Raw genomic sequence first — 53,340 nt, 5'->3', positions numbered from 1 at the left:
ATTCGCACATGGACGCGCTGCTGGTGCACCGCTGATCAACGACCGCTCTGATGTCGCTTGCGCCGGCGGTGTGCTCTGCGTAGCGAAATAAAGGAGGAGCGAAGCGGGGGACATTCGCGGAGCAGAGCACACCGTCGGCGTGGGCGTCGCCCTGAAAAGCTGCACCCAAACGCCCGACGATCCACATCGACAGCGGGTACACGCCGTGTGGAAGCGCGATGAATCGGCGCACGAAAAACAGATAAGCAAACTCCAAATCCGCATTTCCTGAGACAGCGTGTCACGGACAACACTCGAAGGTTTTCCGCAACTCTTTCTCCTTCTCGGATGCCCGGTATTTCCAACCCTCCGCGCCAGCTTCATTTCGGCATCTTCCTGTTCTCCATCGGCTACCACCCCGGCGCGTGGCGCCTGCCCGGTGTCGATCCGAAGGCGTCGCACGATCCGGCCTTTATCGCGTCCATCGCGCGCAAAGCCGAAGACGCCAAGTTCGACTTCTTCTTTCTCGGCGACGCACTGGCCACCAGCGCCGAGCAGCAGTATGTGTTTCCGTCGCAGACGGTCCGGCTGGAGCCGTTCACCATGGTCGGCTACGTGGCCGCGCACACGCAGCGCATCGGCCTCATCGCCACGGCCAACACCACCTACGCCGACCCGTACCACATCGCGCGCCAGACTGCGTCGCTGGACCACCTGAGCGGCGGCCGGCTTGCGTGGAACGTGGTCACCGGTGCCGACGAGCGGGCCGCGAAGAACTTCAGCCGCGACCACCACTGGGAGAACAGCCGCCGCTACGACTACGCCGAAGAACTGGTCGACGTGGTGGGGCAACTCTGGGATTCGTGGGAAGACACGGCGCTGGTCGGCGACCAGCAAGCGGGCCTGCTGGTCGACCCCGCCAGGCTGCACGCCATCGAGCACGAAGGCACGTTCTTTCGCGTGAAGGGACCGCTGAACGTGGCGCGCCCGTTGCAGGGCCAGATTCCTCTGGTCAACGCCGGCACTTCGCCGCGCTCGCGGGCCTTCGGTGCCGCCAAGTCGACCGTGGTGTTTGCCGGCGTGCCGACCTTCGAGGCGGCGCAATCTTTCTACAGCGAGATCAAGGCCGGCGCGGTGGCCAGCGGTCGCGCGGCGCATGACGTGTCGGTGCTGCCGGGCCTGGTGCCCTATATCGGCCGCACCAGCGAAGAGGCCTACGCGCTCTACCAACGGCTGAGCGCATTGATCGCCGCGAAGCTCGACATTGCCGCGCTCGAACGCGACCTGAAGATTCCGCTCGCGGGGCTGTCGGGCGACGACGCTTTTCCGTCTGTGGACGAGGCCGATCCGGCGCTGGCGCAGGCGCGCTATTTCGTCGCGCAGGCCCGCAAGCTCAACCGGACCGACACGCCGACTGTGCGGCACGTTTTTGAATACGCTATTGCGCGTGGCCGCGGGCACTTCCTGGCCATCGGCAGCGCAGAAGAAGTTGCCGACACCATCCAGCACTGGTTCGAGAACGGCGCGGCCGACGGCTTCAATGTCTGCCCGCCGCACCTGCCCGGCGGGCTGGACGATTTCATTGATCTGGTGCTGCCCATCCTGCGCAAGCGCGGCCTGTTCCGCGAGGAATACACAGGCAGCACCTTCCGCGAGCATTTCAGCGACGCGGCGCGGCCGGCCAACCGTTTCGAGGGTCGAGGCAACACGCAGGCCGCGGCGGCGTTCGGCCGCATCACCGAGACGCACCACCGTGTGGCCTGACACGGCACCCGGCTGGCGCATTGCGCTGGCGCAGTCGCTCACGGCCGCCGTGTTGCTGCTGTGCTGGGAATGGGCGGTGCGCGCCGGCGCGGTGAGCGCGCTGTACCTGCCCGCGCCCACGTCCATCGTCGAGAGCTTCGGGCCCTTGCTGGCCGGCGGCCAGTTGCTGCACCACACGGCGGTGACGCTGGCCGAGTTCGCCGTGGGCTACGTGGCGGCGGTGCTGTTCGGCATCGGCTTCGGCGTGCTGCTGGTGCTCACGCCTTCGGCCGAGCGCTTTGCCGGCCCGTTCGTGGCGGCTGCGATGTCGGTGCCCAAGGTGGCGATCGTGCCGTTGCTGGCGCTGTGGCTGGGCATCGGCTTCAGCCACAAGGTGGCCATCGTGTTCCTGTTCGCGGTGTTCCAGATCCTGTACAGCACCATCGCCGGCATCAAGCAGACGCGCGCGGAGCACCTGAAGGTGGCGCGCGCCTTCCGCGCCACGACCGCGCAGACCGTGCGCAAGGTGATCCTGCCTTCGGCCGTACCGACCATCTTTTCGGCGTTGCGGGTCTCGGCCTCGGTGGGGCTGGTCGGCGCGCTGTTCGCCGAGATGCTGTCGTCCAAGGAAGGGCTGGGCAATCTCATCACGCGCTCGACGGCGTCGCTGGACACCGCCACCACCTTCGCGCTGATCGTGCTGGTCACCGTGCTGGCGGTCGCGATGATCGCCGCCATCGACCTGCTCGAACGCGTTTTCTTCCAGCGCTGGCGGCCCGCCTGAGGCCCGGCGCTCCTCTGTTTTTTCTCGCATGCATTCCGGACACATCGCCATGACTCTCGCATCTTCCCGTGCCACCGCTCGCTGGGCTCCCTGGGCTCGCCTTGCGGCCTTCGGCGTGGTGGTTGCCGTTCTTGCCGCCTGCTCGCGCACCGAGCCCGCCGCCACGCCAGCCGCCGCTGCCGCCCCGGCCGTGGAAGCGCCTTTGCAGAAGGTGCGCTACGCGGGCTTCCCCGGCGTGACCGGGCTGGGCGTGCAACTGGGCATCGAAAAAGGCTTCTTCAAGGACGAGGGCATCGCGCTCGAATTCATCGACACGCGCGACCCGGTGTCGGGCCTGGCCAGCGACGACATCGACGTGGCCGACTGGAACACCACCGGCGCCATCGTCGCGGCCGGCAAGGGCGTGCCGCTGACCATCGTCTCTTCGCTGTTCCGCCACGTGGGGCCGTTCTACCTGGTCGGCGCACCCGGCGTTGCGTCGGTGGCCGCGCTGAAGGGCAAGGCCGTGGGCGCCGCGGCCTTCGGCACCGGCCTCGATGTGTATGCGCGCACCATCCTGTCGAAAGAGGGCGTGTCGCCCGAGAGCGCGACCTTCGTCGCCAACGGCGTGAATGCCGCGGCGCTGGCCACCATCGAGAACGGCGCCGTCAGCGCGACCATCATCCACGAGCCCTTCGCGTCGCTGGCCGAGGCCACGGGCAAGGGCAAGGTGCTGGCCGCCGGCTACGATTACCTGCCGCGTTTTCATACCGGCGTGATCGTTGCCAGCAACAAGTTCATTGCGTCGTCGCCCGAGCAGTTGCGCAAGTTCCTGCGCGCCTATTTCCGTTCGAACGAATACGCCAAGGCGCATCTGGACGAATACAAGGCCTTCTACGCAAAGCGGCTCGGGGTCGACCCCGCCGTGGTCGATGCCGCCGTGCAGCGCGAGCTGCCGATCTGGGCCAACGACCCGAAGGTGTCGCTCGAAGAGGTGCAGGAAACGCAGCAGATCCAGTTGGCCCTGGGCTTCCAGAAAGAGATCTACGACGCGGGCAGGTTCATCGACCTGGCCTTCATTCCCCAGGACCCGAAACAGCATCCGGCGCCCTGAACGCAATGGCCGAGTTCGTTCTCGAATCCCTGGGCAAGACTTTCGGCGGCGCGCTGCCCGTCACCGCGCTGGAAGACGTGAACCTGCATGTGCGCAGTGGCGAATTCGTCTGCCTGCTGGGCGCCAGCGGCTGCGGCAAGAGCACGCTGCTCGACATTCTGGCGGGCCTGGAAACCCCGAGCAGCGGCAGTGCGCGTTTCGACGGCGAGCCCATCGCCGGGCCCGACCCGCGGCGCGGCCTGGTGTTCCAGGACCCGGCGCTTTTTCCGTGGCGCACCATCGCGCAGAACGTGGCCTTCGGGCCCGAGCTGCGCGGACTGGGTCGGCGGCAGCGCCGCGAGCGCGCGGCCGAAAGCCTGGCGCGCGTGGGCCTGGGTGGTTTCGAAGACCGCTATCCGCACCAGCTTTCGGGCGGCATGCGACAACGCGCGGGCATTGCGCGCGCGCTGGTCAACAACCCCGAGGTGCTGCTCATGGACGAGCCCTTCGGCGCCGTCGACCACCTGACGCGCATCGCGTTGCAGGAAGACCTGCTGCGCCTGTGGGAGCGCGAGCGCCGCACCATCGTGTTCGTGACGCACGACGTGGGCGAGGCCGTGTTCCTGGCCGACCGCGTGGTGCTGCTGTCGCCCCGGCCGGGCCGCATCCATCGCATCTTCGAAGTCGCCGTGCCCCGGCCGCGCGTGCGGGGCCAGAAGTCGCTGATCGAGGTCGAGGCCGAGGTCTACCAGGCCATCCATGGCATCGCGCATCGGCCGGAGCCATCAGAGCCGGCCGCATTGCCATCGTCGCCATCACCATCGCCGTCGCCCGCATACGCCTGAACCCGTCGATGCCCCAACACCTGCTGCCTGCCGTGCCAGAACCCACCACCTCCACACCCCTTCGCCTCGGCTTCTTCAGCCGCCTGCTCGACGACGCACCCGCCGCCGAGCGCTACCGCCTCGTCGCGGCGCAGATTGCCCATGCCGAAAACTTCGGTTTCGATTCGGCCTGGGTCGCGCAGCATCATTTCCACGAGCACGAAGGCGGCTTGCCGTCGCCATTCGTCTTTCTCGCTTATGTGGCCTCGCGCACGCGGCGCATCCGCCTGGGCACCGGCATCGTGACGCTGCCGCTGGAGAACCCGGTGCGCGTGGCCGAAGACGCGGCGGTGCTCGACCTGCTGTCGGGCGGCCGGCTCGACGTGGGCGTGGGAACGGGCGGCACGCCCGAGGCCTTCGCGGCCTTCGGGCTGAACAGCGACGAGCGCGCCACCATCTTCGCCAAGCACCTGGCCATGGTGCGCGCGGCGTGGGCCGGCCAGCCGCTGCCCGGCGGCGACACGCTGTACCCGGCCGCCTCGCAGCTGCCGGGCCGCATCTGGCAGGCGACCTTCTCGGTGAGCGGCGGTGCGCGCGCGGGGCAGGTGGGCGACGGCCTGATGCTGTCGCGCACGCAGCCGCGCACTGCCGAGGCACCTAATGCCACGCTGGCCGACATACAGAACCCCATCGTCGATGCCTACCTGGCGGCCTTGCCGGCCGGCAGCGCGCCGCGCATCGTCGGTTCGCGCAGCGTCTTCGTGGCCGAGACGCGGCAGGAGGCACGGCGGCTGGCCGACATCGGGCTGCGGCAGGCCGCGGTCCGCTTTGCCTCGTCGGGGCAAGCCGGCCTTGCGGGGCGCGTGGGTCCCAACGCCACGCTGGACGAATTGATCGCCGCCTACGACGTGCACGTCGGTTCGCCCGACGACGTGATCGCCTCGCTGCGCGCCGACAGCACGCTGCGCCGCGTGACCGACCTGGTGTGCCAGGTGCACTCCATCGACCCGCCGCACGACGCCATCCTGCGCTCCATCGAACTGACCGCCACCGTGGTCGCACCGGCCCTGGGCTGGGTGCGCGACGCGGGCGCGGCTGCAACCCCTGAACCCATCACCTCACTCCTGAAGGCCGCATGACCGCCATTGCTTCTCCCTCCGTGTCTTCCTCCATTCCCGATGTGATCGACCGGCTCACCGGCGTGGCACCGGGCGACGCCATCGACGTCATTCGCGCGCAGCGCCGCGAGGCGCGAACGAATGCGCAGCAGAGCTACCTGTCGCTGTTCGCACCGACGCCGCCGGTGTTCGGGCACTTCGCGGCGGCCGACAGGTTCGCCGTCGCAGCCTTCGTCGCCGGGCTGCATGGGCAGTCCGACGTGGCTGCCTTCTACGCGGGCGAACTGGACGGGCAGGGCGCCCGCGCCGGCGTGGCCGCGGCCATTGCGGCCGAGACGAAACGCGGTGCGGGGCAAGGACCAGGACCGTATGGCAGCTATCCCCCCGGGCCACTGAGCGCCGAAGACACCGCCGGTCCGTCGTACACGGTGAGCGATGCGCACCGCGAAGTGCTGGGCGCGCGCCTTTCCGCTGCGCTGGTGCATGCGCACCTCTTGGTCTTTCATCCGCGCGACGCGAGCCCGGCCGCACTGCAGGCGCTGCTTGATGCGGGCTGGTCGAGCACCGAGGTCGTGACGCTGTCGCAGCTCGTGTCTTTTCTTGCCTTCCAGATCCGCGTCGTCACCGGCCTGCAGGCACTGGCCGCACGCCCGGCAACCGCAGCCACCACGGCTTGATCGACAGACTGACTGACTGACCGACTGATTGGCGAACACCATGAGTACCACCGAATCGACCCTGACCCATCCTGACAACACGCACCCCAGCGCCTTCACGCAGGCCCAGCTCGAATGGCTGCCCTGGCTGGAGCCCTTGCCCGAAGCCGAGCTGACGGAGCGGCACTACGCGGGCCTGGTGGATGCGGCGCGTGCCAAGTCGCCTTACTTCAGGCTGCTGGCGCGCGACCCCGACATCCTGGGTGCCCGCACGCGCACCGACAAGGACATCTTCTACAACCCCGAAGCCGGCCTGCCGCGCGCCGAGCGCGAGCTGTCCGCCGCCGCGGCCTCGCGCTACAACGGCTGCATCTACTGTGCGTCGGTGCACGCGCGCTTTGCCTCGCACTTCTCGCACCGCACGGAAGACGTGCAGCGGCTGCTGGACGAAGGCGTGGGCGCGGAACTGGGCGAGCGGTGGAATGCGATCGTGGCGGCCTCGGTCGCGCTGTCGTCGACGCCTTCCACCTTCGGTGCCGAACACGTCGACAGATTGCGCGCACAGGGCCTGGACGACCTCGCGATTGCCGACGTGATCCATGGCGCGGCCTTCTTCAACTGGGCCAACCGGTTGATGCTGTCGCTGGGCGAGCCGCAGGAAAATCCCGCCGCATAAGCCGGCATAAAGAAGCGGCATAAGCAACTGCCGATTGCTTCGTTCACACGGGGCGGCGCACGGCCTATCGTCGTGCGCTTTCGTCTCTTCCCGCCGGGTTTCCCTTGTCCACACCCTTCAGCCTTGAGCTTGTCGAGGCGCTTCGCGAAGTCGCCCGGCATGGCAACCTGACACGCGCCGCATCGTCGATGCAGCTGTCGAAATCGACGGTCAGCAAATACATCACCGAGCTTGAGGCGCAGGTCGGCGTGCGGCTGCTTCACCGCAGCACGCGTGTCGTGTGCCTGACCGACGCGGGGCGCCTGCTGCTGAAGCGCAGCACGGTGCTGCTCGAGCTGGCGACGCGCATCCAGTCGGAGTTGGACGCCTGCGCCGCCGCGTCGCCATGACGGTGTGGCGCCGTTCTCGTTCTATTTTCGCGCCGCGCCGAAGCTGCTTTCGATAAACGCCACCAGCGCCTGCATGCGCGCGGTGCGTCCCTTGCGCGTCGGCACCAGCAGCATGACCGGCGCGCTGTCGAACTGCCAGTCGGCCAGCACGCGCACCAGCGTGCCGCGCGCAATGGCGTCGGCCGCGTCCCATTCGGAGCGCAGCACCAGTCCCATGCCTTGCTCGGCCCACTGCCGCGCGACGCCGCCGTCGTTGGTGACGTAGGCGGGCGAAATGCGCAGCGTTTCACGCGCGGCGGCACGCTTGCCCGCGGCGTTGCCCGTGCCACTGACCGGGCGCACATGCCACAGCGTCACGTCTTCGTCGTTCTCCCGGATGCTGATGCACGCGTGCGCCATCACGTCGCGCGGTACGCGGGGCACGCCGTGCAGGCGCAGGTAGTCCGGGCTGGCGCAGAGCCAGCGTTCGTTGGCGCTGAGCGTGCGCGCCACCCACGACGAATCGCGCACCGCGCCGATGTGGATCACCGCGTCGGCATCGTGCCGGTCGGGCCACGGTGTTTCGCGCAGGTCGAGCTGCACGTGCAGCCCCGGGTGCAGGCGGGCGAAGCGCGCGAGCATCGGCGCCACGTACTGCCGGCCGTAGCCGAAGGGCGCCGCGATGCGCAGCGTGCCCGCGAGCCGGCGGTCGTCGCGCTGCATCGATTCGCGCAGCCCCTCGATCTGCGCGAGCAGCGCGGCGGCTTCACGCGCGAAGCGCTCGCCCTCGGGTGTCAGGCTCAGTTTGCGTGACGTGCGGGTGGCCAGCGAAAGGCCCAGCGCGGCCTCCAGCTTGCGCAGCCGCATCGACAGCGCGGGCGGCGTCACGTCGAGCGCACGGGCCGCGGCGCTGAGAGAGGGTTCGCGCAGCAGGGCGGCCGCCAGTTGCATGTCCTCGATCTGGATCATTCACTTGTGCTTAACGATTGATGACGCTGCATTGAATCACAACAGGGGCCTTGAAACGTACAGTCCGTGCTCATGCAAGCACCCATCGCACCCATCGCAACCACGGCCCCCACCGAAGCGTCGTTGCCGCGCGCAGTTCTTTTCGACCTGCTGACCGCGCTGCTCGACTCCTGGACCGTCTGGAACGCCGCCGCCGGCTCGGAAGAAAAAGGCCGCGCCTGGCGCGCCGAGTACCTGCGCCTGACCTACGGCTGCGGCGCCTACGTGCCCTACGAACAGCTGGTGAAAGACGCCGCGCGCAACACCGGCATGGCCGACTCGGCACCCGATGCGCTCGAAGCCCAATGGGACACGCTGCCGGTGTGGGACGGCGCGCGCGAACTGCTGGCTGCGCTGAAGCCGCACTGCAAGCTCGCGGTGGTGACCAACTGCTCGCGCCGGCTCGGCCATCGCGCAGCGGCGCGGCTCGGCATCGACTGGGACGTGGTCGTCACCTCGGAAGAGGCCGGCTTCTACAAGCCCGATCCGCGCCCCTACCGCGCCGCGCTCGACCAACTGGGCGTTAAGGCCGAAGACGCGGCCTTCGTCGCCGGTTCGGGCTACGACATGTTCGGCACTTCAGTGGTCGGCCTGCGCACCTACTGGCACAACCGCGTGGGCCTGGCGCTGCCGCAGGGCGCGCCGTCGCCCGAGCTGCAGGGCGCCACGCTCGCACCGGCGCTGCCGTGGCTGCAGTCTTTCGGGCGGCGCGCATGACCCGCGCCGCATGGCTCCTGCGCGGCGGGCTCGCGCTCGCGCTGACCGCCGCCTTTGCCTTGAATGCGCCCGCGCCTGCGCTTGCGCAGGGCACGAGCTTTCCGCAACGGCCCGTGACGCTGGTCGTTCCGTTCCCGCCGGGCGGCCCCAGCGATGCGCTGGCACGCGGCTTCGCGCTGCACATGGGCAAGAAATTGGGCCAGCCGGTCATCATCGAGAACGTGGCTGGCGCGGGCGGCACCATCGGACTGACCAAGGCCGTGAAGGCGGCGCCCGATGGCTATACGCTGGCCTTCGGCACCATCGGCACGCACGTGGCCAACGTGGCGCTGTACAAGAAGCTGCCCTACAACCCAGAGACCGATTTCCTGCCGGTCGGCCTTGCGGGCGCCGCGCCCATGCTGTTGCTGGCGCGGGCCGACCTGCCTGCCGGCAACCTGAAGGAATTCGTCGCCTGGCTCGGCACGCACAAGGGCAAGGCCTCGTTCGGCAGCGCGGGCGTGGGCTCCATCTCGCACTACGGCTGCGTGCTGCTGCTGTCGGCACTGCAGCAGAACGTGGCGCACATTCCCTACAAGGGCGTGGCACCGGCCATGAACGACCTGATGGGCGGGCAGACCGATTTCATGTGCGACCAGACCACCACCGCGCTGCCGCAAGTGGCCGGCGGCAAGGTGAAGGCGCTGGCCGTGCTGTCTTCGGCGCGGCTGCCGCAATTGCCCAACACCGGCACCGCGGCCGAAGCCGGCTATGCGCTCGACCTGCGCGCATGGAACGCCATCTTCGCGCCGCGCGGCACGCCCGAGCCCGTGATGGCGCGCCTGCGCGCCGCACTGGCCGATGCCGCGGCCGACCCCGAGTTCCGCCGCCAGATGCACGCCGTGGGCGTGGACCTGCCGGCGCCCGATGCCCTGAAGCCCGCCGCCGTGTCGGCCCTGATCGCACGTGGACTGCGCGACGACGTGCCCGCGCTCAAGGCCAAGGGCGACTACCTGGATTGATGAACCGATGAACAACGACTCACTGAACCTGGCCACGCTGGCCACCCTCGACACGCCCGCCGCCATCGTCGAACGCTCGCGCATGCAGCACAACATCGCGCGCATGCAGCAGCGCATGAACACGCTCGGCGTGCGTTTTCGCCCGCACGTCAAGACCACCAAGTGCGCCGACGTGGCCCGTGCGCAGCGCGATGCGGGCGCGCAGGGCATTACCGTGTCCACGCTGAAAGAGGCAGAGCAGTTCTTTGCCGACGGCTTCACCGACATCCTCTATGCGGTCGGCATGGCGCCGCACCGGCTGCCGCACGCGCTGGAGTTGCGCCGGCGCGGCTGCGCGCTGGTCATCCTCACGGACGGCGTGGCGTCGGCGCGCGCCATTGCCGAGTTCGGCCGCGCGCAGGGCGAGGTCTTCGAGGTGCTGATCGAGGTCGACACCGACGGCCACCGCTCCGGCATCCGCCCGGAAGAAGACACGCTGCTCGACGTGGCGCGCGTGCTGCACGAGGGCGGCATGCGCCTGGCCGGCGTGATGACGCATGCCGGCTCCAGCTACGACTTCGACACGCCCGAGGCATTGCGCGCCATGGCCGAGCAGGAGCGCGCCGGCTGCGTGCGCGCCGCGCAACGGCTGCGCGACGCCGGCCTGCCGTGCCCGGTGGTCAGCGTGGGCTCCACGCCCACGGCGCTGATGGCCGAGCGGCTCGACGGCGTGACCGAGGTGCGCGCGGGCGTCTATGTGTTCTTCGACCTGGTGATGCGCAACGTGGGCGTCTGCAGCGAAGACGACATCGCGCTGAGCGTGCTCACCACGGTCATCGGCCACCAGGCCGAGAAGGGCTGGGCCATCGTCGATGCGGGCTGGATGGCCATGAGCCGCGACCGCGGCACGCAGAAACAGAAGCGCGACTTCGGCTACGGCCAGGTCTGCGACGTCGAGGGCACGCCGCTTGGCGGCTATGTGCTCAGCGCGGCCAACCAGGAGCACGGCATCCTGTCGCACGAAGGCGCGCCCGATACCGGCATTGCCGCGCGCTTTCCGCTGGGCACGCGCCTGCGCATATTGCCCAACCACGCCTGCGCCACCGGGGCGCAGTTTCCTGAATACCACGCGCTGTCAGAAGACGGAAGCCTGGTGCGCTGGGGTCGCTTCCACGGGTGGTGATGGCATGGCGATGACGGGCGCGGCGGCTGCGTCGGCAACCGCCGCCGTGGCTGCGGGGTCGCTCCGCCCGCGGACGGCCGCGCAACGCCCGTAGGTGTCGTCGAAGCGCACGATGTCGTCTTCGCCCAGGTAGCCGCCGGTCTGCACCTCGATCACCTCCAGCATCGTCTTGCCGGGGTTCTCCAGCCGGTGGATGGCGCCCAGCGGCAGGTAGATCGATTCGTTCTCGCGCACCAGCGTGACCACGCCGTCGCAGGTGGCCTTGGCCGTGCCCTTCACCACGATCCAGTGCTCGGAGCGGTGGTGGTGCATTTGCAGCGACAGCTTGGCGCCGGGCTTGACGGTCAGGCGCTTCACCTGAAAGCGCTCGCCGGTGTCGATGCTATCGTAGGCGCCCCAGGGCCGCACCACGCGGCGGTGCTCGGTGGCTTCGGCGCAGCCTTCCAGCGAGAGCATGCGCACCACGTCGGCCACCTGTTCGGCGCAGCTCGCATCGGCCACCAGCACGGCGTCGGTGGTGTCCACGATGATCAGGTTCTCGGTGCCCAGCGCCACCACCGGCCGGTGCGGCGCATGCACGAAGGTGTTGCGCGCGTGCAGGGCGCTGGCCTTGCCGCTCAGGCGGTTGCCGGCTTCATCGGCCGGGTGCAGGTTGGCCACCGCGTTCCAGCTGCCGACGTCGCTCCAGCTGCCTTCGAACTTCACCACGGCCACCTCCTTGTGCTTCTCCAGCACGGCGTAGTCGATGCTGTCGCTGCGGCAGGCCGCGAAGGCGTCACGGTCCAGCCGCAGGAAGCTGCCGTCCGTCGATACGGCGGCGGTGGCGCGTTCGCAGGCCAGCAGAATGTCGGGCGCATGCGCGCGCAGCGCCGCGACCAGCGTGCGGGCCTGCACCAGGAAGATGCCGGCGTTCCAGCAATAGCCGCCATGCAATATCAGCGACACCGCCACGGCCGCCGACGGCTTTTCGACGAAGCGCATCACGGCCTGGCTGTGGCCGTCGCCCGAGGCTGCGCCGCCCTCGATGTAGCCATAGGCCGTGCTCGGAAAGCAGGGCACCACGCCGAAGGTGACGATGCGGCCGGCCAGCGCGGCCTCCACGCCGTGGCGCACGGTCTCGGCGAACAGTTCGGTGTCGGGAATGTGGTGGTCGGACGGCGCGAACAGCAGCAGGTCGTTTGCGTCGGCCAGCAGGGCCGCGCAGGCCATGGCCGCCGCGGTGTTGCGCGCCACCGGCTCCAATATCTGCCGGCCCGTGGTGCGGGCGGCTTCGGCCGCTTCGCGCACCAGGAAGCGGTGGTCTTCCGATGCGATGCAGGTGATGTCGGGGTTCAGGCTGGCCAGCCGCTCCAGCGTGAGCTGCAGCAGGCTCTTGCCGCCGACCAGTGGCGCGAACTGCTTGGGCAGCGCCTTGCGCGAAAGCGGCCACAGCCGCGTGCCGCTGCCGCCGCACAGCACGACGGGATGAATGGTGGTGGTGTTCATGGTGCGCCTGTCTTGTCGAGGGTTGATCGGATCGAGGCTGCTGTCGTGTCTCGGGTGTCTCAGGTGTCTCAAATGAGGCCCGAGTACGCCGCGTAGCTCACAGCCTGCGCGCGCGAATGCACCTGCAATTTCTTGTAGATGTTCTTGATGTGGGCGTTGACGGTCTGCCCCGAGATGCCCAGCTTGGCGCCGATCTCCTCGGTGACGTGGCCGCGCGCCACGAAGCGCAATATTTCGCACTCGCGGCGCGTCAGCACCGCCTCGCGCATCGGCGGCTCGAGCGGCGACACGCCGGTGGGCGGGTGGCTCAGCCGGCCCAGCAGCCGGCGCGCCAGCCGGGGCGTGATGGCCGCGCCGCCGTTCACCACCTGCAGCACCGCCTGCGCGAAGCTCTGCAGCCAGGCGTCTTTCAGCAGGTAGCCGGTGGCGCCCAGCTCGAAGGCATGCAGCACGTGCGCTTCGTCTTCCAGCGCCGAGACCACGATGATCTCGACGTTGCGGTGGTGCTTGCGGGCTTCGCTGATCAGGTCGAAGCCGCTGCCGTCGCCCAGCCGCAGGTCGACCATGAGCACGTCGAACTCGTGCGTGGCCAGCAGCCGCCGGCCCTCGCGCAGGCTGCCGGCCTGGCCTTCGAGTTGTATGCGCAGGTCGGACAGCAGTTCCTGCGCGATCACGCGGCGCATGAACTCGTCGTCGTCGACCAGCAGCACGCGCACGGGCGCGTCTTCCTGCCCGGTCAGGAAGCCGGGCCACAGCGGCGCGGCTGGCTGGCAGACACCCGGCGGATAGAGCGGCCGGCCGTCGGCGTGTTCGCCGGGGGAGCGGTATGCAGCTTCAGGCATTGGTATGTCCCAGGTTGGAGTTGATGAAGAGGGGCGTGGCCGCGGCAAAGACCGGGGCATTGCCTGCGGTATCGACCGTGGCGGGCTGCCGCACCGGATCGTCGAAGCCGTGCGGGTTGGCCGCCTGCCAGCGCCAGCAGTCCGCGCACATCTGGTCGAGCGTGCGGTGCGCGCGCCAGCCGAAGCGGGCGTAGGCATTGCGGGCATCGGCCCAGTAGGCGGGCGCGTCGCCGGGCCGGCGCGGGCCGATGCGCAGGGCGATGCGGCGGCCGCTGGCGCGCTCGAAGGCGTTCACCACCTGCAGCACGGAGGCGCCATGTCCCGTGCCCAGGTTGGTCATGCCGATGCCGGGTTGCAGCGCGGCGTGGCGCAGCGCCGCCACATGGCCCTCGGCCACGTCCATCACGTGCACGTAGTCGCGCACGCCGGTGCCGTCGATGGTGTCGTAGTCGGCGCCGTGCACCACCAGGTGCTCGCGCTCGCCCGCGGCAACCTGCGAGATGTAGGGCATCAGGTTGTTGGGCGTGCCGTGCGGGCGCTCGCCCAGCAGGCCGCTTTCGTGGGCGCCCACGGGGTTGAAGTAGCGCAGGCAGGCAATGCCCCAGCGCGCATCGGACTGCGCAAGGTCGGCCAGCAACTGCTCGACCATCGCCTTGGTGCGGCCGTACGGGTTGACGGCGGCGTACGGCGCGGTTTCCGCAATGGGCGAAGGCTGCGCGTCGCCGTACACCGTGGCCGACGAAGAAAAAACCAGCGTGCGCACGCCCGCGCGGGCCATGGCCTGCACCAGCGCCAGCGTGCCGCGCAGGTTGACGTCGTAGTACTCCATGGGGACGGACACCGAATCGCCGACCGCCTTCAGGCCCGCCAGGTGCACGACGGCATGGATGCGGTGCGCGGCGAACACGCGGTCGAGCATGGCCGCGTTGCGCACGTCGCCACGCACCAGCAGCGGTTCGACGCCCGTGATGCACGCCACCCGCTGCAGCGAACGCGCGTCGCTGTTGACCAGCGTGTCGAGCACCACCGGCAGATAGCCCGCCGAGACCAGCGCCACGCAGGCATGGCTGCCGATGAAGCCTGCGCCGCCGGTCACCAGGACCTTGGGGGCTGACTTGGGCATGTGCATCGGCTTGGGCATGGGCGTGGTCCTGGTATGCGGTGCCGTGTCAGCCGGCGATGCAGCGCCGCAGTTCCTCTTCGAGGCGCTGCAGGATCACGTTGCGGTCGAGTTCTTCTTCGGCGAAGCTGCGGCCGGCCGTGCCCAGCAGCTCGCGCGTGGCGGGCGACATCGAGAGCTGCTCGATGGCGTCGGCCAGCGCGGCGGCGTCGCCGGGCTCGACCACCACGCCGCGGCCCCACACGGCTTCGCTGAGCGCGGTGCCGGCGTGCGCGGTCACGATCACGGCGCGGCCGCTGGCGAACATGCCGCCCAGCTTCGACGGCATGACGAGGTCGGCGGCATCGGCGCGCTGCGGCAGCACGTGCATGTCGGCCATGCCCAGCAGCTCGTTCAGCCGCTCGACGGGCTGCAGGTCGAGAAAGTGCACGTTGGCCAGCCGCGTGCAGGCGTCCATCAGCGAGGCCCGGCTCGGGCCGTTGCCGCAGAACACGAAGTGCAGGTTGTGCGAGCACACCAGCAGGCGCGCCGCATCGGCCAGCACCTCGATGCCCTGCTTGGTGCCCAGGCTGCCCGCGTAGAGCACCACCAGCGCGTCGGCCGGAATGCCCAACTCGGCCCGCAGGCCCTGGGGCTGCGGCGGCGCGCCTTCGGCCAGCGGCGGGCGCTCGATGGGGCGAATGGCGTCCACGTCGACCCAGTTCGGGAACAGCACCAGCCGGGTTTCGTCCACGCCTTTTTCCAGCGCCTTGGTGCGCATCGTGGAAGAGATGCTCGACACCCGGTCGAACTTGCGCATCAGCCAGCGCTCGGCGGCCAGCGCGAAGCGCCGCACCCGCTCGCCGCGCAGCCAGCCGAGGCTGAACGCCGCGTCGACCTCGTAGTCCTGGATGTGCAGCCACGCGCGCGTGCCCAGCAGCTTGGCCAGGCACAGCGCGGCCGGCGCGCACGAGATGGGCGGCTCCACCACGAACACCACGTCGGGCTTCCAGCGCAGCTGCGCCAGCAGCAGCGGAATGCTCGACAGCGTGAAAGACAGCAGGTGCCCGATGCGCCCCAGCGCGCGGGGCTTCGACGGCACCCAGGTGGGCGCGCGCCACACAGTGATGCCGTTCCAGTCGGTCTTGCGGTAGGCCCAGGCCGAGTAGCCCTCGAACACCGCCCACTGCGGAAAGAAGGGCGGCGACGCGATCACGCGGACCTCGTGCCCGCGCGCGTGCAGCCACTCGGCCATTTCGCCCGAGTACTTGCCGATGCCCGCCAGCTCGGGCATGAAGTTCATCGAGTAGATGAGGATCTTCATGGCGCGGGCTTTCGCGCCAGCAGGCGCACGAGCGGGAAGAAGCCGAATTGCAGGCGCATGCGCGTTTCGTACAGCGCAAGGTCGGTTGCGCAGGCAATGAAGAACACGTAGTGCGGCTTGGTCGGGAACATCGCCACCACCACGGCGTACGACGCCAGCCGCAGCGCCACTTCGAGCAGCGCCCAGCCGCCGAGCGACCCCATCGAGGTCTTCAGCGAGAGCACCATTTCATGGTGGATGGTGTAGGTGCGCAGCAGGAAGTACGGCGCAATGCACAGGAAGATGGCGCGGGCCTCGTTGCCCAGCTTGAGCAGCGGCGCGGCCACCGAAATAAGCGCGGCCAGCCCGACGAACAGCCCGCAGCCCAGCAGGAACGACAGCTTGGCCAGGCGCAGCTTTTCGGCGGTGAAGTTGCCCGCGTCCGTCTCGAGCATCGCGGGCGTCTTGGTGACCAGGAAGGCCTGCACGAACTGCGACGGCGCCTCGGCCAGCAGGAACGCGAGCTTGAAAGCGCCCACGTAGCTCAGCGGCATGAAGTACGCCACGATGAGCAGGTCCGACTTGCGCAGCAGGAACATGAGCAGCGAATACACCGTGGCGCCGGCCTGCGACGCCAGGCCCAGCGCGGCCCGCCCGGCCGGTGGCGCCGCGCCGTTGCCCGGCAGGCCCACGGCCAGGCACACCACCACCACGGCGAACAGGTTGATGAGCAGCAGGTGCGCCACGCCCAGGTCGAAGCGCACCGCCACGCACAGGCCCACGCCCGCCACGAGGATGGTCGCGCGGATGCCGGCTTCGAGGTTGAGCAGGCCCGCGTGGCCCAGGCCGCGGCTGTACGACAGGCGCAGGCTGTTGAACGCGAACACCGCCAGCGTGGCCACCAGCAGCACGAAGGGCGCGTCGCCCACGGGCATACGCTGCAGCGTGAGAACGACCGTGACCAGTACCGTGGCCAGCGGCAGTCCGATGGCCAGCGTGCGCACCACGTCGCCACGCGTCACGCCCGGCGGCACGGTCGCGGCATTGCGCGAGAACAGCAGCGAGCTGCCCAGCGTGCCCAGCACCAGCGCCACTTCCATCACCGACTGGTAGACGGAGTACTCGCCGAAGCGCGCCGGCGGAATGCTGGCCGCCATCAGGAAGATGGCCAGGAAGCCCGAAAGGTATACATACAGCCGTGAAGCGAGAGCGCCCACGCCAGACAGCCAGGCCATCCGGGCACCGGGCAGGGCGATGGGCGGACAGAGGGGCTTCATGGCGTCGGCCGGTGCGGTGCGGGTTGGCTTACTTGCCGGCCGGGGCGCGGGCCACGCGGCCTGTGTCGAGCAGGCGGCGCGCGAAGGCGCCGGCGCGGAACACGTTGTTCCTGGCGCGGCGGGCCATCTGCAGCGCCCAGGTCACGGCGGCCATGGTGCGCATGTGGCCGCGCAGCGCGAAGGGCATGGCCATCTTGGCGCTGCCCTGGAAGTGCAGCGCCACCACGCGCGTCGTGCCGCCGGAGGTGCTGGTCAGCCAGGCCTTGCCGTCGCGGTACGCCACGCGCTTGGCGCCGCCGAGCACCTCGAACTCCTGCCGCACCAGGTTGTGCATGCCGTTGATGTTGTGGTCGATGACCGTGCCGTCGAGCACCCGGTTGATGGGCGCGTCGTTGCCGCTGGCGTGGGCCCAGAGGTAGAGCAGCGTCATGTCGGACACACCGCCGCGCAGGCCCCGCGCGGCAAAGCGCGCCGCGATGTCGCGCAGCTTGCGGCGGCCCGAGGGCGTGGCGTAGCTGTCGAGCACGCTGGCCACGAAACGGCGCAGGCCGTTGGCGGTCCAGTAGCTCACGTGCGGCGAGATCTGGCAGGGGTTCCAGCCATCGGCCGACTGCATGCTCGAACCCGCGAAATCGGCCTTGCCGGCGATGCGCGCGATGTGCGGCCCCGCGCCCTGGAAAAGCAGCACATCGCTGTCGATCAGCACGAATTCGCGCACATCGGGCTGGGATTCCAGAAACTGCGCAAGGAGAAAGTAACGCCGAAAGCAGATCTTCTCGAATTCGGGCGAGTTGCTCGACAGGTGAACGTAGGAGCGGCAGAAACGCTCGTAGGCCGGACCCGCATCGGTGTCCGACAGCACGAAAAGCGGTTCGCCGGCCAGCGCCGCCGCCTCTCGGCACAGCGCGAGGGTCTTGTTCTGTCGGTCTTCGACGACGATGAAAGGCAGGGGTCGGTTCATGGCGTTTGGATGTGGGTGGATGGGAGGTGACAGCGAGGGTCCGGTCCGGGTGCTCAGGGCTTGCGCGCCGTGACGCTTTTCATCAGCGCGACATGCGCGGGAAGAAAGCGGCCGGCGGCGTCGATGGGCATGTCCAGCGTGAAGAGGCCGCGCGCGGCGGCCGCTTCGGAAATCCAGTTGCGCAGTTGCGCGGCCGTGAAGCGCGCCGGTGCCTCGCGGCCCCACGAGGCGGTGAGCGGCGTCAGCACGTGCAGCGCCAGCTCCGATGGCGGGGCGGAAAGGTGCGCGGGGGGCTGCATGTATTCGCCGGCCATCAGGTTCTGGCAGGGCGCCGACTTGAGGCTGAAGCGCTCGGGGCCTTCGCCCGCGTTGAAGGCCAGCCAGCGGTTGCTGCCGCCCGTGCGGGCCGCGCCGCACAGCATCTCCCAGCCGGCCGGCGTGATGCCCTTGGTGTTGTAGGTGCCGTCGAACCACCAGCCGCTCACCAGCGAACCATAGCGCTCCGACCAGTCGCGGATCACGCTCGACCAGGCCGCGATGAAGCGGGCCGGCGGCGGCTCCTGCTCGAACACGTCGCCCAGGCAATCCATCAGCGCGCGGTCGGCCTGCGGCGCGCGAAACGGCAGGTAAAGAATGAGCGCGATGCCGCGGCTGCGCAGTGCCTTGCCGATTTCCATGGGCAGGTCGCGCGGCGGGCGGTTGGTGGCGCTGGCCGGGCACAGCACTTCGAGCGCGGCGTTGGGCGCGATGTACTGGCCGTTGTTCTGGCCGAGCGTCAGGATCAGGTGCGACGCGCGCATGTCGGCCAGCGTGGCCGCGAAGGCCTCGACGTCGAAGCGCCTGATCTCGTTGACCGATTGCTTGTCGGGCAGGTAGTGCACCATCACGCCGAAGCCCGGCACCGGCGCGCCCGCCGATGCAGCCGGCTGCGCGCGGCCGGCCAGCGGCATGGCCGCCAGCCACAGCAGGGCGGCGGCACGGCACAGGGCGTGGAGCAGGGCGTGGAAGAGCTGCTTCGTCATGGCATGGCCCTGGCCAGCGACAGCGTGCCGCGCTTGAGCATCAGGTAGCGCCCCGCGATGGCGGCGGGTGCGCAGGCGGCGGCATGGGCCCACACCGGATGCGTGCGTTCGTGGCGGGCCAGGTGCTTTGCCAGCTGGTACGTATCGCCCGGCGCGCTGCCCACGAAGAAGGCGTAGCCGGAGAACAGCTCGCGGTGCACCGGAATGTCCGACAGCAGCAGCGGCACGCCCAGCGTGGCCGCTTCGGCCGCCGAGAGGTTGAAGCCCTCGAAGGTCGACAGCGAGATGAACGCGGTGGCGCCCCGGTACAGCCGAAGCAGTTCTTCGCGGGGCACCAGCCCGCGGTGGCGCACGCTGCCGCGCACCTCGGGCGCCAGCGCCGCCACCATGCGCTCGACTTCGGCCGCGCCGTTGCCCGTGATGTCCAGGCAGTCGACCAGCCCGGCGCGCTTCATGCGCTCGAACAGCGCCAGGATGCCGCCGAAGTTCTTGTGCGGGTAATAGTGGTAGGCCGCGATGAGGTAGCGCTCGCCCGATGCCGGGCCTGCCGCTGCCGTGGCATCGGATGCAACTGTTGCCGCCGCGCCCCGGGGCGCGTCCACCGGGTTGAAGATCACCGTCGAATGCGCGCAGCGGCCGAAGTGGCGCTCGAAGTCGCGCTGGCTGCTGTGGCTGATGAACACCACGTCGGCCATGCTGCGCGCCGCGCGCCACAGGCTCCAGTCCAGGAACAGCCGCTTGCTGCGTTTGAAGTACTGCGGGTAGGCCTTGTACTGCAGGTCGTGGACGATGACGATCGAATCGCGGTGCCGCCCGAACAGCGAGAACGGCAGGAAGTAGTTGGGAAACACCGAGAACAGGGTCTCGCCCGTCAGCAGCGCGCGCAGCCGATGGAAGTTGTAGAGCAGCGTGTCAAACACGAAGCGGCTCACCTTCAGCCGCTGCGCCAGCGCGAACAGGCGCGGGTGCCGCTCGCTGACGGGCTCGATGTGGTCGTCGCGCGACTGCCGCATGTGCCGCAGCAGCACCTCGGACACGTTGAGCACGCCGCCCGACGCCTTGTTGAAGCGCACGGTGTCGTAGTAGAGGTAGGCGGCCATGGTTTGCGGCCTCATGCGTTCGGAAGGCCATGCCGCACGGCACGCGGAAGCGGCCGGCGTGCGCGGGAACTCAGGGCGCCGGCAATCACCGCGGCAATCAGGCCCGACACCGCGAACGGACCCCAGCCCAGAATCGGCCCGCGCATGAAGGGCACGTAGGCCGCGAGCAGCACCAGCGCCGACAGGTACGAGCCCGACAACGGGCGGTTCGGATCGATGGCGCGGTCGACCCACCGGAAACCCGCCGAGATCGCGAAGCCGAACAGCGCGGGCCCGGCCATGCCGAAGTCGAAATACGCCGTCGTGAAAGGCGGCAGCGAGAGGTTGCTCTGCGAGAAGTTGCCCAGGATGGCCGACCAGCCCAGCGGGTCGAATTCGGGAAACATCTTCAGGTTGCGCGGCAGGAAGAACGAAAACGCCGACAGCAGGTAGCGGCCCCAGCCAAGGTCGGGAATGGGCGCGCGCTCCAAAATGCCCGCCACCACGAACATGGCGTCGAAGTCCTGGCTGAACGGAAAGGTCGTGAGCTCTTCGCCCCACATGCTGCCGCGCGATATGAGGTTCAGCACCGGCCCCAGGCCCGCGATGGCGCCGAAGACGATGCCGGCGAGCAGCCAGCGCCGGCTGCGGCCCAGCGCATGGATCAGCAGCGGCAGCAGCCCGATCAGCAAAATCTGCCGCGGCGTGTTCACCGGGTTGGCAGCCAGCAGCGCCAGCGCGCCCGCCAGGCCCGCCGCGCACCACGACCAGGGCGTGCGGCGGCGCACGGCGTGGATGGCCAGCGCCACGAAGCACATCAGCACCACCAGCTTGGGCAGCGTCGAATAGAAGATGAAGTCGAGCGGCACGTTGTCTTCGCCGCCATCGGTGATGCCGCGCGCCACGAAGTTCAGCTCGGGCTTGATGAACAGCGTGGCAAAGGCGGCGAGCGAGCAGCTCAGCAGCAAGAGAAGAGGGTGGGCCACGCCGACAAGCCGCCGGTCGTGGCGACCCGGCAGGTGGGCCGGCGCATCGGGCACGCCCAGCCGCGCGGCCTCCACGCCGGCCATGTACAGCAGCAGGAGCATCAGCGCCTGCGTGTGCGACGCCGTGCGCATGATGCCCGCGTCCCAGAAGGCCACGTCGTGCGAGATCTGCATCGCCGGCGCGAGCGAGAAGTACGTCAGGATGGCCGTGTAGTGGATCAGCAGGAACACGCTGGCGCCGGACGAGCCGAGCATCGAGATCTGGAGCAGCGACAGCGCGAACACCGCCATGTAGCCCCACGCCGGATCGACCAGGCCGCACAGCATGGCGCAGACGATGCCGGACCAGAAAGAGAGGGTTCGCATGGCGGGCCTGTGGTTCGGAGTGGGTGGGGCCGTGGTCGGGTGGGAGGGGGATGAAGGCCCGGCCTCAGGCGTCGATGCTCATGGGCGTGTGGTAGCCGTGGCGCTGGAGCAGCGCGCGGCGCTTGGCCAGCTCCAGGTCGCCGGCGACCATCTCGCAGATCATCTGGTCCAGCGTGATCTCCGGCACCCAGCCCAGGTCGTCGGCCGCCTTCGAGGGGTCGCCGCACAGCGTCTCGACCTCCGACGGCCTGAAGTAGCGCGGGTCCACCCGCACCAGCACGTCGCCGACGCAGACGGCCGGCGCGTCGTCGCCCTCGATCGCGGCGACCACCGCGACTTCATCGACGCCCGTGCCTTCGAACACCAGCGAGATGCCGAGCTGACTGGCCGCCTTGGCGACGAAATCGCGGATGCTGTACTGCACGCCGGTTGCGATCACGTAGTCGACCGCCGTCGGCTGCTGGAGCATCAGCCACTGCATGCGCACGTAGTCCTTGGCGTGGCCCCAGTCGCGCAGCGCGTTCATGTTGCCCAGGAACAGGCATTGCTCCAGGCCCTGCGCCACGTTGGCCAGTCCGCGCGTGACCTTGCGGGTGACGAAGGTCTCGCCGCGGCGCGGGCTCTCGTGGTTGAACAAGATTCCGTTGCAGGCGTAGATGCCGTAGGCCTCGCGGTAGTTCTTGGTGATCCAGTACGCATACAGCTTGGCCGCGCCATAGGGGCTGCGCGGATAGAACGGCGTGGTCTCGCTCTGGCGGCCTTCCTGCACCAGCCCGTACAGCTCGCTGGTGCTGGCCTGGTAGAAGCGCGTGCGCGATTGCAGGCCCAGCAGCCGTATCGCTTCGAGCAGCCGCAAGGTGCCCAGCGCGTTGATGTCGGCCGTGTACTCCGGGCTCTCGAAGCTCACGGCCACGTGGCTTTGCGCGCCGAGGTTGTAGATCTCGTCGGGCTGCACCTCCTGCACGATGCGCGTGAGGTTGCTGCCGTCCGACAGGTCGCCGTGGTGCAGGTGCAGGTGGCGCTCGGCCTTGGCGTGCACGTCCGAGTAGAGGTGGTCGATGCGCCCGGTGCTGAACTGCGACGTGCGGCGCTTGATGCCGTGCACCTCGTAGCCCTTGGCGATGAGCAGTTCGGCCAGGTAGGAGCCGTCCTGGCCCGTGATGCCGGTGATGAGTGCACGCTTAGACATGGGCGGCCTCCTGGGCGCGGGTGGGGACGGGAATGTGGAATTCCCGGGTGCCCAGGAAATCGGCGTAGGTGCGGCGCAGCCCTTCGGCCAGCGGCACGGTGGCGTGCCAGCCGAGGCTGGCGGCGCGCGACACGTCCAGCAGTTTTCGCGGCGTGCCATCGGGCTGCGACAGGTCGTAGTGGATGCTGCCGGTGTAGCCCACCACCTCGCGGACCCGTTCGGTCAGCTCGGCGATCGACACGTCTTCGCCCGTGCCCAGGTTGATGTGGCCGCGCATCGCGTCGGTGTGCCGCTGGTACTCGGCGCGCGACAGGTTCATGACCGCGATGCAGCCCTCGACCATGTCGTCGACGTACAAGAACTCGCGCCGCGCGCGGCCGCTGCCCCAGACCGGCACGCTGGGCGCGTTGTCCATCTTCGCGATGTGAAAGCGCTGCACCAGCGCCGGCACCACGTGGCTGTTTTCCGGGTGGTAGTTGTCGCCGGGGCCGTACAGATTGGTCGGCATCACGCTGCGGTAGTCGATGCCGTGCGTGGCGCCGTACTGGCGGTTGTAGCTCTCGCACAGCTTGAGCCCCGCGATCTTGGCAATGGCATAGGGCTCGTTGGTGGCCTCGAGCTTGCCGTCGAGCAGGTATTCCTCGCGCATCGGTTGCACGGCCAGCCGCGGATAGATGCAGCTGGAGCCCAGGAACAGCAACCGCTTCACGCCCGAGACGAAGGCCTGGTGCGTCACGTGGGTGGCGATGGCCAGGTTTTCGTAGATGAACTGCGCCGGGTAGGTCATGTTGGCGTGGATGCCACCGACGCGGGCCGCCGCCAGGTAGACCTGGTCGATGTGCTCCGTCGCGAAGAAGCGGGCCACGGCCGCCTGGTCCAGAAGGTCGAGCTCGGCGCGGGTTCGCGTCACCACGTCGTGGCCCAGCTCGCGCAGGCGCCTTGCCGTCGCCTGGCCCACCATGCCGCGATGACCTGCAACAAAGATACGCATATGTGCTTTCGGCGAAGAGGTTGATGAAGTTCGAGGGGAGACGAAAGGGAAATGGAAGTACGCAGTGGCTAGCGCGATCCGCGCGCGCCGGTCACCACGCCGAAGGTCTTCAGCAGAATCGCGAGGTCGCGCCACAGCGACAGGTGCGCCACGTACTCGGCGTCCATCGCGGCGCGCCGGCGGTAGCTGATCTCGTTGCGTCCGCTGATCTGCCACAGGCCCGTGATGCCCGGGCGCACCGCGCAGTAGTGGCTCCAGTAGTCGCCGTACAGCTCCTTCTGCGCGAACATGCAGGGGCGCGGGCCGACCATGCTCATGTCGCCCTTGAGCACGTTCCAGAACTGCGGAAACTCGTCGATGCTGTACTTGCGCAGGAAGGCTCCGAAGCGGGTGATGCGCGGGTCGTGCTCCAGCTTCTGGTAGATCGCCCATTCGCGCCGCGCGGCCGGGTTCTGGCGCAGGTGGCGCGCCAGCACCGCGTCGGCGTCGGCCACCATCGAGCGGAACTTGTAGAACTTGAAGACGCGGCCGTCCTTGCCGTAGCGCGGCTGCATGTAGATGGCCGGGCCGCCCGAGGTGTAGCGCACGCCGAGCCAGATGAGCGCATAGGCCCAGCCGAAGAACACGAAGAACGAGCCGGCCATCGCAATGTCGGCCGCGCGCTTGGCGTGGCGCAGCCAGGGCGCGCCGCCCAGTGGCCCGTACGCCGAGGTATTGGCGGCCAGGCCGCTGCCCGGGCCCCGCCCGGCGGTGGAGGAAGACGAAGTGTTGGTGGAACGAAGCGTGTTCATGATGCGGCGTGCTCCGGTTCGATGCGTTTGGGCATGACGGTGTCGGCCGTGTCGAGCGCGTAGCCGGGTTCGGTGCGCGCCGCCGGGGCCTGGCCGTAGTAGCCGTAGCCATAGCTGCGGTGCTGGCGCTGCGAGGTGTCGACCGCGTTGAACACCACGCCATGGAAGGCCGCGCCCACGTGCGACAGGCGGCGGCTGCTTTCGATCAGCTCGCCCATCTCGCTGTTGTCGGCGCGGGCCACCAGCAGCAGCGTGCCCATGCTCGGCGCCATGGCGGCGGTTTCCGAGGCCAGCAGGGTGGGCGGCGCATCGATGATCACTACGTCGTAGCGCGCCGACAGCATGGCCAGCGTGTGCGCGAAGGCGTCGCTGGTCATCAGCCCGGCGGGGTCGGGGTGCAGCCGGCCGGCGCTCATCACGTCCAGGTTCAGCAGCACGCGGTGGTGAATGCCTTGCTCCAGCGGCACGCCGCCCGCAAGCACGTCCGACAGGCCGTCCTTGCGCTGCAGGCCGAACTCCTGGCTCAGCGTGCCGCGGCGCAGGTCGCCGTCGATCAGCAGCACGCGCTTGCCGGAGGACGCGAGCAGCGTGGCGAAGTTCGACGACACGAAGGTCTTGCCCGCGCCGGCCGTGGCGCTGGAAATGAGCACCCGATTGTTGGGCGCGCCCAGCATCGCGAACTTGAGCGCGGTGCGCAGGCGGCGCAGGCCTTCCAGCGCCGGGTCTTCCACGTGCAGCGCCGCCAGCACCTTGATGCCGGGCTTGCCGTTGCGGATGGCGCGGTCGAGCACGCGCTGCTGGGTGCTCAGCGGAATGGTGCTGTACACGCTCAGGCCCGTGATGGCCTCGATGTCCTCGGGGTTGCGAATCGAGCGCTTCAGGTTCTTGCGTGCCAGCGCCGCGGCGCCGCCGAAGAACAGGCCGCCCGCCAGTGCCAGCGCCACCACGATCAGCGGCTTCGGCCGCACGGGCTTCTCGGCCAGCAGCGCCTGGTCGAGCACGCGCACGTTGGCCACCTTGCCTTCCTTGGCCAGCCGCATCTGCAGCGAGCTGTTCAGGAGCGTGGCGTACAGGTCGGTGTTGACCTTGATGTCGCGCTGCATGCGCAGCGAGTTCTGCTGCAGCATGGGCATGCGGCGGATGCGGCCGTCGACCGAGCCCAGCTCTTTCTTGAGCGAGGCGATCTGCGCGTCGAGCGTCTGCACCATCGGGTGCGCGGCGGTGAAGCGGCCCACCAGGTCCAGCCGCTTCTGCTTGGCATCGAGCAGCTTGGCCTGCAGGTCGACGTTCTGCGACAGGGCATTGCGGGCCTCGTCGTCCAGGCTGATGGTGCCGTTCTGGTTGCGGTACTGGTTGTAAGCGTCTTCGGACTGCTCCAGCTGCTGCTTGAACTTGGGCAGCTCGGTGCCCAGGAAGCTCAGCGCACGCTCGGCCTGCACGGTTTTCTGGTCGATGTTCTGGCGCACGTACAGGCGGGCGATTTCGTTGAGCACGTCGGCCAGCTGGCCGCGGTTCTCGGCCTGCAGGCTCACGTCCATCACGCCCGACTGCTTGCCTCTCTCGACCACGCGCAGGTCTTTCTGCAGGCCCAGCAGGGTGAGCTGCTTGGACGAACGCACCAGCTCGAAGGCGCCGCCGGGCAGGGCGTCGATGGAGCCCACCAGCAGATGCAGCGCGCCGCCGGGCACGGTGGCGTCCAGCGGCACGCCGACGGTTCCCTTCAGCGGGGTGTCCAGGCCCGGGTTGGTCAGCGTGTAGTTGCCACCGACGCCCGCGATGAGCGTGAACTTCTTGCCTTCGAACGCGGGCGGCACGTCCATCTGCGCCACGGAAATGCGCTCGGTGCCCGAGACGTAGTTGCCCATGCCGAAGAGGCCGGGGGTCGAGAGCTGGCTCGAATGCCGCGCCAGGAACTCGCCCACCACCGGGATGTAGCGCGGCGTGGCGCGAATGAACAGGCGGGTGTTCTCCATGGCCTGGCCCAGCACCATGCGCGAGCGCAGTATTTCGGTTTCGCCGGCGGTCGGTGTCTTCACGCTGATGCCTCCGCCGCCGTTGGCGTCGCCGGGAAAGTTGCCGCCCGCGCGCTCGGGGTCCTCGACCTGGATCAGGATGTTGGCCTCGTACACGCGCTGCCCGAACAGCGCATAGCTCACGCCGACCAGCAGGGCCAGCCCGACGATGACGCCGATCAGCCATCGGCTGTCGATCAGGATGTCCAGGTATTCGTGGAACCGGGATTCCCGGGGCCACGCCGTGCTCTCGATCACCGTCACGGGGGCGGCCGCGGGTGCGGGAAGCGAGGGTTGCCAACGCGCGTTCATGGGGTTCACCTTTTTCCTGTTTCTCTGAGACGGGACGGGCGGGATGGGCGCTCAGCGGCGCGCGGTGTCGCGGGCCAGGTTGATGACCTGGGCGGCCGGCAAGATCAACCCGAACACGCGGCTCCAGGTGACCAGCGGCACGCGGTCGACGTACACCACGTCGCGCGGCTGCAGCTCGAAGCGGTCGGCCAGCGCCAGCGCCGTCGGGTTCTTCGCGTTCAGGTTGAAGACCTGCTGCACGTCGGCGTTGTCGGGCGAGTTGCGCACCACGTAGATCTGGCCGGGGTCCGACGTCGTGAGGTCGGGTCCGCCCGCGTCGCCCAGCGCCTCGTTCAGGCTCAGGCGGCCGTTGTTGCGCATCGGCAGGGCGGCCGGCGACTTGACCTCGCCCATCACGTAGACGCGGCTGTCGTCGCGGGTGGCCACGTTCACCACGTCGCCGTTGCGCAGCGGAATGCCGTTGCCGTCGAAGCCCAGCGACTGGATCATCGGCAGGTTGAGCTCGGTCGACACGCCGCCGCGCGTCAGCGTGATGCGGGCGCGGTCGCCGGAGGGCGTGAAGCTGCCGGCGCGGCTGATGGCTTCGGACAGCGTCATCGGCACGTCGGTGAAGATCTGCAGGCCGGGCGTGCGCACCTCGCCCTGCACGTAGGCGCGCTGGCTGCGGAACGACTGGATGCGCACCGAAACCTGCGGGTCCTTGATGAACGACTTGATGCGCCGCGCAATCAGCTCCGAGGCGCCGCTTTCGGTCAGGCCCTGCAGCTTGGTGCGGCCGATGTAGGGAAAGAAGATTTCGCCGTTGGCCCCGACGATGAAGCCGGGTGCCACCGTCACGCCGGTCGGGTCGCCCTGCTGGGCGATCACCGCGCCGGCGTTCGGCAGCAGTTCGGGGTGGTCGTACACGATGATGCCGACCACGTCGCCCGGCCCGATGGTGTAGACCGGCGCGCTGGTGAACAGGCGCTTGATGTTGTCGGGCAGGGTCTTGGGCTTCTGCGCGATCTGCGAGCGGATCAGGTCGGGCGTGATCTGTATCACCTGCCCGGTGCCGCCGGAGGCCGTGCTGTCACCCGTGGTGCTGGTATAGCCCAGTGGCCCGACCGAGCCGAAGCCCGGCGCGCAGCCGCCCAGCGCCAGCAGGCCGAGCGACAGCAGCAGGGCCAGGCCGAGCCATCGCAAGCGCGCCGCGGCCTCTGCGTGCGCCTGGGCTGCGAGAAGGCGCGTTTCGCTTGAGTGTGTCGCTGGGTCGTGGCGTCGCATGGTGATCTCCTTGACGGCCGGTGGGCTGTTGTGGGTGCGCGGGTTGAAAAGGTTGAGGAAAAAAGGCCTTGCCAGGTTTTGCTTCAGGGCGCGGCCCAGGTGGTGGGCATGGTGTGTTCGGTGCCTGCGAGCGGGCGGACCTGGCTGCGCTGGCCGGTGCTGCTGGCACCGAGGCAACGGTCGGTGACCCAGTCGCCGACCGCCTGCAGGAAGCGCCGCTGTCCCTGCTCGGTGCAGACGGTGTGGTCGACCTCGCCCATGAACTCGTAGTGCAGCGACTGCGTGAAAGGCTGGCGGGCGAACGCGCCGAGCTGGTCGCGGCCGCGGTCGCACACATGCAGCGAGCCCGAATACAGCAGCTGCACCGCCACCTTGCGTTCGACCAGTTGCCGCAGCGCGGCGCCGAACCACGCCGCATTGGCATCGGGCGCGCGCCGCTCCGCAAAGAAGCCCGGCAGCGGCGTGGTCGAGTGGCTGCGCAGGAAGTGGCGCTGGAGCCAGCGCTTGGCCTTGCCCGGGAAAGAAGGGTGCGCGGGCGCGGCCAGCGCGCGGCGCAGGTTGCGCTCCCAGCGGGCGCGCCGCTCCGGAAAGGCAAAGCCGTCGAACAGCGACACCGCCACCACGCGCGCATCGGCCAGCGCCGCCGACATGGCGTGTTCCACGCCCGAGCACATGCCGACGACCACGAACTGCCGTGTGCCCAGCGTGCGTTCGGCCACGTCCATGGCGGCCCGCAGGCTGTGCACGGCGCGCGTCTTCAGGTCGGGCGAGGTGTCGAGCGCGTCGCTGTCGCCGATGCCGCCCAGGTCGAAGCGCAGGCTGCTCACGCCGCGCGCGGCCAGCACGTGCGCCAGCTTGACGTTGATGCGGCGCGGCCCGACCCGGTGGTTGGCGCCCATGTTGAACATGAGGCAGGCAATGTTGCCGGGCGACTGCCGCGCGGGAACCGTGAGCATGCCCACCAGTGCGTCGTCGGGGCCGAAGCGCAGCGGCGTCTGGGTGGCGGTGGTCGAGTCATTCATGAAGAGCCCCCTGGAGGCGGTTGAGCGCATCGGCCGGAACCATCGCGCTGTTGGGGTAGGGGTCGGCCGTCCAGTCGAGCTGGTGGCTGAAATACGCCAGGCGGACCGGCATGTGGCGCGACTGCTGGTCGGCCGCCCATTGCGCGGTGCGTTCGTCGTCGGGCTCGGCCAGCACCAGCGTGTCGTGCAGCGCGGTGAGCGGCAGCGAATCGGGCACCAACGCCGCCAGTTGCGCGCGCAGCGCGGGCGACAGGGCCGTGCCCAGCGCTTCCTCGGGCAGCGCATCGGGCGACTTCAGCAAGCCGTTGCGCCAGGCCAGGTCGGGGATGCAGAAGGTGGTGTCGATGGCGGCCACGTGCTGTTCGCGCAGCAGCCGCGCGTAGCGGCGCCCGTCGATCACCGGCTCCCACAGCACCAGCCGCACCGGGTCGCAGCGCCCGCTGCGCGCGGCCAGCACGGCCAGCGTGGCGCCGAGCCGTGCGCCGACCCACACGATGGCCGCGCCCGGCGCGCGCCGGCGCAGTTCCTCGTGCGCCGAGCACAGGTCGCGGCGCCATCCGTCCAGCTCGCCTTCGCTCTCGTTGCCGGGCGAGTCGCCCGAGCCGTAGAAGTCGAAGCGCAGCGTGGCAATGCCGGCGCGCGAGAGGCGCTCGGCCAGCACCTTGAAGAAGCGATGGGTGCGCAGCCCTTCCTGCCCGAAGGGCGGGCACAGCAGCACCGCGGTGTCTTCCGCGCGCTCCGGGTCGGCGGCATGGAACACGCCGAAGACCTGGCGCGAGGCCGGCCCGAACATGAGCGGCTCGAAGCGGTTCATTGAACGGCCTCCGCGCTGCGCGATGCAATGTTGTTGGCGCGTTGCACGTACGCGCCGCCGGTAGCAGGCCCGAACGACGAGGCGCGCGCTTCGGTCTGGCGCCATTCGGCGAGCGACGCCACGCTGTCGATCCGCGCGGGCGCCGGCCCCAGCACCAGCCACAGGATGCGGCCGGCCACAGGCAGCTCGACGCTGCGGCGGTCCGGCGCAATGCCGACCTCGAAGCTCTGCGGCGACACCAGCAGGCCCACGCCGATGGCCTTCAGGCAGGCTTCCTTGCGCGTCCAGCAGGTCAGGAAGGCGTGCTCGCGTTCGCGCGCGGGCAGGGCGGCCAGCGCATCCTGCTCGCGCTGCGTGAAGTGCGTGGCCGCGAGCGCCGCCGCGTCGGGCACCGGGCGCAGCATCTCGACGTCGGCGCCCAGCGGGCCGCGCCGGCCGATGGCGATCAGCGCCAGCCCCTGGCTGTGGCTCAGCGAGAACTGGGTGCGCGCGGCGGCCGGCAGTGAAGGCTTGCCGAAGGAGCCGGTGGCCATGTTCAGCTCGGCCTGGTTCAGGCCCGTGTGCTCGCACAGTGCCTGCCGCAGCGCGATGTGCGCGGCCACGAAGCGCTGCCGGTCGGCGGGAAAGCGGAAGCTGGCGGCACGCGCGCATTCCTCCTTCGACAGCACCTGCGCCGGCAACAGGTCGGTGAAGCAGTCCAGGTCGACGTACCGGCACACCGGTGCGTCGATCGACAGGGCTTGGCAGGCGCTGTTCATGTTCACCCCTTGCGCAGCCAGCTGCCGAGGGCGCCGAACAGGCCGCCGCCGCGCTGTGCCTGCGCGGCCGTGTCGGCGGCCAGCTCCGCGAACTCCGAGGGCACGCCGTCCGGCGCGGCGTGTGCCGACGACGCGATCTGCCCGAGGTTCTCGAACAGGTAGCGGCGCGGCTCCACGCGGTGGCCCAGCGTCTGCTGCGCCCGCTGCACCGCGCGCAGCACCAGCAGCGAGTCGCCGCCCAGGTCGAAGAAGTTGTCGCTGGCGCGGATGTCGTGCACGTCGATGCCGATCACGTCGGCCCAGATCAGCGCGAGCTGCGCATGCGCCGGGTCGAGCAGGCCTTGCCTGGCCTGCCGCGCATCGCCGTTGGTGCCGCCGGTGCCGTTGCCGTTGGCGCCCTTGCCGCTATCTTCGGCGGCCAGCTTGCGCAGGTAGGCCGCGCTGGTCGAGCCTTCGGTGCTGGCGATTTCGGCGAGCGTGGCGTTCGGGTCGGCGGCCACGCGGCGCAGCACTTCGAGGTAGCGCTCGCGCAGCTGGGCGCCGGTCTCGCGCAGGTACACGTCGGCGTTGTAGATGAGCGCGCCTTCCAGGCCGTGCGGCTTGTCCATGAGCCACACGCCGATGTCATCGGTGGCGCCGTGCTGCATCACGTGCATCTGCCGCGTCTGCAGGCTGCCGACGGAGCGTGCGCGTTCGCGGGCGTCCTGGAACGAGAACATCGCCTGGTAGGGCCCCGAGGTCTTGATCTGCCCCGCATAGCCCGGCTCGGCCATCAGGCGCTCGAACGGCACCTGCTGGTTGTTCATCATCGACAGCAGCTCCTGCTTCACGTAGCGCATGAAGGCGGGCAGCGGCAGCGCCGTGTCGATTGCCAGCGACACCGGCAGCACGTTGTTGAAGAAGCCCATGACGTCTTCCGTCTCGGCCTGCTGGCGTCCGCGCACCGGGTTGGCGATGACGATGGTCTCGTTGCCCGTGACCTGCGCCATGGTCAGCGCGTACACGCCGAACGTGAGCATGCTGAGCGTGACGTCCATGTCGCGCGCAATTTCGCGCAGCCGCTGCGTGCTCTGCAGGTCGATGTGGACCCAGTGCGCGCCGCCCTGGCCGCTCTTGCCGGCGCGGCGCGGCATGTCGGTCTTCGGCGGGCGCACGGCCCTGGCGCCTTCGAGCCGCCCGCGCCAGAACGCGAGCTGCTCTTCGCAGGCCGGCTCGGTCAGCCACTTCTCCAGCCACTCGGCGTAGTCGCCGTGGGTGGTGGCCAGCGGCGGCAGGTTGTGCGGGCGGCCGCGCTCGGCGGCGTCGTAGAACGCGGCCAGCTCGCGCTGCATCAGGTCGAAAGACCAGCCGTCCCAGATCAGGTGGTGCGGCACGAACAGGAAGACGTGCTCGTTGTCGTCCACCTGGAACAGCGTGGTGTGCATCATCGGCGCGCTGTGGATGTCGATGGGCCGGTCCGACAGCTCCTGCATGCGTTCGGCCAGCTCGGCTTCGCGCTGGTCCGCGGGCAGGCCGCGCAGGTCGACCCGCGGCAAGGAAAATTCCACAGACTCCGCGATCAGTTGCACCGGCTTGCCACTCTCCGCATCGATGCCCATGCGGGTGCGTAGCGAGGGCTGGCGGCGGATCATTTCGCGCAGCGCGCCTTCGAAACGCGCCGCGTCGAGCTGCCCCGTCAGGCGCTGCGCCGAGGGCGCGTTGTAGACCGAGCGGCCCGGATGCAGCTGCTCCATGAAGCGGATGCGTTCCTGCGACAGCGTGAGCGGCGCGCTGCGGCGCCCGGGGTGGCAGGCAATGGGTGCCTGCAGGCCGACGCCCGCGCCCTGCAGTGCCTGCACCGCCGCGGCCAGCTTCTCGGCCGTGGGCGCCTCGAACAGCGTGCGCAGCGGCAGCGTGACCTGGAACTCGCGGCTCAGCAGCGTGGTGAGCCGCGCGGCCAGCAGCGAGTGGCCGCCCATGGTGAAGAAGTTGTCGTGCATGTCCAGGCCCGGCAGGCTGAGCACCTTTTCCATCACCGCGAGCACCTTGCGCTCGTGCGCGTTGCGCGGGCCGGCGCCGCGCCGCACCTCGTTGCGTGCCACGGCCTGCGGCGGCGGCAGCGAAACGCGGTCGATCTTGCCGTTGGCCAGCGTGGGCAGCGCATCGAGCGTGACCACGTGCTGCGGCAGCATGAAGGCCGGCAGGTGCTTGCGCAGGTGCACCATCAGCGCGTCGAGGTCGAAGCCGACGCCCGGCGTCAGCGCCAGGTAGGCCACCAGGCGCACGTCGCCGGGGTTGTCTTCGCGGGCCACCACCACGCTGCGCGAAACGCCGGCCACCTCGCAGCAGCGGACTTCGATTTCGCCGGGCTCGATGCGGTAGCCGCGCACCTTCACCTGGAAGTCGAGCCTGCCCAGGTGGTCGAGCAGCCCGTCGTTGCGCCAGCGGCCGCGGTCGCCGGTGCGGTACACCTTCTTCGCGGTGCCGAAGATGCGCACCGTGACGAAGCGCTCGGCGGTCAGTTCGGGGCGGTCGAGGTAGCCCAGCGAGACGCCCTCGCCGGCGATGCAGATTTCGCCCGGCACGCCGATGGGGCAGGGCTGCAACTCGGCATCGAGGATCCAGATCTCGGTGTTGTCGACGGGCCTGCCGATCGACACGCCGCGCGACGCGATCTCTTCGGGGCGAACGTGCCAGGCCGTCGAATACACGGTGGTCTCGGTCGGCCCGTAGCCGTTCCACAGGCCTTCCATGCGCTCGCACAGCGCCAGCGCCATGCTCGGGCGCAGCGCTTCGCCGCCGGTCCAGCCTCGGAAACCGGGCGTGCCGCCGGCCCACTGGGCATCGAGCAGCAGTTGCCACATGCCGGGCGTGGCCTGCAGCAGCGTGATCTTTTCTTCTTCGAGCGCTTTCGACAGGCGGTTGCCGTCCATCGCTACGTCGCGCTGCACCATCACCAGCTCGGCGCCCGCCGCCAGCGGTAGCAGCAGGTCGGGCACGGCCATGTCGAACGACAGCGTGGTCACGGCGGCGATGCGGTCGGCCGGGCCAATGCCCGATTCGCGCTGCATCCACTGCAGCAGGTAGGCCACGCCCCGGTGGTGCGCGACCACGCCCTTGGGCAGGCCGGTCGAGCCGGAGGTGTAGATGACGTAGGCGGCGTCTTCGGACTGCGGGTCGTCGGCGCTCGGCGGCAGGGCGTCGCCCGACAGCTGGCGCCAGGCGGTGTCGCGGTCGATCTCGAAGATGCGCAGGCCCGCGTCGGCGCGCCAGTCGCGCGGCGCCACCGCGATGTCCGACGTGGTGAGCATCAGGCTGAGGCTGGCATCGGTCGCGTAGTGGTCCAGCCGCGCCTGCGGGAATGAAATGTCGAGCGGCACATAGGCCGCGCCCGCCTTGAGGATGCCCAGCATGGCGAGGACCATTTCGAAGCTGCGCTCCAGGCACAGCCCCACGCGCTGGCCGCGGCCCACGCCGCGCGCGCGCAATGCACGCGCCAGCCGGTTGGACAGCGCATCGAGTTCGCCGAAGCTGCAGCTGCGCGCGCCGTCGCGCACCGCCGGGTGGTTCGGTTGCAGCGGCACGCGGGCCAGGAAGCCGGCATGCGCCAGCGGCGCGCCAACCAGCGGCACGCGCGCAGGCTGCAACGCCAGCAGCGAGTGGGCGGCATCGGCCGACAGCACTTCGAGCCGGCCGACGGTTTCGTCGGGCTTGTGCGAGGCCGACTGCAGCACGCACGCGAACATGTCGAGCCAGCGCTGCACGCTGACCTCGTCGAACAGGTCGGTGTTGTATTGCGCCTCGATCTGCAGGCCGCCGTCGAGCGGGCGCAGGTTCACGAACAGCTCGAAGTTCTCGTAGCGGCGTGCGATGGTGTCCTGCACCACGTCGAGGGTGGTGAAGGCCTGCGCGCTGCTCGCCACGTCGGGGTCGACGTTGAAGGCCACGCTCACCAGCGGCAGCCGGCTCGGGTCGCGCTCCAGCGAGAGCTGGTTGAGCAGCGCGCCATAGGTCAGGGCCTGGTGGTCGAAGGCGTCGAGCACGGCGGTGCTGCATTCGTCCATCAGCGCGTCGAAGCGCATGGCGGCATTCGCGGCCAGGCGCAGCGGCAGCAGGTTCACGCAGTGGCCGACCAGGCCGGGCATGTCGTGTGCCAGTTGGCCCGATGCCGGAATGCCGACGACGATGTCTTCATGGCCCGTGAGGCGATGCAGCGTTGCCACGAAGCCGCTGAGCAGGCCCGTGAACAGGCTGGCGCCGGCCTTGGTGCTCGTGCTGCGCACGGCCGCGACCAGGCGCTTGTCGAGCAGGCGCTCGGCGCGGCGCGAATTGAAGGTGCGAACGGCGGGGCGCGGGCGGTCCAGCGGCAGGTCGAGCACCGGCAGCACGTTGTCCGAAAAGCGGCTCAGCCAGTAGTCGATGTGCGGCTGCATGTCGGCGCTGACGGCGGCGGCGGCTTCCTCGGCGGCGAAGTCCGCGAACAGCGGCGCGGCCTTGAGCTTCAGGCCGATGCCGGTTTCTTCCGCGTAGAGGTGGCCCAGCTGCTCGGTGATGACCGCCCACGACCAGCCGTCGCACACCACGTGGTGTGCCGACATGACGAGTTCGTGTTCGGCATCGCCCAGGCGGTACAGCGCGGCGCGGAACAGCGGGCCATGTTCGAGCGAGAAGGGCGTGCACACCGCTTCTTCGTGGGCTGCGCGCAGTGCCTGCGCGCGGGCTTGCGCTTCCAGCTCGCCCAGGTCTTGCTGCACCAGCGAGAACTCGCCCGGCGGGCTGACCAGCATGAAGGTGCCGTCCGGCGAAATGGTGGCGCGCAGCGCCTGGTGGCGCTCCAGCAGGCGTGCGGTGGCGCGCGCCATGGCCTTGCCGTCCAGCGCGCCGCGCAGCCGCAGCACGACCGATTCGTTGTAGGCCATCGAGGCTTCGGTGCTCAGGGTGGCGCCGAGCCAGACTTCGCGCTGCGATTCCGTCGTCGGAATGATGCAATCGATGAGGCCACCGCTGGCGGTGGGCTTGAGGACGGCGTTCATGCTGCGGCCTTTCCATTGATGAGGTGGGAGTGGGGGGCGGTGGCGTCGGGCACGAACCAGACCGGCTGGCCGTCGGCGTCGCGCGCCAGCACGCTGCCGTCCTCGACGGGCTTGCTGCGCACGTCGAAGCGGGTGGGCGCGGGAGCGCGGCGCGGCAGGAAGCCCGATTCCTGCATCTCGGCCACCGAGGCCTTGAAGGCCTGCTGGATGAAGGCGATGTCTTCGGCGCTGTGCGCGCTCGTGAGGAAGCACGGGAAGTTGTCCAGGATGTGCACGCCGCGGCTGCGCATCATGGCGAACAGCAGGTCTTGCAGCGGGTGGTCTTCGAGCCAGCTCACGCGCCACAGCGAGGCGAAGTGGCGGATCTCGATGGGCGCGCCGACCTCCTTGCACCAGGCCGAAAGCTCCCCGGCCATGGCGGCGGTGCTGGTCGTGAGCCCGGCCTGCAGCGCGGGCCCGGACTCCTTCAGGTGCGTGAGCGAGGCCTTGGCCGCGGCCAGCGCCAGCGGATGGCGCACGAAGGTGCCGGCGAAGTAGGTCACGCCCACGCCGGGAATCGAGTCGTCGCCGTACTGCCAGGCGCCGCCGTCCAGCGCATCCATGAATTCGCGCTTGCCGGCGATCACGCCGACCGGAAAGCCGCCGCCGATGACCTTGCCGTAGGTGGCGAGGTCGGCGCGCACGCCGAACAGTTCCTGGGCGCCGCCCAGCGCGGTGCGAAAGCCGGTGATGACCTCGTCGAAGATCAGGCAGCAGCCGCTCTTGCGCGTGATGTCGCGCACTTCGTGCAGGAACTCGCGCGGCTGGAAGCCGGGGCGGCGGCTTTGCACCGGCTCGGCCAGCACGGCGGCCAGGTCGTCGGCGTTTTCGCGGATGAACGCCAGCGCCTCGGGCGTGCCGTAGTCGAGCACGCGGATGTCGCCGAACATGCCGCTCATGACGCCCGGCGCGGCCGACAAACCCTTGCCGCCCCGGCCGGCGCGCACCAGCACTTCGTCGAAGGTGCCGTGGTAAGAGCCGGTGAACACCACCACCGTGCTGCGGCCGGTGACGGTGCGCGCAATGCGCAGCGCGGCCATTACCGCTTCGGACCCGGTGTTGCACAGGCCCGCGCGGTCGCTTCCGGTGAGCTCGCAGATCAGCGCCGTGACCTCGGCCGCCAATGGGTGCTGCGGGCCGATTTCGTAGCCGTCGTCCAGTTGCTTGCGCACGGCGTCCTGCACGAAGTCGGGCTGCCAGCCGAACATGTTCATGCCGAAGCCGTTGAGCGCATCGACGTATTCGTTGCCGTCGAGGTCCCACATCTTCGAGCCCTTGGAACGCTCGATGACGATCTGGTAAGTGATCTCTTTCGTGATCGGCCGGAAGCCGTTGACCACGCGCGGGTCGGCCATGTGGGCGCGGTTGGCCTCGGTGAACTGCTTGCTCTTTTGCGTGCGCTCCACGTAGCGCCGCACGAACGCGGCGAGCCGGGCCTTCTGCCGGCCGCTGGGCTCGGCGGTGCGCTGGGTGTGGATGCGGGCGATGGCGCCGAAGGCCTTGTTGACGTCGTAGCGCACGGGTTGCGCGGGTTCTTCGGCGGGAGCGGTGGGCGTTGCAATGGCTGCGGCCGGCGCGGGCGTGGGCACGGGCTGGGCGGGCATGGCCTGCTGCGCCACGGGCGGTGCGGCCTGCATGGAGCCCGACAGCAACGCGAGTTGCTGGCGCATCAATTCCATTTGCTGCGCAACCAGTTGAGAGAGTTGCGTATCGCCTGGAATGCCGCCTTGCATCGGCATGTAGACGGGCGCGGCCTGTTGCGGCAGGGCTTGCGAGACGGCAACCGCGCTTTGCACAGGTGCCTCCACGGCAATCGGCGCGGGCGCTGCCGCTTCAGGCGGCAGGCTTTCCTGCAGGAAGGCCGAGAGCGCATCGAAGCTGCGGTAGTTTTCCATCAGCTGGCGGAAGCTGAGGTTGACCTTGAAGTGCTTCTTGATCTGCGTGGCCGCCTGCGTCAGCGTGAGCGAGTCCAGGCCCAGTTCGCCGAACGGCGCCGATCCTTCGGCCTGTGCCATGTCGAGGCCGGAGATGTCTTCGAACAGCGTGCGCAGGCGCGGGCCCACGGACGATGCGGCAGAAGATGGAGGAGGAAGGGGCGAGGGCGTTGCTGCTGTCACGGTCGGCTCCATGCGAAGGGGTGGAACGAAGGGCGTGGGGGCCGCGACGGCGGCGCTGGCGGGCGCGGTCGCGGTCGCGGTCGAGGCGAGGGGAATGGCGGGCAGGGCGGCGGGTTGCCCCGTGGGCGCGGCGATGTCGACCCAGAAGCGCTTGCGCTCGAACGGCGTGGTGGGCAGGCGCACACGCTGGGCGCCGGCGCGCACCGACAGGCGCGACAGCTCGACCTCGGCGCCGCAGGTCCACAGGCGGCCGAGTGCCAGGCGCAGGGTTCGGGTTTCATCGGCCGGGCTGGCCGGTTCCGCGTGCAGCAGCGACACCACGCCGCCGGCACTGTGCTGGCGCACCAGCGTGGCGAGCGTGTTGCGCGGGCCCGATTCGACGAACAGCGGGTTGGCCAGTTGCGCCATCGCGCAGCGCACGGCCGACGAAAAGCGCACTGTGCCGCGCAGGTGCCGGGCCCAGTAGGCCGGGCTGGTGGCTTCGTCGTCTTCGAGAAGCTGGCCGGTCAGCGTCGAATAGATGGGGGTCAGCGGTGCGCGCAGCGTCACCTTGCCGACCAGCGCCTCGAAGGGCGCGACGGCCGCATCCATCATGGCGGAGTGGAAGGCGTGCGAGGTCTGCAGCGTGCGGCTGGCAATGCCGTCGGCTTCCAGTGCCGACTGCAGCGCCGCGATGGCATCGAAGGGGCCGGCGGCAACGCAGGCCGTGGGGCCGTTCTCGGCGGCCAATGACAGTTGAGGGTCGAGCCGCTCGATCCGCTCGAGCAGTTCGGCCGCGCCCAGGCGCACCGACAGCATCGCGCCGGCCGGCTGGGCCTGCATGAGCGCGCCGCGGCGGGCCACGAGCCGCGCGGCGTCTTCGAGCCGCATCACACCCGCGAGCACGGCGGCGACGAATTCGCCGACGCTGTGGCCTATGAACGCTTGTGGCCGTGCGCCCAGTGCCAGCAGCCGCCGTGCCAGCGCATATTCGATCGTGAACATCGCCGGCTGCGTGGCGGCCGTGGGCGCCAGCGATTGCGCATCGTCGGAGAACATGCGCTCGCGCAGGTCGAAATCGGTCGCGCCTTCGAAGGCCGCCATGCAGTCGTCGAAAGCGGCGGCGAACACCGCGTCGTTCGCATGCAGGTGCCGGCCCATGCCGGCGTACTGCGCGCCCTGGCCGGGGAACATCAGCACGAGTTGCGGCGCGCGCGAGCCGGTGCGGCCGCTGACGCGGTGGGGCGAGTCGGCGTTGCGCAGGGCCGCGATGGCTTCGTCCGTGTTGTGGCTGCCGGCCACCACGACGCGGCGGAAGGCGTGGGCCTTGCGGCCGACCGCGAGGGTGTGGGCCACGTCGGCCAGCGCCAGTTCGGGGTGCGCTTCAAGGTGCGCCGCGAGCTGCTCGGTGGCCAGTGCCAGCGCGGCTTCGGAGCGCGCCGACAGCGGCAGCAACTGGTCGCCCGTTGCCGGCGGCGAGGCCGGCCGCGGCGGCGCCTCTTCGACGATGACGTGCGCATTGGTGCCCCCGACGCCGAAGGAGCTGACGCCTGCGCGGCGCGGCAGGTCGGCGCGCGGCCACGGTTGCAGGCTGGCGCTGACGTTGAAGGGCGTGCGCGCAAAGTCGATGGACGGGTTGGGCGCGTTGAAGTGCGCGGTCGGCGGCAGCTGCTCGTGGTGCAGCGCCAGCGCCGTCTTGATGAGGCCGGCCGCGCCCGCCGCCGTGACCATGTGGCCCACGTTGCTCTTGAGCGAGCCGAGCGTGCAGTAGCCCAGCGCGTCGGTGTGCTCGGCATAGGCCACGGCCAGTGCCTCGACCTCGATCGGGTCGCCCATCGGCGTGGCGGTGCCGTGCGCCTCGACGTACGAGATGCTGCGCGCATCGACACCGGCCGCCGCCAGCGCCGCGCGAATTACCGCGGCCTGGCCGTCGACGCTGGGCGCGGTGAAGCTGGCCTTGGCGCCGCCGTCGTTGTTCACGCAGGCGCTGCGCAGCACGGCGTAGATGGTGTCGCCGTCGGCCTGCGCGTCGGCCAGCCGCTTGAGCAGCACCACGGCCGCGCCATCGCTGAAGACCGTGCCCTGCGCCCTGGCATCGAAGCTGCGCGTGCGGCCGTCGGGCGAGAGCATCGAGCCCTCGTTGTAGAGGTAGCCGCTGCGCGGCGGGCAGGTGACCGAGGCGCCGCCCGCCAGCGCCATGTGGCACTGGCCGGTGCGCAGCGCGTGGAAGGCCTGGGCCACGGCCACCAGCGAGGTCGAGCAGGCGGTGTGCACGCTGACGGCCGGACCCGTCAGGTTGAGCCGGTTCGCCACCCGCGTGGTGATGTAGTCCTTCTCGTTGGCCAGCATCACCTGGAACTCGCCGACCGGCTCCACCAGGTCGGGCCGCGTGCTCACGTGGCGCTGGAAGTAGCTGGCGTTGTACATGCCGGCGTACACGCCGACCGGGCCCGGCGCGGCGTCGGGCACGTAGCCGGCGCGCTCCAGGCATTCCCAGCAGATCTCCAGGAACACGCGCTGCTGCGGGTCCATCAGCTGTGCTTCCTTCGGGCCGATGCCGAAGAAGGCGGCGTCGAAGTTCTCGATGCCGTCGATCACGCCGCGTGCGCGCACGTAGGCCGGGTCGCTGCGCAGCGCTTCGCTGACGCCGGCGTCGAGCGTGGCGTCGTCGAAGAAGCTGATGGTGTCGCGGCCGGCGACAAGGTTGTCCCAGAACTGCTCGACATCGGCCGCGCCGGGGAAGCGCCCGGCGGTGCCGATCAGGGCGATGGCGTCATCGTTGCCGCGGGCATCACGGGCATCTGTGCCCGGCTGCGCCGCGAGAGAGGTGGCCGCTGCGGTCGAACGTTCTTTGGAACCGGCCGCAGCGGCCGTGGCGGGCTGATCGTCCGCCGGCTGCATCCGCGCACCCATTGCTTTTGGCGTGGGATTGCGGAAAAAAAGATTGGTCGACAACGGCAGGCCGGTGCCGTGCTGCAACTCGGCCAGCACCTGCAGCACCAGCAGCGAATCGCCGCCGAGGTCGAAGAAGTTGTCGTGGCGCCCGACCTTGTCGATGCGCAATGCGCGCGCGAAGGCGTCGCACACCTGCTGTTCGATGGCGTCGTGCGCTTCCTCGAAAGGCTGCGCGAGTTCGGGGCGCTCGCCGGCCGGCTCGGGCAGCGCCTTGCGGTCGAGCTTGCCGTTGGGCGTGACGGGGAGCTGCGCGAGCCACACCTGCGCGGTCGGCACCAGCGCGGCGGGAAGGCGGGCGCTGAGGTGGGCACGCAGGGCGTCCCACGCGACTTTTTCCGAATCCGAACGCGCGACCAGGTAGGCCACCAGGCGAAGCTGGCCGCGTTCATCGGGCCGCGCGACCACGGCGCACGACTGGATGGCGGGGTGCGCGAGGATGGCCGCCTCGACCTCGCCGGTCTCGATGCGGTGGCCGTGGATCTTGACCTGCCCGTCGCGCCGCCCGATGAATTCGATCGTGCCGTCGGGCAGCCAGCGCGCGAGGTCGCCGGTGCGGTAGAGCCGGTCGTCGGGGCCGCCGAAGGGATCGGGCACGAAGCGTTCGGCGGTCAGCGCGGGTTGGTGCAGGTAGCCGCGCGCCAGCCCGTGGCCGCCGATGCACAACTCGCCCACGAAGCCGCACGGCAGCAGCGCCATCGACGGGCTGAGCACGCGCAGCACGGTGTCCTTGATCGGGCGGCCGAGCGGCACCGACCGCAGGCCGGCCGGCAACGGAGACGGAATGCGGTGCGTGGCCGCGAAGGTGGTGCATTCGGTCGGGCCGTAGCCGTTGCTCAGCGCCAGGCCGGGCAGCGCCGCCTGCGCGCGTTGCACGTGCGGCACCGACAGGGCTTCGCCGCCGGTGATGAGGTGGCGCAGGCCCGACAGGTGCGCCGGGTCGTCGTCGACCACGGCGTTGAAGAGCGCGGCCGTGAGCCAGGCGGTGTGCACGTCGTGCCGTGCGATGGTGCGCGCCAGGCCGGCACCGGTGGGCACGCGTTCGTCGTGGATCACGCAGCGCCCGCCGTTCAGCAGCGGGCCCCAGATTTCGAGCGTGGCCGCGTCGAAGGCCAGCGGCGCCGCATGCAGCACGGCGAGGCCGGGCGCGAGCGCCACGTAGTCGACGCCGACGACCAGCCGCAGGATGGCGCGGTGGCAGATCTCGATGCCCTTGGGCGTGCCGGTCGAGCCCGAGGTGTACATGACGTACGCCACCGATTCGGCATCGATGGCGGGCTCATTCCAAGCACTGCGATCCTTGTTGTCAAAGGCATCGTCGAACAAGAATTCGGCTTGCGCGGCGGGCACGAGGTGCCGGTGCGCCGGCGTCGTGACCACATGACGAACGCGCGCCTCTTCGAGCATGTAGGCGATGCGCTCGGCCGGAAAGTCGATGGGCACCGGCACGTAGGCGGCGCCGGCCTTCAGGATGCCGAGTTGCGCCACCACGGCGGCCACGGAACGGTCGAGCAGCAGGCCGACGCTGTCGCCGGCGCGCACGCCCGCGTCTTGCAGGCTGTGCGCGAGCTGGGCGGATTGCCGGCCGAGTTCGCCATAGGTCATTGCGTCGTCGCCGTGCACGAGGGCAATGGCATCGGGCGAAGCCGCTGCCTGGCGGCTGAACATGCCGGTCACGGTGAGCGCGTGGTCCACCGGCGCGGGTGCGGTGTTCCAGGTGGCCAGCTGCGCATCGAGGTCGGCGGCGGGCAGGGTGCGGATGTCGTTCAACGCCGCGTCGGGCCGGTCCAGCAGGTCGGCGGCCGTGTCTGCGAGGGCTGTGAGCAGCTGTTCGAGCGATGCCGCGTCCATCAGGCTCGCGGCGGCATCCATATGAAGACGCAATGGCGCGTCGGGCGCGATGGTGCCGCTCAGCCACAGCCTTGCGGGGGCGTCCGCTTCGGCCGGGCCCACGTCGTCGCGCAGCCAGAGCGAGGCGGGCACCTCGGTGCGCGAAGTTTCGGCGGCCCAGGGGGCGGCACGGCGGCTGGCGTCCAGTTCGGCCAGCCATGCGCCGGCCGTTTTCGTGGCATCGAACGCGACGGTGACGGTGGCGCGCTTTGCTTCATGCAGTGCGGGCCACAGCGGCCCGAGCCAGCGCGATTGAAGCAGCAGCCATGCGCCTGCGAAAAGGGTGTCGGGCAACTGGCCGTTGGCTGCGAGGCTTTCTACCTGCCGTTGCGCGAGGCGCGCGTCGAGCGTCAGCGAGCCGGCGTGGCGGCCCGTCGGCGCCTGCGGGCCGGAGCGCGGCACGAACAGGTCGCCAAGGCGCATGTCGGGCGCGCCGTGGAGTGCCTGCGAAACAGTTTGAATTTCCATGTAAACACCCGGAAATCAAATAACATTGGATTAATTGAATGCACGGAAATACCGCCCAGACAATTGGCGTTCTGAAACGGATTCGTTTTCATTTGTTGACCAGATACTAGGATGTTTGGGGCGGCGAAAGTGAGGCCTTTAGGCCCAAGTTACATCTGGATAAAGTTATTTCTAAAACGTACTACCCGAACTGTCACGTTCGAGGTAACTGATGCGCCATCGGACCGAAAGAAGCGGGCACGGCGGGCGCTTCCGGCACCCGGACAGCGCCGCCAAGGCGGGGTACTCAAGGGGATGGGCGGGGCGTCTTCCCCGTGCGGGGCGGTGCCGATCGTTCTGTGCACATAACTGGATTCGCATGGCCGTCTTCCCCGGGAGTCATGCGAAAAACGCGCGGACCCGGCGTTCGACAAATGAATCAACTGACGGCGGGCCGCTGTTATTAATTCATCGAGTCTGTAACCGGATAAAAAACATCTGTACAAAAACAGAAAACAAATAAAACTCGAAGGAATATCCGCGCAATGCGAAATCAATTCTTTCGAGGATCAAAAGATGCTTGGCGACATCCTATTACCCGATGTAGTTATGAAGCGTTGCAATCACTACTTCGAAACAATTCTTCCGGACAATTCAGACGCATTGACGGCCAACGCCATCTATTTCGGCAATGCCGAGTGGGCGCGCGAGTACCTGGACTTTTGCCATCGCGACGCGAATTTCAGGGCCCGCTGGCTCGCCGCCGGCGGCGACTGGACAGGCAAGGTGGTCATCGACCTGGGGTGCGGGCCCGGCAATATCTTTGCCACGCTGGGGGGGAGCCCCAGGCTGCTGGTAGGTGTCGATGTGGCCGCGGGCTCGCTGGAGTTGGCCGCGAGCCTGGGCTATACGGCGGTGCTGGCCGATGCGGCGCACACGCCATTCCGTTCGCAGGTGGCCGACATCGTGGCCATCAATGCGTCGCTGCATCACTGCGACGATATGGCCGCCGTGCTGCGCGAAGGCGCGCGGCTCGTGAAGCCCGGCGGCTTGTTGATTACCGACCACGATCCGCAATTGAGCGCGTGGGACTACAAGGGCCTGGCCAAGCTCATGTGGGACGCGCGGCTGTGGGTGTACCGCGCGATCCGGCACGGTTTTCACAAGTCCGGCGACCAGCAGGCGTGGGGGCTTAAAACCGAAGTACACCACCGGCCCGGCGATGGCGTCACGCAGGAGTTCTTCAGGCAGACGCTGGAGCCGCTGGGCTTCGAGGTCCGCGTGCATCCGCACAACCACCAGGTCGGGGCGCAGGCGCTGAGCGGCAGCGTCGGCCCCGCGCAGTGGAAGTACCGCATGGGCAACGTGCTGTCGGGCCGCGACCCGGCGGCGCCCGGCAGTGCGCTGTCGCTCATGTGCATCGCGCGGCGCGTGACTCATCCCTCGCGAACGGAGCGCATGGCCACCGCCTGAGCGCCGAAAGTCCCATGGCCCTTCAGCGACTGCTGGTAGCCTCTGCGGATTCTTCTCGCGCCGCCCCGGGTGCACAGGCACACGGGCACGCGAGATCCAAGTTTCCCAGGAAGGAATCCGGCAGTGGTTGTGACAGGAAGGAAATGGCGCGCGAGCCTCGCGCCGATGGCGGTATTGGCGGCGGCATTGCTGGTGGGCGCGTGCACCACCACACCCAAGACCCCGGTCGCGGGCCCCGGCGAATACGTCGTGCAGCCTGGCGACACGCTCTATCGCATCGCGTCGAAGTCGGGCCGCTCGGCCGCCGACATCGCACGCTGGAACAACATCCAGGACCCGGACCGCCTCGAGGCCGGACAGGTTCTGCGCGTGGTGCCGCCGGGCGGTGCTTCATCCGATGCGCCATCGCCTCCGCGTGGCAGCAGCAGTGGCAGCAGCGGCGGCGACCGCCCGGCGAGGCCGCCCCGCGCCACCGCGCCGCCCAGGGAGCCCGAGCCCGTGGTGCCGCCGGCGTCGCGGCGCAGCGACTGGGGCTGGCCCGCGCAAGGGCCGGTGGTCGCGGGCTTCAACGGCAACAGCAACAAGGGCATCGACATCGGTGGCCGCGCCGGCGAGGCCGTGCTGTCGATCGGCGCGGGCTCGGTGGCCGCCACGGAAACACTGCGCGGCTACGGCAGCGTTTTGATGGTCGACCACGGCGGCTCCTACATGTCGGTCTACACCAATGTGCAGACCATGCTGGTCAAGCAGGGCCAGAAGGTGCAGCGCGGCCAGAAGATCGCCGAGATGGGCAGCGACGCCAAGCTGCACTTCGAGATCCGCTACCGCGGCAAGGCGGTCGATCCGCGGCAGTACCTGCCGGCGAAGTAGGTTTCACGCCTGCATGCGAGGCGCACACGGCTGCGAGCGCTGCGGTACCCGGGAAGTCTGCGGGTTGCTCTTGCTCCATTGCGGTGTTTGGGCACTCAACAGCGGGCGCGACCGTAGCGGTCGGCGGCGTAGATATCCGACCAGGCCGAAGTCTTGCTCGGCGCGAGCCCTGCGGTCTTGGCCAACGCCATGATTTCCTTTTCTTTGACCTCCGCCGTAGCCCCTTTTCGCCGCAACACCCAAATCTGACAACGCTCCGGCAAAGCCTTGGCAAGCGCATTCAACGCTGTCAAGTCCTTGGCCGTTTCAACGACGATGAAGGTCAGTTGCGCCTGAGCCAGCGGTACATAGTTCGGGGCCACCGGGTCCAGCACGCGGTTGAGTTCGGCATGCGTCTGCTGCAGGTGTACGGCCGACCCTTCGCTGACACCTAGTTTGTCCACCAGCGACGGCGGGTGCTTGATTTTCTTGAGCCACAGCGCGGCCTCCTTCTCGCCCAGCGTCAGCGACAGCGGACCTTGTCGCGTATTCGCAGTCAACGAGTCACTCCGGACCCGCAAATCCTGCAGCTCACCGAATATCAGCTTGGCCTTGAAGTCGCCCTTCAACAGGATGCAATGGCCCTCGAGCATGGCCTGGACTTCTCCCTTGTCTGGCCCGAGCGAGCCGTAACACATCACCACTCGTCCCATGAGCTCCCCCTGACTTTCACGAAAATTTAGAACCACAAGTCTGCGCCCAAGGTCGTCAAGGTAAACACACAAGCTCTGCTGGTCTCCATGACGAAACGCGAAATAAACCGCATGGGCGCAGTTTGCGCATCGACGGGCTTTTCCAGGCCGGGCAGACCACCTACCCCGGCTACGGCGTGGGGCCGTCGATGATGTCCGGCATCTTCGCGGCGCGGGCCTTGATGGAGACGGTAAAGCCAGCCGGCTGGTGAAACCCCTGCGCCGGGCCGGGTTCCGCCAACCGGCGCTACACTCCCGCCGCACATGTCCCGCACCTCCCTCCATCGCTGCATGACCACCTTCCTCGTGGTCTTGTCGCTGCTGTTTTCGCAGCTGGCGCTGGCAGGCTACGTGTGCCCGGGCGTGCCCGTCGCGCCCGCGATGGCCGAAATGATGGCAGCGGGCGAGCCGTGCGAGGGCATGGACACGGCACAGCCCGTGCTCTGCTACCAGCATGCGGCCGACATGTCGCTGTCGTTCGAGCCGGTGAAGCTGGCCACGCCGTCGCTGCCCGCCATCGTGCAGATGCTGGTCGTGCCGCTGGTGCTGGTGTCGCAAGGCCACGCACTGCCGGTGCAGGCCGTGCCCGAGCGGCAGCATCCGCCGCCCGACCCCGTTTTCCTGGCCACGCGCAGACTTCGCGTCTGAAATTTCCGTCGACTGACCGGTGCTGGTGCGGCTTGTCCGCTTGCCAGCGTTTGCCTCGTTCGCCCGCGGAGTTTTCATGTCCATTCCTTTCCCGCGCGCGGCCGCTTTGGCCGCCGCGCTGCTGCCTTGCCTTGCGGCAGCCACGCCTCTTTCTTTCGATTCCGCCCTGCAGCTTGCCGTGCAGCGTTCCGAAGCCGCCCGCGCCGCACGCGCAGGCGTACTGAGCGCCACCGAAGCCGCCCGTTCGGCCGCCCAGCTGCCCGATCCGACCTTGCGCATCGGCATCGACAACCTGCCCGCGACCGGGCCGGACCGCTTTCGCACCACCAGCGATTCGATGACGATGAAGCGCATCGGCATCAGCCAGGAATGGCTGTCGGCCGACAAGCGCGCCGCGCGGCAAGCCGCCGCCGATGCCTCGGTCGAGCGCGAGGCGGTGCAGTCGCGCGCCGCCGCGGCCGATGCACGGCTGCAGGCCGCGCTGGCCTACCTCGACGCCTTCTATGCCGGCGAGTCCCTGGCGCTCGCGACGCGCATGGCGCACCACGCCCACGAAGAGCTGGAGGCATCGCGCGCGCGCCTGTCCTCGGCCGCGGGCAGCAGCCAGGACGTGCTGGCGCTTGCCGGCGCGCGGGGCATCTCCGAGGACGAGGCGGCAGACATCCGGCAGCAGCAGAACACCGCCCGGGTTGCGTTCCAGCGCTGGGTGGGCCTGCCGCCCGGCGAGCTGATGCCGCCGGGTGCCATTCCGCTCCCCGACGAGCAGCGCTACATCGCCGGCCACCCCACGGTCGCGGCGATGCAGCGCGATCTCGATGTGGCAAGGCGGGCAGCGGACGTCACCGCGTCCAATCGCAAGCCCAACTGGACCTGGGAGGTGGCCTACGGCCAGCGCTCGGGCTATGCCGACATGGTGTCGGTGGGCGTGAGCATTCCGCTGCCCGTGGCGCCCGGTGAACGGCAGGACCGGGACACCGCCGCCAGGCTCGCGCTGGTCGACAAGGCCGAAGCCGAACTGGCCGAGGCGACACGGGCCGCCACCGCGGAGTACCGCTCGTTGTCTGGCGACGTGCAACGGCTGCAGCAGCGCATCGAGCGCTACCGCACCGGTGTCGCCGTTCCCGCCGCGCAAAGAACGGCCGCCGCGACGGCCGCCTACCGGTCGAACCAGGGCAGCCTTGCCGTGCTGTTCGAGGCGCGGCACGGCGAAGTCGAGGCGCAACGCAAGCTGCTGGCGCTGCAGCGCGACCTTGCAAGAACCCAAGTCCAACTGGCCTTCCGGCCGCTGACCGCCGAGGTGGCGCAATGAACAAGACATACACCACGATCGGCGCGGCACTGTTGGCCGCGTTGCTGCTCGCCGCGGGCGCGTTCTACGTGGGCCACAAGACGGCTGAGCAACCCATGGGCGCATCGATGGCGGCACCGTCCGCCACATCCACCACACCTGCCGCACCAGCCATAGAGGGCCGCAAGGTTCTCTACTGGCACGACCCGATGGTGCCGGGCCAGCGCTTCGACAAGCCCGGCAAGTCGCCGTTCATGGACATGCAACTGGTGCCGGTGTATGCCGACGGCGCCGGTGTCGGCGCGGGCGGCGCGGGCGGCGGGGAGGGCGTGAAGATCAGCCCCTCGGTCCAGCAGAACCTGGGCATCCGCTACGCGAACGTGCGGCGGGCCGAAGCCTCCACGTCGTTCGATGCGGTCGGCAGCGTGCAGTTCGACGAGCGGCTCAGCGTCGCGGTGCAGACCCGCGTGGCCGGGTATGTCGAACACCTGTCGGTGCGCGCGCCGATGGAGCGCGTGCGCAAGGGGCAGGCCCTGGCCACGGTCTTCGCGCCGGAATGGCTGGCGCCGCAGAACGAGCTGCTCGCGCTGAAGCGCTCGGGCGTTTCGTCCGACCTCGTTGCCGCGGCGCGCGACCGGATGCGGGCCATGTCGATTCCGGCCGAGCTCATCCGGCGCAGCGAGGAAACCGGTACGGCACAGGCGCGCTACGTGCTCGCCGCGCCGGCCGACGGCGTCGTGGCCGAACTGGGCGTGCGCGAAGGCGTGGCGGTTGCGCCCGGCACGACGCTGTTCCGCATCGCGGGCCTGGAAAAAGTCTGGGCAGTGGCCGAAATACCCGAGGCACATGCCGTTCGCCTGGTGCGCGGCCAGAAGGTCAAGGCCGTGCTGCAGGCCGATGCGGCGCAGTCTTTCGACGGCACGCTCGACGAGATTCTTCCCCAGGTCGACACCGCCACCCGCACGCTCAAGGCGCGTTTCTCGGTCGACAACCCGGGCGGCAGGCTCGTGCCCGGCATGCTGCTTCGCCTGCAGGTAGCGGGCGCGGCCGGCACTCGCCTGGTCGTGCCCGCCGAAGCGGTGATCCGCACCGGCAGGCGTGCCGTCGTCATCGTGCGCAAGGCCGATGGCGCGTTCGAGCCGCACGACGTGTCGCTGGGCGCGGACCTGGGCGACGACATCGAAGTTGCAGCCGGCCTTGCCGACGGCGACCAGGTGGTGGCAAGCGGCCAGTTCCTGATCGACTCGGAGGCAAGGCTGCGCTCCGTGCTGGGCAACATGGCGGCCACGGCGCTCCACAAGGCCGAAGGCAAGGTCGAGAGCGTGGCGCCCGACGGCATCACCATTTCGCACGGCCCGGTCGCCACGCTCAAGTGGCCGTCCATGACGATGGGCTTCGGCAAGGCATCGCCGGATGCGTTCGCGGAGATCAAGCCCGGCGACACGGTGCGATTCGAGTTCAGGGAGGGCGGCCCCAACGGCTACGAGCTGGTCTCCGTGCAGCGCGTGCAAAGCCCGCGGCAGGGCACCAAGCCATGATCGCCGCGCTCATCCGCTGGTCGGTCGGCAACCGCTTCCTGGTGCTGATCGCGACCCTGTTCCTGGTGGCCGCGGGGTGGTGGTCGGTCGCGCGCACGCCGCTCGATGCATTGCCCGACCTGTCGGACACGCAGGTCATCATCCGCACGCCTTTCCCCGGCAAGGCGCCCCAGGTGGTCGAAGACCTGGTGACCTATCCGCTGACCACCACCATGCTCGGCGTGCCGGGCGCCAGGACCGTGCGCGGCTACTCGTTCTTCGGCGATTCGTTCGTTTACGTTCTGTTCGACGACAAGACCGATCCGTACTGGGCGCGTTCGCGCGTGGTGGAGTACCTCAACCAGGTGCAGAGCCGGCTGCCCGCGGGCGCCAACGCATCGCTGGGCCCTGATGCCACGGGCGTCGGCTGGGTCTACGAATACGCGCTGGTCGACCGCACCGGCGCACGCGACATCGGGCAGCTGCGCGCGCTGAACGACTGGTTCCTCAAGTTCGAGCTGAAGACCGTGCCCGACGTGGCCGAGGTCGCCAGCATCGGCGGCATGGTGCGCCAGTACCAGGTGGTGCTCGATCCCGACCGCATGCGCGCGCTCGGCATCACGCAGCAGGCGGTGGTGGAGGCTTTGCAAAAAGCCAACCAGGCATCGGGTGGCTCGGTCGTCGAATTCGCCGAGGCCGAGTACATGGTGCGTTCACGCGGCTACCTGCGCTCGCTGGACGACTTCCGCACCATCCCGCTTTCCGCGACGGGCGCCACGCCGGTGCTGCTGCGCGACGTGGCCACGGTGCAGGTCGGCCCCGAGATGCGCCGCGGCATCGCCGAGCTGGACGGGGAGGGCGAAGTGGCCGGCGGCGTGATCGTCATGCGCTCGGGCAAGAACGCGCGCTCGACCATCGAGGCCGTGAAGGCGAAGCTCGAAACCCTCAAGCCCAGCCTGCCGCCGGGCGTCGAGATCGTGCCCACCTACGACCGCTCGCTGCTGATCGATCGCGCGGTCGACAACCTGCGCGCCAAGCTGATCGAGGAGTTCATCGTGGTGGCGCTGGTCTGCGCGGTCTTCCTGTTTCACCTGCGCTCGGCGCTGGTGGCCGTGGTGGCGCTGCCCATCGGCGTGCTGGCGGCGTTCATCGTCATGCACTGGCAGGGCGTCAACGCCAACATCATGTCGCTGGGCGGCATTGCGATTGCCATCGGCGCCATGGTGGACGGTGCCATCGTGATGGTGGAGAACGTGCACAAGCACATCGAGGCCTTCGAGACGGCGCAAGGCCGGCAGCCCACGGTGGCCGAGCGTTGGCAGCTGGTGGCCGATGCCTCGGTGGAAGTCGGGCCCGCGCTGTTCTTCTCGCTGCTGGTGATCACGCTTTCTTTCGTGCCGGTGTTCTCGCTCGAAGCGCAGGAAGGGCGGCTGTTTTCGCCGCTGGCCTTCACCAAGACTTACGCCATGGCGGCGGCGGCGGGCCTGTCGGTCACGCTGATCCCGGTGCTCATGGGCTACCTGGTGCGCGGACGCATTCCGCACGAGGCCGCCAACCCCGTCAACCGCTTCCTGATGGCGGTGTACCGCCCGGCGCTGGAACTGGTGCTGCGTTTCCCCAAGGGCACGCTGGCCGTGGCCGCCGTGCTGCTGGCACTGACCGCGGTGCCGGTGATGCGGCTGGGCGGCGAGTTCATGCCGCCGCTGGACGAAGGCGACCTGCTCTACATGCCGTCCGCGCTGCCGGGGTTGTCGGCGTCGAAGGCGGCCGAGCTGCTGCAGCAGACCGACCGCCTCATCAAGACCGTGCCCGAAGTCGCGCGCGTGTTCGGCAAGGCAGGGCGCGCCGACACCGCGACCGACCCCGCGCCGCTCGAGATGTTCGAGACCACCATCCAGTTCAAGCCCAGGGCCCAATGGCGTGCCGGCATGACACCCGAGAGGCTGGTCGAGGAACTGGACCGCGCGGTCAAGGTGCCGGGCCTGACCAACGTGTGGGTGCCGCCCATCCGCAACCGCATCGACATGCTGGCCACGGGCATCAAGAGCCCGGTGGGCATCAAGGTGGCGGGCGCCGACCTGGCCACCATCGACGCACTGGCCACGCAGATCGAGGCGGCCGTGAAGAACGTTCCCGGCGTGTCGTCGGCACTGGCGGAGCGATTGACGGGCGGGCGCTACATCGACGTCGATGTCGACCGGCTGGCTGCCGCACGCCATGGACTTTCGGTGGCCGATGTGCAGGCCGTGGTGTCCACGGCCATCGGTGGAGAGAACGTGGGCGAGGTCATCTCGGGGCGCGAGCGCTACCCCATCAACGTGCGCTACCCGCGCGAGATCCGCGATTCGCTCGAACGGCTGCGGCAGTTGCCCTTCGTGACCGCCAGGGGCGCGCAACTGCTGCTTGGCGACGTCGCGAAGATCACCGTCGAAGATGGCCCGCCGATGCTGCGCAGCGAAAACGCGCGGCTGTCGGGCTGGGTGTACGTCGACGTGCGCGGCCGCGACCTGCGCTCCGCCGTCAACGACATGCAGGCCGCCGTCGCCCAGGCCGTGGCAATGCCCGCCGGCTATGCCGTGTCGTGGTCGGGCCAGTTCGAGTACCTGGAGCGCGCGACCGAGCGGCTGAAGCTGGTCGTGCCGGTCACGCTCGCCGTCATCTTCGTGCTGCTGTACCTGCTGTTCAGGTCGTTCGCCGATGCGGCGCTGGTCATGGCGGCCGTGCCGTTTTCGCTGGTCGGCGGCTTCTGGCTGATCTGGGCGCTGGGCCATTCGATCTCGGTGGCCACGGCGGTCGGCTTCATTGCATTGGCCGGCGTGGCGGCCGAGTTCGGCGTGGTGATGCTGGTCTACCTGAAGAACGCGCTGGCAAGGCGCCTCGACGCCGGCGAACCGATGAACGACGAAACCCTGCTGGCCGCAATCCGCGAAGGCGCCGTGCTGCGCGTGCGGCCCAAGGCCATGACCGTTGCCGTGGTGATGGCGGGCCTGTTGCCCATCCTGTGGGGCAGCGGCACCGGCTCGGAGGTGATGACGCGCATCGCCGCGCCGATGGTCGGAGGCATGGTCACCGCGCCACTGTTGAGCATGCTCGTGGTTCCCGCCGCCTGGTATCTGCTGCGCCGTCGTGGCAGTGCCGCACGCACCCGTTTTCCCGCTGTTTCCATTCAACCCACCGAAGGAGTGACCCGATGAAAGTTCTGCATCCCCTCGCGTTCGCGCTGCTCGTTGCATCGGCCGTTGCCGCCCAGGCCCAGATGTCGAAGGACGCGATGTCGTCCATGAAGCCCGCGGCGCCGGCACCGCAGGCAGCGTCCGGCATGCTGACCGATGCGGTCGTGCAGAAGACCGACACGGCGGCCGGCGTGATCGTGCTCAAGCACGGCGACATTCCGAACCTCGCGATGCCGGCCATGACCATGGGCTTCGACGTCGTCGACCGGAAGATGCTCGATGGGGTGAAGGCCGGCGACAAGGTCCGGTTCCATGTGGAGGTCGTGAAGGGCAAGCCCACTGTGACGCATATGGAAGCCGCGCGCTAGTTGCCGCCGTGCGCCCCTCGCAGGCGCATCGTGGCGGGGCGATCGGGTGCTGAGGTTGGGAGGCCGACTGTTCAGGGCGCGTGCGACTGACACCGGGTACTCCCCTCCGCGAATGTCCCCCGCTTCGCTCCTCCTTTATTTCGCTGCGGGGAGCAC

General features: G+C 69.2%; 40 protein-coding genes. 18 read left to right on the top strand and 22 right to left on the bottom strand.

Translation table 11 applies throughout. The annotated features are described in order from the left end of the window. Positions 1–256: hypothetical protein (locus DBV14_RS33665; RefSeq protein WP_221621934.1), on the bottom strand; the 256-nt coding region annotated here is incomplete at its 3' end. Between the two features lie 71 nt (positions 257–327). On the opposite strand from DBV14_RS33665, the gene DBV14_RS31015 reads away from it, so the two are divergent. The 8 genes from DBV14_RS31015 (at position 328) to DBV14_RS30980 (ending at position 7,241) form a co-directional block, all read left to right on the top strand. Continuing rightward, a complete protein-coding gene (locus tag DBV14_RS31015) occupies positions 328–1,743 on the top strand; it encodes an NtaA/DmoA family FMN-dependent monooxygenase (protein ID WP_221621933.1) in 1,416 nt (471 codons plus the stop codon). Continuing rightward, positions 1,733–2,506 carry an ABC transporter permease gene (locus DBV14_RS31010; protein WP_221621932.1) on the top strand — a complete coding sequence of 258 codons (774 nt, stop codon included), beginning with the start codon at positions 1,733–1,735 and terminating at the stop codon, positions 2,504–2,506. Before DBV14_RS31015 ends, DBV14_RS31010 begins: the two co-directional genes overlap by 11 nt. A 49-nt stretch (positions 2,507–2,555) precedes the next feature. Next, positions 2,556–3,599 (top strand): ABC transporter substrate-binding protein, encoded by a 1,044-nt coding sequence (locus tag DBV14_RS31005; protein ID WP_124465419.1) that lies wholly within the window; start codon positions 2,556–2,558, stop codon positions 3,597–3,599. 5 nt (positions 3,600–3,604) lie between these two features. Continuing rightward, complete coding sequence (locus DBV14_RS31000) at positions 3,605–4,423, top strand: ABC transporter ATP-binding protein (RefSeq protein ID WP_124465417.1); 819 nt, start codon at positions 3,605–3,607, stop codon at positions 4,421–4,423. A gap of 8 nt (positions 4,424–4,431) precedes the next feature. Continuing rightward, positions 4,432–5,541: a putative FMN-dependent luciferase-like monooxygenase gene (locus DBV14_RS30995; RefSeq protein ID WP_124465415.1), complete on the top strand. Its 1,110-nt coding sequence runs from the start codon at positions 4,432–4,434 to the stop codon at positions 5,539–5,541. Then, positions 5,538–6,197, top strand: coding sequence for a CMD domain protein (locus DBV14_RS30990; protein ID WP_124465414.1), 660 nt, complete (start codon positions 5,538–5,540; stop codon positions 6,195–6,197). The genes DBV14_RS30995 and DBV14_RS30990 overlap by 4 nt, the downstream gene beginning before the upstream one ends. 40 nt (positions 6,198–6,237) lie before the next feature. Next, positions 6,238–6,852 (top strand): alkylhydroperoxidase domain protein, encoded by a 615-nt coding sequence (locus DBV14_RS30985; RefSeq protein WP_124465412.1) that lies wholly within the window; start codon positions 6,238–6,240, stop codon positions 6,850–6,852. Positions 6,853–6,956: 104 nt separating this feature from the next. After that, complete coding sequence (locus tag DBV14_RS30980) at positions 6,957–7,241, top strand: LysR family transcriptional regulator (RefSeq protein ID WP_124465410.1); 285 nt, start codon at positions 6,957–6,959, stop codon at positions 7,239–7,241. Between the two features lie 21 nt (positions 7,242–7,262). On the opposite strand, the gene DBV14_RS30975 is transcribed toward DBV14_RS30980, so the two are convergent. Beyond that, a complete protein-coding gene (locus DBV14_RS30975) occupies positions 7,263–8,189 on the bottom strand; it encodes a LysR family transcriptional regulator (RefSeq protein ID WP_124465408.1) in 927 nt (308 codons plus the stop codon). Positions 8,190–8,261: 72 nt separating this feature from the next. Here DBV14_RS30975 and DBV14_RS30970 point away from each other — a divergent pair, with 72 nt between their 5' ends. Genes DBV14_RS30970 through DBV14_RS30960 form a run of 3 tightly spaced genes read left to right on the top strand, consistent with a single transcriptional unit; the run spans position 8,262 to position 11,108 of the window. Further along, on the top strand, positions 8,262–8,945 hold the full coding sequence (locus DBV14_RS30970; protein WP_124465406.1) for an HAD family hydrolase: 684 nt from the start codon (positions 8,262–8,264) through the stop codon (positions 8,943–8,945). Further along, positions 8,942–9,946, top strand: coding sequence for a tripartite tricarboxylate transporter substrate-binding protein (locus DBV14_RS30965; RefSeq protein WP_124465404.1), 1,005 nt, complete (start codon positions 8,942–8,944; stop codon positions 9,944–9,946). The genes DBV14_RS30970 and DBV14_RS30965 overlap by 4 nt, the downstream gene beginning before the upstream one ends. A 7-nt stretch (positions 9,947–9,953) precedes the next feature. Continuing rightward, positions 9,954–11,108 carry a DSD1 family PLP-dependent enzyme gene (locus tag DBV14_RS30960; RefSeq protein ID WP_124465401.1) on the top strand — a complete coding sequence of 385 codons (1,155 nt, stop codon included), beginning with the start codon at positions 9,954–9,956 and terminating at the stop codon, positions 11,106–11,108. On the opposite strand, the gene DBV14_RS30955 is transcribed toward DBV14_RS30960, so the two are convergent. From DBV14_RS30955 to DBV14_RS30865, 19 genes are all read right to left on the bottom strand, one after another. After that, positions 11,061–12,593, bottom strand: coding sequence for a mannose-1-phosphate guanylyltransferase/mannose-6-phosphate isomerase (locus DBV14_RS30955; protein WP_124465399.1), 1,533 nt, complete (start codon positions 12,591–12,593; stop codon positions 11,061–11,063). The genes DBV14_RS30960 and DBV14_RS30955 overlap by 48 nt on opposite strands. 68 nt (positions 12,594–12,661) lie before the next feature. Next, the gene (locus tag DBV14_RS30950) at positions 12,662–13,435 is read right to left on the bottom strand and encodes a response regulator transcription factor (RefSeq protein ID WP_124465397.1); all 774 of its coding nucleotides are present in this window, start codon (positions 13,433–13,435) and stop codon (positions 12,662–12,664) included. Then, complete coding sequence (gene galE / locus DBV14_RS30945; RefSeq protein WP_260397293.1) at positions 13,428–14,576, bottom strand: UDP-glucose 4-epimerase GalE; 1,149 nt, start codon at positions 14,574–14,576, stop codon at positions 13,428–13,430. Before galE ends, DBV14_RS30950 begins: the two co-directional genes overlap by 8 nt. A gap of 28 nt (positions 14,577–14,604) precedes the next feature. Then, complete coding sequence (locus tag DBV14_RS30940; protein WP_124465395.1) at positions 14,605–15,858, bottom strand: glycosyltransferase WbuB; 1,254 nt, start codon at positions 15,856–15,858, stop codon at positions 14,605–14,607. Further along, positions 15,855–17,114, bottom strand: coding sequence for a polysaccharide biosynthesis protein (locus DBV14_RS30935; RefSeq protein ID WP_124465393.1), 1,260 nt, complete (start codon positions 17,112–17,114; stop codon positions 15,855–15,857). The genes DBV14_RS30940 and DBV14_RS30935 overlap by 4 nt, the downstream gene beginning before the upstream one ends. Positions 17,115–17,142: 28 nt before the next feature. Continuing rightward, on the bottom strand, positions 17,143–18,075 hold the full coding sequence (locus DBV14_RS30930; RefSeq protein ID WP_124465391.1) for a hypothetical protein: 933 nt from the start codon (positions 18,073–18,075) through the stop codon (positions 17,143–17,145). A 53-nt stretch (positions 18,076–18,128) separates the two neighbouring features. Then, positions 18,129–19,097, bottom strand: coding sequence for a hypothetical protein (locus DBV14_RS30925; RefSeq protein ID WP_124465389.1), 969 nt, complete (start codon positions 19,095–19,097; stop codon positions 18,129–18,131). Beyond that, positions 19,094–20,197, bottom strand: a complete 1,104-nt coding sequence (locus DBV14_RS30920) for a glycosyltransferase (protein WP_124465387.1) — start codon at positions 20,195–20,197, stop codon at positions 19,094–19,096. The genes DBV14_RS30925 and DBV14_RS30920 overlap by 4 nt, the downstream gene beginning before the upstream one ends. A gap of 11 nt (positions 20,198–20,208) precedes the next feature. Beyond that, positions 20,209–21,528 (bottom strand): hypothetical protein, encoded by a 1,320-nt coding sequence (locus DBV14_RS30915; protein WP_124465385.1) that lies wholly within the window; start codon positions 21,526–21,528, stop codon positions 20,209–20,211. Positions 21,529–21,592: 64 nt separating this feature from the next. Then, the gene (gene gmd, locus DBV14_RS30910) at positions 21,593–22,717 is read right to left on the bottom strand and encodes a GDP-mannose 4,6-dehydratase (RefSeq protein ID WP_124465383.1); all 1,125 of its coding nucleotides are present in this window, start codon (positions 22,715–22,717) and stop codon (positions 21,593–21,595) included. Further along, the gene (locus DBV14_RS30905) at positions 22,710–23,708 is read right to left on the bottom strand and encodes a GDP-L-fucose synthase (RefSeq protein ID WP_124465381.1); all 999 of its coding nucleotides are present in this window, start codon (positions 23,706–23,708) and stop codon (positions 22,710–22,712) included. Before DBV14_RS30905 ends, gmd begins: the two co-directional genes overlap by 8 nt. Positions 23,709–23,776: 68 nt before the next feature. Then, positions 23,777–24,499, bottom strand: a complete 723-nt coding sequence (locus tag DBV14_RS30900) for a sugar transferase (protein WP_124465379.1) — start codon at positions 24,497–24,499, stop codon at positions 23,777–23,779. Then, positions 24,496–26,823, bottom strand: a complete 2,328-nt coding sequence (locus tag DBV14_RS30895; RefSeq protein ID WP_124465377.1) for a polysaccharide biosynthesis tyrosine autokinase — start codon at positions 26,821–26,823, stop codon at positions 24,496–24,498. The genes DBV14_RS30900 and DBV14_RS30895 overlap by 4 nt, the downstream gene beginning before the upstream one ends. Before the next feature lie 51 nt (positions 26,824–26,874). Continuing rightward, a complete protein-coding gene (locus DBV14_RS30890) occupies positions 26,875–28,086 on the bottom strand; it encodes a polysaccharide biosynthesis/export family protein (RefSeq protein ID WP_124465375.1) in 1,212 nt (403 codons plus the stop codon). Between the two features lie 83 nt (positions 28,087–28,169). Then, complete coding sequence (locus tag DBV14_RS30885; protein WP_124465373.1) at positions 28,170–29,108, bottom strand: hypothetical protein; 939 nt, start codon at positions 29,106–29,108, stop codon at positions 28,170–28,172. Next, the gene (locus DBV14_RS30880) at positions 29,101–29,922 is read right to left on the bottom strand and encodes an alpha/beta hydrolase (protein ID WP_124465371.1); all 822 of its coding nucleotides are present in this window, start codon (positions 29,920–29,922) and stop codon (positions 29,101–29,103) included. Before DBV14_RS30880 ends, DBV14_RS30885 begins: the two co-directional genes overlap by 8 nt. Beyond that, entirely contained in the window at positions 29,919–30,680 is a 762-nt protein-coding gene (locus tag DBV14_RS30875; RefSeq protein WP_124465369.1) for a 4'-phosphopantetheinyl transferase superfamily protein, read from the bottom strand. The genes DBV14_RS30880 and DBV14_RS30875 overlap by 4 nt, the downstream gene beginning before the upstream one ends. 2 nt (positions 30,681–30,682) lie before the next feature. Beyond that, positions 30,683–35,692, bottom strand: a complete 5,010-nt coding sequence (locus DBV14_RS30870; RefSeq protein WP_124465367.1) for a non-ribosomal peptide synthetase — start codon at positions 35,690–35,692, stop codon at positions 30,683–30,685. Further along, entirely contained in the window at positions 35,689–43,137 is a 7,449-nt protein-coding gene (locus DBV14_RS30865) for a polyketide synthase (protein ID WP_124465365.1), read from the bottom strand. The genes DBV14_RS30870 and DBV14_RS30865 overlap by 4 nt, the downstream gene beginning before the upstream one ends. Before the next feature lie 642 nt (positions 43,138–43,779). Here DBV14_RS30865 and DBV14_RS30860 point away from each other — a divergent pair. Together DBV14_RS30860 and DBV14_RS30855 are read left to right on the top strand one after the other, a co-directional pair. Further along, the gene (locus DBV14_RS30860) at positions 43,780–44,589 is read left to right on the top strand and encodes a class I SAM-dependent methyltransferase (protein WP_260397292.1); all 810 of its coding nucleotides are present in this window, start codon (positions 43,780–43,782) and stop codon (positions 44,587–44,589) included. Positions 44,590–44,754: 165 nt separating this feature from the next. After that, the gene (locus DBV14_RS30855) at positions 44,755–45,459 is read left to right on the top strand and encodes a peptidoglycan DD-metalloendopeptidase family protein (RefSeq protein ID WP_185546186.1); all 705 of its coding nucleotides are present in this window, start codon (positions 44,755–44,757) and stop codon (positions 45,457–45,459) included. Positions 45,460–45,554: 95 nt separating this feature from the next. Here DBV14_RS30855 and DBV14_RS30850 read toward each other — a convergent pair whose 3' ends face one another. Continuing rightward, complete coding sequence (locus DBV14_RS30850; RefSeq protein WP_124465360.1) at positions 45,555–46,091, bottom strand: DUF3052 family protein; 537 nt, start codon at positions 46,089–46,091, stop codon at positions 45,555–45,557. Between the two features lie 363 nt (positions 46,092–46,454). Here DBV14_RS30850 and DBV14_RS30845 point away from each other — a divergent pair, with 363 nt between their 5' ends. The 5 genes from DBV14_RS30845 (at position 46,455) to DBV14_RS30825 (ending at position 53,184) form a co-directional block, all read left to right on the top strand. Then, positions 46,455–46,838, top strand: a complete 384-nt coding sequence (locus tag DBV14_RS30845) for a hypothetical protein (RefSeq protein WP_124465358.1) — start codon at positions 46,455–46,457, stop codon at positions 46,836–46,838. Between the two features lie 76 nt (positions 46,839–46,914). Beyond that, positions 46,915–48,147, top strand: a complete 1,233-nt coding sequence (locus DBV14_RS30840) for a TolC family protein (protein ID WP_124465356.1) — start codon at positions 46,915–46,917, stop codon at positions 48,145–48,147. After that, a complete protein-coding gene (locus DBV14_RS30835) occupies positions 48,144–49,664 on the top strand; it encodes an efflux RND transporter periplasmic adaptor subunit (protein ID WP_124465354.1) in 1,521 nt (506 codons plus the stop codon). The genes DBV14_RS30840 and DBV14_RS30835 overlap by 4 nt, the downstream gene beginning before the upstream one ends. After that, positions 49,661–52,837: an efflux RND transporter permease subunit gene (locus tag DBV14_RS30830; RefSeq protein WP_124465352.1), complete on the top strand. Its 3,177-nt coding sequence runs from the start codon at positions 49,661–49,663 to the stop codon at positions 52,835–52,837. Before DBV14_RS30835 ends, DBV14_RS30830 begins: the two co-directional genes overlap by 4 nt. After that, complete coding sequence (locus DBV14_RS30825; protein WP_185546185.1) at positions 52,834–53,184, top strand: copper-binding protein; 351 nt, start codon at positions 52,834–52,836, stop codon at positions 53,182–53,184. Before DBV14_RS30830 ends, DBV14_RS30825 begins: the two co-directional genes overlap by 4 nt. Positions 53,185–53,340: the final 156 nt, after the last annotated feature.

This window comes from Variovorax sp. KBW07 (genome assembly GCF_003852515.1).
Lineage (GTDB): Bacteria > Pseudomonadota > Gammaproteobacteria > Burkholderiales > Burkholderiaceae_C > Variovorax.
Note: the sequence above shows the minus strand (reverse complement) of the source record. Positions and strands in the feature narration are given on the sequence as shown.

What these genes read in the sequence shown, in the direction of transcription:
- DBV14_RS31015 (WP_221621933.1), top strand. Translation starts at nt 328, where the DNA reads ATGCCCGGTATTTCCAACCCTCCGCGCCAGCTTCATTTCGGCATCTTC.
- DBV14_RS31005 (WP_124465419.1), top strand. Translation starts at nt 2,556, where the DNA reads ATGACTCTCGCATCTTCCCGTGCCACCGCTCGCTGGGCTCCCTGGGCT.
- DBV14_RS31000 (WP_124465417.1), top strand. Translation starts at nt 3,605, where the DNA reads ATGGCCGAGTTCGTTCTCGAATCCCTGGGCAAGACTTTCGGCGGCGCG.
- DBV14_RS30995 (WP_124465415.1), top strand. Translation starts at nt 4,432, where the DNA reads ATGCCCCAACACCTGCTGCCTGCCGTGCCAGAACCCACCACCTCCACA.
- DBV14_RS30990 (WP_124465414.1), top strand. Translation starts at nt 5,538, where the DNA reads ATGACCGCCATTGCTTCTCCCTCCGTGTCTTCCTCCATTCCCGATGTG.
- DBV14_RS30985 (WP_124465412.1), top strand. Translation starts at nt 6,238, where the DNA reads ATGAGTACCACCGAATCGACCCTGACCCATCCTGACAACACGCACCCC.
- DBV14_RS30975 (WP_124465408.1), bottom strand. Translation starts at nt 8,189, where the DNA reads ATGATCCAGATCGAGGACATGCAACTGGCGGCCGCCCTGCTGCGCGAA.
- DBV14_RS30970 (WP_124465406.1), top strand. Translation starts at nt 8,262, where the DNA reads ATGCAAGCACCCATCGCACCCATCGCAACCACGGCCCCCACCGAAGCG.
- DBV14_RS30965 (WP_124465404.1), top strand. Translation starts at nt 8,942, where the DNA reads ATGACCCGCGCCGCATGGCTCCTGCGCGGCGGGCTCGCGCTCGCGCTG.
- DBV14_RS30960 (WP_124465401.1), top strand. Translation starts at nt 9,954, where the DNA reads ATGAACAACGACTCACTGAACCTGGCCACGCTGGCCACCCTCGACACG.
- DBV14_RS30955 (WP_124465399.1), bottom strand. Translation starts at nt 12,593, where the DNA reads ATGAACACCACCACCATTCATCCCGTCGTGCTGTGCGGCGGCAGCGGC.
- DBV14_RS30950 (WP_124465397.1), bottom strand. Translation starts at nt 13,435, where the DNA reads ATGCCTGAAGCTGCATACCGCTCCCCCGGCGAACACGCCGACGGCCGG.
- galE (WP_260397293.1), bottom strand. Translation starts at nt 14,576, where the DNA reads ATGCCCAAGCCGATGCACATGCCCAAGTCAGCCCCCAAGGTCCTGGTG.
- DBV14_RS30940 (WP_124465395.1), bottom strand. Translation starts at nt 15,858, where the DNA reads ATGAAGATCCTCATCTACTCGATGAACTTCATGCCCGAGCTGGCGGGC.
- DBV14_RS30935 (WP_124465393.1), bottom strand. Translation starts at nt 17,114, where the DNA reads ATGAAGCCCCTCTGTCCGCCCATCGCCCTGCCCGGTGCCCGGATGGCC.
- DBV14_RS30930 (WP_124465391.1), bottom strand. Translation starts at nt 18,075, where the DNA reads ATGAACCGACCCCTGCCTTTCATCGTCGTCGAAGACCGACAGAACAAG.
- DBV14_RS30925 (WP_124465389.1), bottom strand. Translation starts at nt 19,097, where the DNA reads ATGACGAAGCAGCTCTTCCACGCCCTGCTCCACGCCCTGTGCCGTGCC.
- DBV14_RS30920 (WP_124465387.1), bottom strand. Translation starts at nt 20,197, where the DNA reads ATGGCCGCCTACCTCTACTACGACACCGTGCGCTTCAACAAGGCGTCG.
- DBV14_RS30915 (WP_124465385.1), bottom strand. Translation starts at nt 21,528, where the DNA reads ATGCGAACCCTCTCTTTCTGGTCCGGCATCGTCTGCGCCATGCTGTGC.
- gmd (WP_124465383.1), bottom strand. Translation starts at nt 22,717, where the DNA reads ATGTCTAAGCGTGCACTCATCACCGGCATCACGGGCCAGGACGGCTCC.
- DBV14_RS30905 (WP_124465381.1), bottom strand. Translation starts at nt 23,708, where the DNA reads ATGCGTATCTTTGTTGCAGGTCATCGCGGCATGGTGGGCCAGGCGACG.
- DBV14_RS30900 (WP_124465379.1), bottom strand. Translation starts at nt 24,499, where the DNA reads ATGAACACGCTTCGTTCCACCAACACTTCGTCTTCCTCCACCGCCGGG.
- DBV14_RS30895 (WP_124465377.1), bottom strand. Translation starts at nt 26,823, where the DNA reads ATGAACGCGCGTTGGCAACCCTCGCTTCCCGCACCCGCGGCCGCCCCC.
- DBV14_RS30890 (WP_124465375.1), bottom strand. Translation starts at nt 28,086, where the DNA reads ATGCGACGCCACGACCCAGCGACACACTCAAGCGAAACGCGCCTTCTC.
- DBV14_RS30885 (WP_124465373.1), bottom strand. Translation starts at nt 29,108, where the DNA reads ATGAATGACTCGACCACCGCCACCCAGACGCCGCTGCGCTTCGGCCCC.
- DBV14_RS30880 (WP_124465371.1), bottom strand. Translation starts at nt 29,922, where the DNA reads ATGAACCGCTTCGAGCCGCTCATGTTCGGGCCGGCCTCGCGCCAGGTC.
- DBV14_RS30875 (WP_124465369.1), bottom strand. Translation starts at nt 30,680, where the DNA reads ATGAACAGCGCCTGCCAAGCCCTGTCGATCGACGCACCGGTGTGCCGG.
- DBV14_RS30870 (WP_124465367.1), bottom strand. Translation starts at nt 35,692, where the DNA reads ATGAACGCCGTCCTCAAGCCCACCGCCAGCGGTGGCCTCATCGATTGC.
- DBV14_RS30865 (WP_124465365.1), bottom strand. Translation starts at nt 43,137, where the DNA reads ATGGAAATTCAAACTGTTTCGCAGGCACTCCACGGCGCGCCCGACATG.
- DBV14_RS30855 (WP_185546186.1), top strand. Translation starts at nt 44,755, where the DNA reads ATGGCGGTATTGGCGGCGGCATTGCTGGTGGGCGCGTGCACCACCACA.
- DBV14_RS30850 (WP_124465360.1), bottom strand. Translation starts at nt 46,091, where the DNA reads ATGCTCGAGGGCCATTGCATCCTGTTGAAGGGCGACTTCAAGGCCAAG.
- DBV14_RS30845 (WP_124465358.1), top strand. Translation starts at nt 46,455, where the DNA reads ATGTCCCGCACCTCCCTCCATCGCTGCATGACCACCTTCCTCGTGGTC.
- DBV14_RS30840 (WP_124465356.1), top strand. Translation starts at nt 46,915, where the DNA reads ATGTCCATTCCTTTCCCGCGCGCGGCCGCTTTGGCCGCCGCGCTGCTG.
- DBV14_RS30835 (WP_124465354.1), top strand. Translation starts at nt 48,144, where the DNA reads ATGAACAAGACATACACCACGATCGGCGCGGCACTGTTGGCCGCGTTG.
- DBV14_RS30830 (WP_124465352.1), top strand. Translation starts at nt 49,661, where the DNA reads ATGATCGCCGCGCTCATCCGCTGGTCGGTCGGCAACCGCTTCCTGGTG.
- DBV14_RS30825 (WP_185546185.1), top strand. Translation starts at nt 52,834, where the DNA reads ATGAAAGTTCTGCATCCCCTCGCGTTCGCGCTGCTCGTTGCATCGGCC.